Genomic DNA, 57,142 nt, shown 5'->3' on the forward strand with positions numbered 1-57,142 from the left:
AATTCGTGCGACTCAACCCAATGTCTGGTGAGGTCGCTAGCACCGCGCAGGCGGGAAAGGCTGCCGACGCCATCGCAGCTGCCGACAAGGCTGCGGCAGCCTTCCCGGCATGGTCGGAAACCGGCCCGGGCGCCCGGCGGCAGCTGTTGATGAAGGCCGCTCAGGCGCTGGCCGCGAAAAAAGACGAACTCATCGCTGTCATGCAGGCCGAAACCGGTGCGACGGCAAGCTGGGCCGGCTTCAACGTCATGCTTGCAACGGGCATGATCGGCGAAGCTGCGTCGCTGACGACGCAGATCAAGGGCGAGGTTATACCATCCGACAAGCCGGGTTGCCATGCGATGTCGGTCCGCGAGCCCGCAGGCGTCTGCGTCGGCATCGCACCGTGGAATGCGCCGATCATCCTTGGCGTGCGCGCCATTGCCACCGCGCTTGCCTGCGGCAACACCGTTGTGCTCAAGGCCTCGGAAAAATGCCCGGCGTTGCACAGCCTGATCGTTGAATGCTTCCAGTCGGCTGGTTTCCCCGATGGCGTCGTCAACGTCGTCACCAACGCGCCGGAAGATGCCGCCGAAGTGGTGAACGCGCTGATCGATCACGCTGACGTGCGCCGGATCAATTTCACCGGGTCGACAAGCGTTGGCAAGATGGTCGCACGGCGGGCGGCGGAACATCTGAAACCGGTCCTGCTGGAACTTGGGGGCAAGGCGCCGTTCCTCGTTCTGGACGATGCCAATCTCGATGAAGCCGTGGCCGCCGCCGCTTTCGGGGCCTTCTTCAACCAGGGCCAGATTTGCATGTCGACGGAGCGGATCATCGTCGTCGAGGCCATCGCCGATGCTTTCGTGGAAAAATTCCGCGCCAAGGCAGCCACCCTGTTTGCTGGCAACCCCGCGGAAGGCAAATCGCCGCTCGGTGCTGTGATCGGCACGGAAACCGTGGAAAAGGTGAAAACGCTGGTCAACGATGCCGTCTCCAAGGGGGCAAAGCTGGCCACCGGCGGAACCGCCGAGGGCGTTCTGATGTCTGCCACCGTCGTCGATGGCGTGACGAAAGACATGCGCCTTTACAGCGAGGAAAGTTTCGGCCCGGTGGTCGCGGTGATCCGTGCCCGCGACGAGGATCACGCTATCGAATTGGCCAATGACAGCGAATACGGCCTTTCCGCTTCGGTGTTTACCGGCGATGCGGCGCGCGGCCTGCGTGTCGCCCGCCGTATCAAATCCGGCATCTGCCATATCAACGGCCCAACCGTTCACGACGAGGCGCAGATGCCGTTTGGGGGCGTCAAGGGCTCCGGCTACGGCCGGTTCGGTGGCCAGGCCGGCATCGCGGAGTTTACCGAGTTGCGCTGGATCACCATCGAAACGTTGCCGGGGCATTATCCGATCTAACCCGGCGATACCGGCCCGCCCCTTGCGTCGAAGAAAATGACCGATCAAACGCCGTCAATCGGTCATTCAGATCAAGCTGGCGAGCGAATGCTGAACCGCACGGTGTGGCGCAGCGCTCGCTAGCTCGCATCGCATCGAGATGGCGTGCCATGTCCAAAGCGTCGTGGTTCGTCTCTTGACGCGGGTATCAACGTCTTGAATTCATGGTTCGAGCAAACGTCTCGGCAATCGCCAAAACAGCAGCGTGAATCGGTCCTGCGGTAAGACTGGGCATGACGGAAGCGTCGACGACGAACAGATTGTCCAGCGCTTTAAGCCGCAGATCAGCATCGATAGGGGCGTCCGCATCCTTGCTCATTCGGCAGGTGCCGGATGGGTGATGATGCGTAATAACAGCCTGCGCGATGAAGTCGTCGATCTCGGCATTGGTTTTCAAGGGGCCGGGTAGAAGTTCGGCTTCTCGCCACTCTGCCAGTTCTTGGTGATGACCCATGCTGCGCGCGGCCTCCAGTGCCTGGCGAAACAATTCGCGGTCGTGATCGGTCTGCAGATAGGCAGGATCTATGAGCAATGGATCTCCAAGCTCCGGTCCCGTAATGCGCACGCTGCCACGGCTCGTCGGATGGGTGATACCGAACAGCAGCGAATAGGCCGTGCCGGGGGCAGGGGCGTTGAAGCTTTCGGATACGATCGGCGCGACGCCGCAGCCGACGACGATGTCCGGCCGCCCTGTGCCGGTGAAGTCGCTTGCCCGCATATAGGCCATCGATTCGGAATGCTGGAGGCGCGAGGGAGGCACATGTTTGCGAGCCGCATAAAGGTTGCCTGCGCCCAGCAGATGGTCCTGAAGGTTGCGGCCGATGTCCGGCATATCGACCAGGCAATTCACGCCGGCCGCATCGAGGATATCCTGCGGCCCTATGCCTGAGCGCATCAGCAGCGCCGGGCTTTCGAGCGCCCCGGCGCACAGTATAATCTCGTCGGCACAGACCTCGATCGGACCCTTTCGCCCCTCGACCTCAAGGCTGCGCACCCGATTTCCGTCCAAAGTCAACCGGCGAACCTGGGCTCCCGTGAGAATGGTCAGGTTTTCGCGGGCTCGCACGTCAGGCGTGAGCCAGGCATCCGCCGCCGTGACCCGCCGCCCGTTGCGAATGTTCAGGGAGTTCGGGGTAACGCCGATCATCTCGCCGCTGTTGTGGCCGCGAATGCGAGGCAGACCTAGCGATGCGCCGGCCTCGATGAACGCGCGCGCAACCGCACTTACCTCATCGTCCGGCATATAGACGGGCAACGGCCCATCCTTGCCGTGTAAGCCGTCGCCGCCGAGCGGGTGGTTCTCGATAGCCTGGAAAATAGGTAAAAGTTCAGCCCAACTCCATCGGGAATCGCCAGTTGCATCGGCCCATGGCTGAAAATCGGACGGGTGGCCTCGCATGTAACCCATTGCGTGAAGGCAGCTTGAACCGCCAATGACCTTTCCGCGCGCCCAGCGATGAATACGACCCGCGGTCCCGGCCTGAGGCTCTGTCTGATAGTCCCAATCGTAGCTGCGGCCTTGAAGTGCCGGCCAGGCAGCGGGAGTCCAGATATCGGGATCTGTTGGTTCCTCGCCAGCCTCGATCACCAAAACGCGGCGGTCAGGCTCTTCGCTCAGTCGCGCGGCAAGCAACGCGCCAGCCGAGCCGCCGCCGACGATAATGATATCGGCATTTGGTTTGCGCTCAACAGTCATCAACATTCCCTATGGCCAATAGCGGATTCGACCGGTATCTCGGCGCTTAAACCGCGCCGTCCATGGATAGCTTGGCGGCCGCCTTTGCTTTCAAAAGATGCTTTTTCGAAGCTTTGCGGGCGGCTTTTTCGTCACCAGCGGCGATGGATTCAAATATCTCCCTCATCTCCGCCAGACTGCTTTGCGCTCGGCCTTCCAGTGACATCGAACGTCCTCGAAAGAAGCTGATCCTGGCCACCAAGCCGCGATGGACTTCTTCGAGGACAGGATTGCCGCAATTGGCGAGGATGATCGAATAGAAGTCCGCGGCCGTCATGACCTGCGCAAGGCTGTCATTGCTGGACGCCGCCTCTTCGAATGCGGAGAGAGATTTTTCCAGCTCAAGCACTTGTTCCGGCCGAATTCTCGACGCACAGCGTCCCGCCGCCTCGACTTCGAGCAGTTCTCGGACCTCGTAGATGGCGGTGGCCTTTTCCCATGTCAGCGCCGGGATCGAAGGCCCGCGATTGGGCACGATCTCGATCAGGCGCTCGGCCTCGAGACTGCGCAACGCCTCCCTCAGAGAAGGGCGGCTGATGCCGAGCTGCGTGCACAGCTGACTTTCGATAAGACGGCTGCCCGGCTGGAACAGCCCGGAGAAGATGGCGAGCCGCAGCTTGTCCACTGTCTCCTGCTGAACCGTTCGTGGCGAAATCCGCAAATTCAGATTTGTGGGCATCCGGTACGTCTCATGGGCTCGGGTCGCTGCTGACGCATCATATGCGACGACACTGAAATAGGACAGCAAGAATAACTGGATTGTCAATTATCAAGATTGCAAGAATGTCAGACAATCGGTGTTGACGTCCCCCTTCGTTTTGTGTTCCTCTTGCGTGAGAGAGGCGGCAGCGAGGATCACAACATGGCGGCAGACATTCCTTCCGACCACCGGATTTCGCGGCGCATTTCAACGGGTCGCATCGACTTGAATGTGCGTGAAACCGGCAGCGGCCCGCTGATGCTGTTTTTCCATGGCATCACAGCCAACTCGGCGGTCTTCACCCCGATGATGGCGAAGCTTTCCAGCCGCTTTACGACCATTGCAGTAGATCAGCGGGGGCATGGCCTCAGCGACAAGCCTGGAAGCGGCTACGAGGCGAGTGACTACGCCGACGATATCGCAGCGTTGATCAGGACTTTGGATCGAGGTCCAGCCATACTTGTTGGCCATTCGCTCGGTTCGAGGAACTCGGTTACAGCAGCGGCTCGGTATCCGGAGCTGGTACGCTCGGTGGTCGCAATGGACTTCACGCCGTATATCGAGACCGAAGTGTTCGACGCGCTGGAAGCCAGAGTGAATGCGGGAAATCAGCTTTTTCCCGATGTGAAGGCTGTGGAAACATACCTGGCCGGCCGCTATCCGAACATTCCCGTCGATGCCATCAAGATCAGAGCCGAAAGCGGCTATGAACGGGTCGATGGCGGGTTGCGTCCACTGGCTTCGCCCGAGGCCATGGCGCAGACGGCCAAGGGCCTTCGTGCCGACCTGACGCCCGCATACCGGGAAGTGACCAGGCCTGTTCTCATCGTTCGCGGCCAGGAAAGCAAACTGGTCTCCGCGGCGGCACTGGCAAAGACAAGTCAGCTGCGTCCTGACCTGCCGGTCGTCGTCGTTCCGGGCGCCGACCACTACGTCAACGAGGTGGCTCCAGAGATCACCCTGAGAGCCATCGTGAATTTCATCGACGCCTGAAGGCCCAAAACCGTCATCATTTCGTACGCAGCAGGATTCAGAATATGGCCAACGTAAATGCAACTTCCGGAAAAGCGCGACGCGCCGAGGTCGCTGGCGGCGGATTTGCCGGGCTGACGGCTGCCATCGCGCTCAGGCAGGCCGGCTGGGATGTCCGGCTGCACGAGAAGGGCCCGGAACTGCGGGCGTTCGGGGCGGGCATTTACCTCTGGTATAATGGGCTGCGCGTGCTCGAAGGTTTGGGTGCACTCGATGAGGTTCTCGAAGGGTCGCACACGCCGCCGACCTACGAGACCTGGATGCACAACAAATCTGTCTCGAAGGAAACCTTCAACGGCCTGCCGTGGCGCATCATGACCCGGCGCCATCTGCACAATGCGCTGGTCAATCGCGCCCACGCCGTCGGCGTCGAAATCCGCACCGGTTCCGAGGCGGTCGCCGCCGAAGCTGATGGCAAACTGACGCTGCAGACCGGCGAGGTTCTTGAAGCTGATCTGATCGTCGGCGCCGATGGCGTCGGCTCCAAGGTCAGGGATTCGCTTGGCTTCAAGCAGGATCGCTGGATCTCCACCGATGGCATCATCCGGCTGATCGTGCCGCGCATGAAGAAGGAACTCGGACATGGCGAGTGGGACAACACTATCGACATGTGGAACCATTGGCCGCGTGTACAGCGCATCCTCTATTCCCCCTGCAACAAGGACGAACTCTATCTCGGCCTGATGGCGCCGGCTGCCGATCCGCGCGGCTCGGCAGTTCCGATCGACCTCGAAGTCTGGGTCGAGATGTTCCCTTTTCTGGAGCCGTGCCTGATCGAGGCGGCCAAGCTGAAAACGGCCCGCTACGACAAATACGAGACGACCAAGCTGGATAGCTGGACCCGCGGCAAGGTCGCGCTGGTCGGCGATGCGGCTCATGCCATGTGCCCCGCTCTCGCGCAGGGCGCGGGCTGCTCTATGGTCAATGCCTTCAGCCTGTCTCAGGACCTCGCGGAAAACTCATCGGTCGAGGACGCTCTGACCGCCTGGGAGCAGCGCATCCGTCCCATCACCGATCGCTGCCAGGCCATTTCGGGCGACTACGCCGCCAACCGCTCGCTCTCGAAGGGCAACATGTTCACGCCGGCGGCTCTGGAAGCAGCTCGCTACGATCCGCTGCGCCGTGTGTTCTCATGGCCGCAGTGAATTCCGGCGATCCGGTCAACAACTCAACAAGCGCGCAAGCAAGCCGCGCTCTCCTTGGGAGATAAGCATGGATTACCAGGCCGAAGTCGAAAAACACTACGAGGTGCGTGGCTGGTATTCCGCCGTCCACGAGATCCGGCATGATGGCGGCAAACCGGGCGAGATACTCGTCAAGGCGGCCGTGGGTGTGATCATCCGCAATCCCTTTGCCGGGAAGTTCGTGGAGGACTTGTCCGAGCTAACGAAGCCGAGTGCGTCCATCGGCCATGCCCTCGGCGCGAGGGCAGCCGCCCTTCTCGGCGGCAGACCTGTCGAAAGCTATGGCAAGGGCGGCATCGCCGGAACCTCCGGCGAACAGGAGCATGTCGTAGCGTGTGTCACGACGGTGTTCGGAGACCCTCTACGAGAGCAGGTGGGTGGTGGTGAAGCCTGGATTTCATCGGCCAGCAAGGTTGCTTCCGCAGGCACGTCGATCGACATCCCGCTTGCTCACAAGGATGAACTCTACATCCGCTCCCACTACGATGCGGTCACTTTCTGTGTGCCGGATGGGCCGCGCCCGGACGAACTGCTGATCTGCGTCGGCGTCGCCTCGGGCGGTCGCGTGCACCAGCGCGTTGGCGGCAAGACCGTGGCCGACCTTAAATCGGCCAGCTTGTTCGAATGAAATTTGTGAAAGGACGCGTTACATGCCGTTGAACATCAAGGACCTCAAGATTTCCTCTACGGATTTCGAGCCGCTCGGACGGCTGCGCGACGAACACGCCGGCGACAAGGGCAACGTATTGCCCAAGCTGACGGTCAGCGGCGTTCCCGCGGAAGCGAAAGAACTGGCGGTCATCTGCCACGATCCCGACGCTCCCCTCGCCAACGGCTTCACGCACTGGACCGTCTATGGCATCGACCCCAAGACAACCGACCTGTCCGACGCGCAGGAAAAATTCCGGGTCGGTCCCAACGGTGCTGGCGGCATGCAGTATTACGGACCTCAGCCGCCCGCCGGCCATGGCGATCATCACTATTATTTCTGGGTCTATGCGCTCGACACGAATGTCGAGGGAACGCCGACGCGCGAGGAATTCCTCGAAAAATATGCCGGCAACATCATCGAGCAAAATCGGATCGTCGGCATCTACGAGAATAAGTGAAAGTCCGGCGTCGGCGGTCGATAACAACAATAAATACGATCGCCTTCGCCGCATAATGGGAGACTTTGAGAGTGAATGAGAACAGTTCCGCCCGCCAGACTGTCTTTGAAGAGCTGGCGACAGCCACGAAGATCCTGCTGAACGAGGGTATTCTGGATACGTTCGGGCACATCAGCGCGCGCGATCCAGAGGATCCCAGCAGCTTTTTCCTGGCCCAGAAGCTTGCCCCAGCCCTGATTACCGCCGACGACATGGTGCGCTTCAACCTCGACGGCGAGACGACCGACAACCGGCCGTCCTATCTGGAACGCTACATCCACAGTGAAATCTACAAGGCGCGGCCCGACGTGCAATGCGTGCTGCACAGCCATTCGCCTGCGGTGCTGCCCTATTGCTTCACCGATACGCCGCTGCGCCCGGTCACGCATATGGGCGCGTTCATGGGCGAGGCTGTGCCCGTCTACGAGATCCGCGACAAACTGGGCGACGAGACCGACCTTTTCGGCGGCAGCCCCAGCGTTTGCGCCGATATTGCCGAAAGCCTGGGCGACCAGACCGTTGTCCTCATGGCGCGCCACGGTGTGGTGAATGTCGGCAACTCTGTCCGCGAGGTGGTGTTCCGGGCTTTCTATCTCGAGCAGGAAGCCAAGGCGCTCACGGCCGGCCTGCAGATAGGCAAGGTCAACTATCTGTCTCCGGGCGAGGTGAAGACGGCGGGACAGCTCGTCGGCAAACAGATCGACCGTGGATGGGATCACTGGTCCCAGCGGCTCAGGCAAGCCGGGCTGGCCTAGGGCCTGCCGATTGGTGACGTCTGCCGGGATATCCGGTCTTTTCCGGGTTTCCCAGCTTGAATCTCAAAGGTTCCAGGCGCTTCGGCGTCAGGTGAAAGCGACGAAACGTATCATGCCGCATGCGGAAAGTTACGACTACGTCATCGTTGGGGCCGGATCGGCCGGTTGTGTGCTGGCCAACCGGCTGAGCGCCGATCCGCGCTGTTCGGTGCTCCTGCTCGAGGCTGGCGGCTGGGATCGCGATCCGATGATCCATATCCCGCTCGGCTGGGGCAAAATCCTTACCGGGCGCCGCCACGACTGGATGTATTTCTGCGAGCCTGAAGACAATGTCGGTGGCCGCAGCGTCGAGTGCGCGCGCGGCAAGGTCATCGGCGGATCGTCATCGACCAACGCCATGGCCTATGTCCGGGGCAATCGCGGCGACTATGACCGTTGGGCAGCCAACGGCTTGAGCGACTGGTCTTATGAGAAGGTCCTGCCCTATTTTCGCAAGCAGGAGAGCTGGGAAGGCGGCGAGAGCCACTACCGCGGCGGTTCCGGTCCGGTCAGCACCCAGTTCTGCCGCTACAAGGACACGCTGATCGATGCGTTCGCCGAGGCCAGCAGGCAGGCAGGTTATGCGCAGACGGAAGATTACAATGGCGAACGGCAGGAGGGTTTCGGTCGCCTCCAGATGACGATCGCGAAAGGTCGCCGCTCTTCGACCGCCTCCGCCTATCTCCGGCCTGCACTGAAGCGGCCAAACCTGACCGTCTTGACCGAAGCCATGGCGACGAAGATCGTGATGGAGGGCGCGCGCGCTACCGGCGTCACCATCAATCATCGAGGAGCCGGACGCACCGTCACCGCCCGGCGGGAAGTGCTGCTTGCCGGCGGCGTCATCAACACGCCGCAACTGCTGATGCTTTCGGGCGTCGGCGCACCCGACGAGTTGGCCGTGCAGGGCATACAGACGCTGGTCAGCCTGCCGGCGGTCGGCAAGAACCTACAGGACCATGTCTCTGTGATCCTGATGTATCGCCGCCGCGAGCCGGGGCCGTTCCTGCGGATGATGCGGGCAGACAGGATCGGGCTTGATTTCGCAAAAACCTATCTCACCGGAAAGGGCTTTTCCGGCGACGTGCCCGGCGGCGTGGTCGCCTTCCTCAAGAGCGGACCGGAGCGTCCGCTGCCGGACGTGCAGCTTTTGTTCACCGCGGCTCCGCTTGCGGCATGGCCATATTTCGAGCCATTCAAAGCGCCGTTCAAAGATGGTTTTGCGACCAGGATCGTAGCGACCCAGCCGGAGAGCCGGGGGTCGGTAAAACTGGCATCGGCAGACCCTGTGGTTGCCCCTCTGATCCACCAGAATTTCCTGGCGTCGCCCAAGGATTGGGAATCGCTGCGCGCCGGCTTCCGCGTCGCGCGGGATCTGGCTTCGCAGACCGCGATGCGGCCCTTCATCGAGGCCGAATTCTTCCCAGGTCCGAAGTGCCAGAGCGACGAGGAGATCGACGAACACATCCGCCGGACATCGATCACGGTGCATCACCCTGCCGGCACGTGCCGGATGGGCAGCGACGACGCCTCGGTCGTCGATCCGGAATTGCGGGTTCGGGGCGTCGCCGGCCTGCGGGTTGTCGATGCCTCCGTCATGCCCGACCTGGTTTGCGGCAATATCAACGCGGCGGTCATCATGATCGCCGAAAAGGCTGCCGACCTGATTGCAGCGTCCAGAAGGAGCCAAGCAGCGTGATGATCCAGCGCATCGCCATTATCGGTATGGGTACGATGGGCCCCGGCATGGCTGCCCGGCTTGCAAGAGCCGGAATGCAAGTCAGCGCCTACGACGTCGCCCCACCTGCGATCGAGCGCGCTCAGTCCATGCTGGGCGTGGCGGAGACCGTTCTCGACTCCCTCGGCATTGCGGCGCCATCGACGGGCAGTGGGACGGTTCGCTTCACCAACGACATCGCCGATGCCATCTCCGGAGCCGACCTCGTCATCGAAAACGTTCCCGAAAACATCTCGGTCAAAGCAGAGGTCTATCGTCTGATCGACGGTCTCGTAGCACCGGATACGATCGTTGCTTCCGACACGTCGGGTATTCCGATCACGCAGTTGCAGGCGCACATCTCCAACCCCGCGCGCTTCGTCGGGATGCACTGGTCGAACCCGCCGCACATCATTCCGATGATCGAGGTCATCGCCGGCGAGCAGACCGCCGATGAGACAGTCCAGACCATCCGCGAACTGATCCGTTCGCTTGGGCTCCTGCCTGTGGTGGTCAAAAAGGACGTTCCGGGTTTTGTCGAGAACAGGGTGCTCTATGCCCTTTTGCGCGAGGTGGTGGATCTCGTGGAGCGCGGCGTCATCGAGCCCGAGGATATCGACACCTGCGTGTCCTGGGGGATAGGCTACAAGCTCGCCGTCGTCGGGCCGATGGCACTGCTCGATATGGCCGGGCTCGATATCTACAACTCGGTCTCGACCTTTCTGAATTCGGACCTGGCGGATCGCAAGGACGTTGCCCCGATGGTGGGCAAGAAGATCGCAGCCGGCACCCTCGGCATCAAGTCCGGTGAGGGCATCTACTCCTATACGCCTGAGCGCATTGTCGAACTTCAGCGCGAACGCGCCCGTAAGCTGGTCGCGATCCGACGCATCCTCGAAGGGACCGATTGAGATCATGGCGACGACTGAAAGCCGAACGGTGAAACAGCCTGGGGGTACCCCTGCGGGATCAGGTTTCGCAGGCTCAGCGATGGGCGCGCTGCACACCTTGCTCGGCGTCACGCTGCTGTTCGTCGTCGTTGTCAATTTCGTCAACGCGGTCAGCCGCTATCTGTTCGGCATCTCGCCGGTCGGCGCCGACGAGTTAATGGTCTATGTCGTGATATGGGCTGTCATGGTCTCGGCCATCGTCTCGCTCTTCCTGCGCTCTCACATCAACGTCAACCTGTTGCCGTTGTACGCAAAGGGGCGGGTGCGCCATTTTCTGCACATCATTCACGACGTCGCTGCGGTCGTTGCCTGTGGCTATGCTACCTACGCATCCTGGCTGTTCATCGGCCGCATTTCGAGGCTCGGCGTCACCAGCATGGGGCTCGAGCTCCCAATGACCATTCCACACGCGGCCTTGCTGGTCGGTTTTGCCGGTCTGACTCTCACCGGTGCCGTCATGCTCGTCCGCGACGTTCTTGCGCTGGTCCGCAACGCCCCGCATGCCGAGGTGCGGCCATGATCTGGTCGCTCGCTGTTCTCCCGCTGCTGCTGCTGGCTGCCGGAACGCCCGTCTTTCTGGTGTTCCTGACCGCGGTAGTGGTCACGATGATGTTCGTCATGCCTTTGCCGCCAGTGGCCCTGCAGCAGGTGCTTTTCGGTGGGCTGGATAATTATGCGCTGCTGGCGATCCCCTTTTTCGTCTTTGCCGGCGAACTGATGAGCACCAGCGGCATCGCCCACCGGTTGATCAACTGGGCAATGGCGATGGTGGGTCGTGTTCCGGGCAGCCTTGGGGTCGCTACTGTCGCCGCCTCAACGGCAATTGGCGCCATCAGCGGATCGAGCGTGGCCGCCGTCGCCGCTCTCGGCAAGACGCTCTATCCGAAACTGGTTGCCTCCGGCTACGGCAAGGAGCGTGCCGGCGGTCTGCTCGCATCCAGCGGCGCCATCGACATCGTCATCCCACCCAGCATCGCGATGATCCTCTATGGACTGGCGGCAGAACAATCGATTCCCAAGCTGTTCATGGCCGGTATTCTGCCGGGGCTGCTCATGGCTGGCATGATGGCGGGATTCGTCGTCATCGTCGCTGTGCGCAACGGGATTCCCAGCGAGGGCCGCTTTGAGCCGAGGCTTGCCTGGCAAGCGACGAAAGAGGCATTCTGGGCGCTGTTGATGCCGATCTTTGTGCTCGGCGGGATCTATAACGGCCTGTTCTCCCCAACCGAGGCGGGCGGGTTCGCCTGCGTCTACGCCATCGTGGTGGCGCTGTTCATCTATCGGACGATGTCGGTGCGCGACGTCATTCGCGCCGCTGGCAACGCAGCTATCCTGTCCGGCCAGATCATGATCATCGTCGCGGCGGCCAGCGTCATCACCTGGATGCTGACCACCCAAGGCGTGCCGCAGGCGATCATTGCCTGGATCAATGCGCTTCAACTCAGTGCGCTGACGTTCCTGCTTGCCGTCAATGTGGGGCTTCTGGTGATCGGCTGCTTCCTCGACCCGACCTCTGCCATCCTGGTCTTTGCGCCGCTTTTGGTGCCCATGGCAATCGCGCTGGGGATCGACCCTATTCATTTCGGCATCGTCATGACGATCAACCTTGCCATCGGCATGTTCACGCCACCCTTCGGCCTCAACATCTTCGTGGCGCAGTCCGTCACCGGCCTTCCTGCGCACTCGCTCTATCGCGGAGTAGGACCCTTCGTTGTCGTTCTCGTGCTGGCTCTGCTCATCATCACCTACGTCCCGGCGTTGTCGCTCATGCTTGGTTCACAACTTTAAAAAGGGGAATTCGATGCTTTTGAAACTTCTCAAAGCCGCCGCGTTGACCACCGCCATCGCATTGACGCCGCTGGCCGCGGCGCAGGCGCAAACGACGATGAAGCTCGCCTCGGCTACGATCAACGACGTTCAGCACGAATGGCAGAAAGTCTTTGCGAAAGAACTGCAGGCCCGCGTCGGCGACGCCGTGAAGACCGAGATCTACCCAGCCAGCCAGCTCGGCGCGATTCCGCGCATGGCCGAAGGCGTATTGCTGGGCACCATCGAGGCCTTTACGACGCCAACCTCCTTCATGACCAACGTCGATCCGCGCTTCCAGGCTTTCGACGTTCCCGGCCTTTTCAAAACGCCGGAAGACGTGCACGCCGCGATCCATAATCCGGAATACCGCAAGCATCTCGAGGAAATGTTTCTCGACAAGGGGCTTCGGGTGATCGGCGCGATCTACAACAGCCCCACCGTGGTGTTCACTAAGAAGGACGTCACTACGCTCGATGGTCTGCGCGGTCTCAAAATCCGCACCTTCGCTTCGCCGCTGCAGATCAAGCCGATGGAACTGCTGGGTGCCACGCCGCTGCCGCTGGCGCTGACCGAGGTGATACCGCAGCTTGAATCCGGCGGCCTGGACGGCATGCTGGTGGGCATGCCGATCCTGACGGCGTTCAAATATTACGATGTCGGCAAGAACATTCTCGATCTGCGCTTTGCGGAAATCGTTTCCGTGACTGTCGTCAACGAGGATTGGTTCCAGGCACAAACCGACGAGGTCAAGGCTGCCATTGTCGAGGCCGGTCGCGCCGCCGAGGAGCAGGTTTTCCCCTGGGGCGTCGAGAATGTCGAAAAGACCTACAAGGTTTGGTCCGACAATGGTGGCAAGGTCAACGAGCTGTCGCCTGAGGACCAGGCCAAGATGGAGGCGGACTTCTCGAAGCTCGCCGCCGAGCTTTTGGCCGCTGACCCCGCCGTTCAGGCCGAGTACGATCGGCTGCGCGCGCTCGTCGACGCAAAGGCCAAACAGTGACCGCGCTCACCCGCTCCGGCTCAACGGCAGTCCAGCCCGGTTTCCTCAGCGCGGCAGTCGAGCTGTTGAGCCATCGGACGGGTGCGGGCGAGGCTGAGGTCCCAACGCGTCTCATAGGTGCGGCCCTCCACGCCGCACCACGCCCGCTCCAGCGGAAGGGCTTCACCATGCGCATTCATCGCCGCCCAGGTTCCGCTCCGCAGGTTGAAGCGCAGGTCGAGTTCGGCACTCTCGCCGGGCGCTATTCTTGCCAGATCCGTAGAGAACCAATGGGCGATCTCCGCCTGACACAGAATTGGCGCGGCCCCCGAGTTGCGTATTTCGACCGGAACGGCGGACAGACCGTCGAGTTCGACGGTCTTCCCTGCAATCGCGGGGGCAGTAAGCGCCAGGAACAAGGCGGCAGGACAAAGGAGGGATGATCTCATAGAAAAATGAATCCACTGATAGTTCGCGCTGAATAATAATACAGTATATATGTGATCTTCTATCGGGAACAGTCAAGTAACGGGAGAATAAAATGACAGGTTTGATTAAACGAAGCATGCTTGCCGCGCTCGCGGCGACATTTATGGCGGGAGCCGCGCTCGCGGCCGAAGTAAAGTCGATCGCCATCATGACACCTGAGGAGGGCACCGACTTCGGCTGGAACCAGCAGGGCGTCGATGCGGCCAAGGCTGCTGCTGCCGCGGCCGGCATCGAGGTCATCGTCGCCTCCGGCCTCGGCTACGGCGATGTACGCCCGGCGCTGCGCGAAATCGCAGCCGATGGCGCCAGCTTGATCATCGCACATGCCAGCGGCTACGCGACCTCCGCGCCGGAAATTGCCGAGGAGACGAAGGTGCCGGTTGCCATCGTCGATTCACCCCAGGCCCTGAAAGCCGGCCTCGTGGCCGACTATACGCTGAGCGGCCATGAGGGCGCTTATCTCGCAGGGCGCCTGGCGGCCAAGATGAGCCGCTCCAAGCATGTCGGCATCGTCGTGTCGGGCGAGCCGCCCTCGTGGAACTCGCAGTCGGCCGGCTTCGCTGAAGGGGTCAAGGCCGAAAACCCTGAGGTGAAGATCACCTATGCGGTGATCGGACCCGCCGCCTACAGCGACGCGGCTGGCGGTCGACGCGTCACCGAAAGCGTCATCGGCGCAGGCGCCGACATCATCTTCGGTCAGGGCAACGGCTCGAGCTTCGGCATGTTGCAGGCGGTCGAAACCGCCAAGGCAGCCGATGGCGGCAAAGTCCTGTTCATCGACGTGATCGGCGACAAGACCTCTGTCGGCAAGGGTTTCCTTTTGAGCTCCGTCGTCTGGGACATCACTCCGGTCTACTCTGCCATGATCAAGGATCTGAAGGACGACACCTTTGGCACCAAGCGCTACGCCATCGGGCTTGCCGACGACTCTGTGAAGCTGCTGAAGACCGACCAGATCCCGGACAATGTCTGGGGCGAGGTACAGAAGGTCCGCGATCAGATGATTTCAGGCGAGATCAAGGTCGAGCCGGTCTTCGAAGCGACCGCTGTCCGCGCGCTGATGACCGACGTCTCCGACGCGCCAAAGTAGGCGTGAGTCACCTGGCGAAGGGGGCCGTGAAGCCCCCTTCGCAATTCGACGCAGTTGAAACTTATGGTGGAATCAATGACGGAGCAGACGCAGGCAGGGCCGGCTATCGTGTCTCTCGAGGGCGTTACGAAGCGGTTCCCCGGTATCGTTGCCAACGATAGGGTCGACCTCGAAATCCGGGCAGGGGAGGTCCACGTCCTGCTCGGAGAGAACGGCGCGGGGAAGTCCACGCTGATCAGCATGTTGTCTGGCCTCCAACAGCCCGATGACGGCCGCATCCTTATCGACGGTGTGGAGATGCCGATCCGCTCGCCCAGCCACGCGCTGTCTCTCGGCATCGGTACGGTCTTCCAGCACAATATGCTCGTGCCGACGCTGACGGTTGCCGAGAACCTCGCCCTTGGCGGCCGCTGGTGGCAACGGCCGAGGATCGCTGAACTCAAGGCGCGTGTCGCAGAAATCGCTCGTCCGCTCGGGATCGAGATCAATCTGGGTGCGAGGGTTTCCGAACTGTCGCTTGGCGAGCAGCAACAAGTGGAGATCGTACGCGCGCTGTTGCGCGACAGTCGCCTGCTGATCCTCGACGAGGCGACCTCGATGCTGACACCCAAGGGCATCGCGGAACTCGGCGCACTTATGCGGCGGCTGGTCGAACGCGGGCTTGCCGTCGTCTTCATCACGCACAAATTGGGCGAAGCGGCCGACTTCGGCGACCGCGTCTCGGTGCTCAAGCTTGGCCGCAAGGTTGGCGAGATCACGTCGGAGCGCCTTCGTATGCTAGAACGAGCAGCCCTGGTCGATGAGATCGTGGCTATGATGTTCGGTCGGCAAGCCGGTGCCGATGTGATTTCCATCCCGCCGCGTGCCGCCAATGATGACGCCTTGCTGGAGGTGCGCGAGCTCTGCGTGGCGGAGACGTCCGATGCGCCCGGGCTCGACAGGATTTCGTTTGCGATCGGGCACGGCGAAATCCTCGGCATCGCCGGCATCGACGGTAACGGCCAGAAGCAACTCGCTGAAGCGCTTGCCGGACAACGACCGGCGGACAGCGGCAATGTGCTGCTCGCTGGAAAGGCGCTCGATGGCCTGGATGTTGGCGGACGCCGCCGGCAAGGGTTGCGCTACCTCACTGATGACCGGCTCGGCGAAGGCACGGTCGGCACCTTTCCCGTCTCGATCAATTATTTTCTTAAGCAGATCGGCGAACCGCCGCTGTGGCGTTCCGGCATGGAGCGAACCCGAGAGATAGATGCGCGCGCCAGCGAACTGACGCGCCGCTACGATGTCCGTACGCCGGGCATCTCGACGCCGGTTGGCCGGCTTTCCGGCGGTAACATCCAGAAAGTGTTGATCGCCCGCGAACTGGCGGACGGTGCCCGCGCGGTGATCTTCAACAAACCGACCTACGGCCTGGACCTCGCAAATACGCTGGCGACGCGCCAGCGCGTCCGAGACATTGCCGGGCAGGGGCTTGCCGTGCTCCTGATCTCGACAGACCTGGAGGAATTGCTCAGCATGTGCCACCGTATCGCCGTCATTTCCCAAGGGCGCCTCGTGGGCATCGTTTCGAACGGCGATGGCGCCGGGGAACGGGTGGGCCGCCTCATGATCGGACTTGCGGCATGAGCGCCGATGCCGCCCCCGTACGTGCCACAGCACCTGACGCATCGGCCGGCAAATTCGGCCGCCGTCTCGCCATTGCACTTGGGCCTATCATCGTCTCGCTGGTGCTTGCTGGTTGCGTTCTGCTGGCGGTGGGAGTCAATCCGCTGGCCTATTATGGGTTTGTTGTGGAACGAGGGCTTCTGTCGCCGCTCGGCCTGCAGCAGACGCTGACACGCATGGCGCCGCTTCTCTTCATAGCCGCCGGGCTCATCGTCGCCTTCCGCGCCGGCATGTGGAATTTGGGTGGCGACGGCCAATTCCTGTTGGGGGCGGTGGCGGCGGCGGCAAGTGCGCCGCTGCTGGTCCAGACGCTGCCGAGCTGGCTCGCGCTGCTTCTGGCTTTCCTTATCGCAACTGTTGTCGCCATGGTCTGGTCGTTGGTCCCGGCGCTGCTGCGCGCGTATCAGGGCATCAATGAGATCATCACCACGCTGATGATGTCGTTTCTCGGCGTCTCTCTCGCCAATGTGCTTGTGAAGCTCGCATTCCTGGACCCCAGCACCACCGTGCCGCAGACGCGTACGCTGGCGGTGGGCGACCGGCTGCCAAGGCTTTTTGAAACGACCATCACCAGCGGACTCATTTTCGGGCTGGTCGCCATCGTTGTCGTTCATCTGGTCATGACGCGCACAGCCTTCGGCTTGAAGCTTAGAACCGTCGGGGCCAATCCGCGCGCCGCGATCCATGCCGGCCTCAATGTGCCTGTGCTGACCGTTGCGGTCTTCGCCATTTCGGCGGGGCTGATCGGCATGGGTGGCGCGATCGACATCATCGGCATCCAGGGAAATGTTCGCGCCGACTGGAATCCGGCCTACGGTCTGGCCGTCATCCCCGTCGTCTTTCTGGCACGCATGAACGGCTTCGCCGCCATTGGCTTCGTCTTCCTGCTGTCCGTATTGTCCATCGGCGGAGAGAGTGCGGCCCGCCGGCTCGGTGTTCCTCAGCATTTCACCATGGTCCTCATCTCGATTGTGCTGATCACCTTGGCGGTTGCGGAATATCTGGGCCATCGGCTCAATCAGGCGCGGAAGGTTTGAACGATGGGCGGGTTTTTCAGCGACACCTTTTTGACGGCACTGCTCTTCGGCGCCGTGACGGCTGCGATACCGCTTCTTCTTGCCGGCCTTGGTGAGCAGATGTCTGAAAAAGCCGGTGTGCTCAACATTGGCATAGAAGGCATGATGATCACCGGCGCCTATATCGGGTTTGTAGGAGCCTACTATTCCGGGTCTTTCTGGATCGGTTTCATTGCCGGCGCAGCAGGCGGCATGGCCGTGGCCACGCTGATGGCGCTCCTATGCGTACGGTTCGGTTTGAACCAGATCGTGATCGGTATCGCGCTGACGCTCGGGCTGGAGGGGTTGACCGCGCTTCTGCACCATTTCCAGTTCTCGCGCAGCTATCCGCGCCTGCCAGCGGCCGAGGTGACGCCCATCCCGCTGCTGTCTGATATTCCGGTCTTGGGGCCGGCATTGTTCAGGCATCACCTGATCGTCTATCTCGCGGTCGCAATGGTCGGGGTGATGATCTGGGTCTACAAGCGCACGCAGTTCGGGTTGAACCTACAGGCGGCAGGCGACAAGCCCGCTGCACTCGACGTGGCTGGCATCGACGTGATCCGCACCCGCACGGTGGCTGTGCTTTTCACCGGCGGCATGGCGGGTATAGGCGGCGCCTACCTTGCCAATGTCGGCGCGGGGCTCTTTATCCCCTTCATCACCAACGGCGCGGGTTTCCTCGGCATCGTGCTGGCGATGCTGGCGAGAGGCCGTCCTGTCTGGGTGCTCGTCGGCGCGCTGATCTTTGGCGGCTGTCTCTCCATGACGACGGCCGCGCAGGTGGCGGGCATCCGCATTCCGACCGACGTTATCCAGATGCTGCCGTTCCTGGCCGTGATGGCGATGCTCGTCCTGTTTGGGCGTCGCGCCGGCCTGCCGGCAGCCCTCGGTATTCCCTATGAGCGCGGTGCGCGCTGACCATCAACCAAGGAGGCGAAGATGGCTGACACAAAGGTTTATCTGCTCGACGGCGGCTCGCTCGTGATCGACGGGTATCACGTGTTCTGGAACCGCGGCCCGGCGGGCGACGTGCGTTTCCCCGTCTATTCGATACTGGTCGAGCATCAAGAAGGGCGTTTCCTGATCGACACCGGCTTCGACTACGACCACGTCATGAAGGTACTTCCCTTCGAAAAGCCGATGCAGACGAAGGAGCAGACGATCCCCGGCGCGCTGGGCTTGATCGGGCTTGAGCCGAAAGACGTGGGCGTGGTGTTCAACTCGCACTTTCACTTCGACCATTGCGGCGGCAACAAATATTTCCCGCATGCCAAGAAGATCTGCCACAGGCTGGAAGTGCCGCAGGCTTGCGCGCCCCAGCCCTTCGAGCATCTCGGCTATTCGGATCTGAGCTTTTCGGCAGAGGCGGCCGAGGCACGCGGGGTGACCGATCAGCTTCTCGCGGGCACGACGCGCGAGAACTCCACCTTCGAAGGCATCGAGGGCGATGTGGAACTCGCCAAAGGTGTTCATCTGATCTTCACGCCGGGCCATTCCATTGGCCACTACAGCCTGCTGGTAGAATTTCCTAACCGTCGCCCGATCCTCTTCACGATCGACGCCGCCTATACGCAGAAAAGCCTGGAGACCCTGTGCCAGGCATCTTTCCACATCGATCCTGTTGCCGGCGTTGAATCCATGCGCCGCGTCAAGAAGCTGGCTGAGGAAAGAGATGCCGAGTTGATGTTCTCCCATGACATGGAGAACTACCAGAACTACCGTACCGGCACGCAGTTCTACGGCTGAGGTAATATCATGCGCTATGCAGACGACGCACAACCGGTTCTCACTTTAACCTCCGGGCCGGTAAACGCCTATCCGGATGTGCTGCGCGGCCTCGGCCGCACGGTTCTCTACGACTATGATCCGGCTTTCCAGGCCTTTTACGAGAAGGTGGTGGAGAAGGCTCAGAAGGCGATGCGGCTCTCGACAAAGCCGGTCATCCTCCACGGCGAGCCGGTGCTCGGCCTGGAAGCTGCCGCGGCTTCGCTGATCACGCCGGACGACACTGTGCTCAACCTCGCTTCCGGTGTGTACGGCAAGGGTTTCGGCTACTGGGCGAAACGCTATTCTCCAAATCTGGTCGAGCTCGTGACTGCTTACAACGAGGCGCTCGACCCGCAGGCTGTTCGCGAGATGCTGGTCAAGCACCCCGAAGTGACGGTGGTTTCGGTCTGCCATCACGACACGCCCTCCGGAACGATCAACCCGATAGACGAGATCGGCAAAATCGTTGCCGAACATGGCGGTTATCTCATCGTGGACGCGGTTTCCTCGTTCGGCGGCATGAAGACGCATCCCGAGGACTGCAGCGCCGACATCTACATCACCGGCCCGAACAAGTGCCTCGGTGCGCCCCCCGGCCTCACCATGGCCGGCATCAGCGATAGGGCATGGGCGAAGATGAAGGCAAACCCTGCGGCACCGCGTGCTTCGATGCTGTCCATCCTCGACTGGGAAAAAGCCTGGTCGCGTAGCGAGCCGTTTCCCTTCACTCCGTCTGTGGCCGAGATGAACGGCCTCGACGTGGCGCTCGACCTCTATCTCGGCGAGGGTCCGGAGAATGTATGGGCACGACACGCCTTGACCGCGAAGGCTATGCGGGCCGGCGTCCGCGCCATGGGTCTCGACATTTGGCCTGCGCGCGAGGCGATTGCCTCGCCCACGACCACCGCGGTGCGCATTCCGGAAGGCATCGACGAGGCAAAATTGCGGAAGGAGGTACGCGCGCGCTACGGCGTCGTCTTTTCCTCCGGTCGCGGCGAGACGCTCGGCAAACTGACCCGCATCGGGCACATGGGTCCGACAGCTCAACCGATCTATGCGGTTGCCGCTCTCGCGGCGCTTGGAGGCGCGCTCAACGCGCTTGGATTCGAAGCCGACACGGCTGCCGGCGTCGCGGCCTCCGTTGCCGCGATTGACGCAGACGCATGAACCGCATCAGGAATTAGGAGACAGAAAATGAGTGAAAGACTTTCTGGACGCACGGCGCTGGTCACCGGCGCTGCGCAGGGCATCGGCAAGGCGATTGCCACCCGGCTGGCGGCCGACGGCGCCACCGTCGTGGTCAGCGATATGAACGCGGACGGCGCGACGGCGGCGGCCAAGGCGATCGGCAACGGCGCATTTGCGATTGCGGCCGATATTTCCGATGCTGACGCGGTGGCTTCTCTGGTCAAGGAAATCGAGGACAAGACGGGCGGGCTCGACATTCTCGTCAACAATGCCTCCATCGTGCCCTTCGTGGCATGGGACGATGTCGATCTCGACCACTGGCGCAAGATCATCGATGTCAACCTGACAGGGACCTTCATCGTCACACGCGCCGTAACCGACCAGATGCGGGCGAAGCAGAAGGCGGGCCGAGTCATCTCGATAGCCTCCAACACCTTTTTTGCCGGCACGCCGAACATGGCCGCCTACGTGGCGGCGAAGGGCGGCGTCATCGGCTTCACGCGGGCGCTGGCGACAGAGCTTGGCAAGTATGGCATCACCGCCAATGCCGTCACGCCAGGCCTCATCGAAAGCGACGGCGTCAAGGACAGCCCACATAACAACGCCTTTGAATTCGTCGAAATGTTGCAGGCCATGAAAGGCAAGGGACAGCCAGAGCATATCGCCGACGTCGTATCGTTCCTTGCTTCCGATGACGCTCGCTGGATCACCGGGCAGACCATCAATGTCGATGCCGGAATGGTGCGGTATTAGACGGCAATAGGGCGAGGGAGCAGTCCAGGTCGAAACGGTTAACAGTCGGGCGCCGCGATCATAAACCGGGTTTCAGACCTGGTGATGAGAGGGCCTGTCTGCCCGGCTTCGGCTCGAAGCTGATCACGTTTTTTAGTGGTCGAGGCACAGTGGTTAGGGCATGAACGGTGAAGCCGTTCCTGCCGCGCCGTTTGGTCTCGTAAAGCGCGCGATCGGCTTCCTCCATAATGCTGTTCGGCGTCAGCGGGTACAACGTTGAGGAAAATGCTATCCCGATACTCGCGCTTACATCGAGCGACAGGTCACGCCAAACAAAAGGCGAGGCGTGTAAGGACCCGAGTACCCGCTCGGCGAATGCGGTGGTCTCGTTCACGTCCATGTCCAGCAACAGGGCGCAAAATTCATCCCCGCCCAGCCGCGCAAAGATATCGCTCTGCCGGAAGTGGCCACGAAGAACGTCTGCGGCATGCTTCAAGGCAGCGTCTCCCGCAGCATGTCCATGGATGTCGTTGATGGCCTTGAAGCGATCGAGGTCGAAAAGCATCACGCTGAATCTCTTCCGGCTCGCTTGAGCGGAGGCGGCGCCAAGGTGTTTCATGAACAGCCGCCGGTTTGCCAGTCCGGTCAGGTCGTCCTCATTGGCTAGCCGTTCCACTTCGCGGCGCAGATAGCCGATGACGGAAATCAGGAACCCAAAATTCCAGATGGCCGCCGCAAAGCGGAAAACCAGAAGATCGAGGGCCGCGGCATCGCGTAGGTTAAGGTCCGGCGCGATTCCGGCAACGATGAGGACGTTGCCGCCTGCAATGGACAAGTGCGCGATGCAGGCGATCGCCAAGGCAGCGCAGGTGATGGCGGCTCCCACCTCCCGTCCCGCCCGCCGCCACAGATAGTGCGAGGTTATCAGCAGTGGCAATGACTGCGCCAAGGTGTACACCGGATTGCGGCCGTACCAAACATGGAAGGTCGCCAGCATAGCGAAGATGCTGAGGGCAAGGAGAGCCGCTGTCCAGCGCGGGGAGGGGCGATCTCCGTGAAAGAGCCGGGCCCCCATATAGTTCAGCCAGAAGCCAAACACGACGATCGTGTTGCCGCCGACCGTCGCCAGGAAGAGGCCCGTATCGCCCTGGATTGCCAGGATCAGCCCGCCGACAAAGCCCGCAATGCTCCCTCCAAGCCAGTAACGCGCCGCATGGAGATCGCGGTAGCAATAAGCAATGGCTCCCCAGATGACGCAGTTGGCAAGACCGGAAAGCAGGACAACCAGATAGATCGTGTAGAAATCAATCATTCAGGCTCCAGCGGTCTAACGGCCAGGCCATGAGTTACTGCCGCAGCATGAAACAGGCAATGAACTTTTCTGTTTGCATTTGATCGATTCTACGGTGTTCTGACGCGATGGGTTTCAGGCGCTGTCCAGGCCCGGCGCCACAGCGGCGTGTAGCTCGTCGCCTGCTTTCAAGCGGCGGTGGCGTTAACGCTCTGAAAAACGCATAGCCAAGGCTGCCTGAAGCCGGTCCGGTTTAACAAATCTATTGGTGTAGAGACGGGAACATTTGTTGCGGCTCCGCCTTAAGCTGAGGATCGACCGTCCAATAACCAAAGGGTCCCATGTCTGCGTCTTTCGTTCCTGTAGTAGCAATACCTGCTAAGAACGAACAGGTATTGCTACCCCGCCTCATTGCTGCATTGGCCAGGCAAACCGCGCTTTCCAAGCTCCATCATCCGCTTCAAGTCGTTTTGGTCATAAACAATTCCGACGATGGCTCCTTGGCAACCGCACTTGAAGCTGCTCGGCGGCACACTGCAACCCTTCAACTGACCATCCGCTGCCTGGATTTTCCTTCGTCCTCCGCCCATGTCGGATCCGCTCGCCGACTGGCTATGGATATCGCTGCAAGTCGAGAACCATCGGGGGTAATTTTGACGACCGATGCCGACGCCGTGCCGGCCGACGACTGGGTTGAGCAGAATCTCGCAGCCATTGCGCTGGGCGCCGACCTCGTCGGAGGTCGTATTGTCGGCGACAAAGAAGAAGAGCTGAGGTTGGGGGATGGATTTTTGCGCCGCGCGCATGTCCATGCGCGGTATCAGGAGCTTTGCGACGAACTCGCCTGGCTGATCGATCCCCTCGACCATGACCCGTGGCCTCGGCATCACGACCACACCGGCGCGAGCATCGCCGTGCGCACGACTGTATACCGTGCTGTGGGCGGCATGGATCCGCTGCCGCTGCGGGAAGATATTGCCTTTGTCTCGAAAGCCAGAGCTGCGGGGTTCCGCCTCCGTCATGCTCCCGAGGTCACGGTCACCGTCTCGGCGAGGACACATGGCCGTGCGCGTGGCGGTATGGCGGACTGCCTGAAGAACTGGATTCGCGCGGAAGCGGATGGTCTTCCTGTTCTTGTGGACAGTCCCAGGGAGGTGGAGCGCCGGCTGCGACTGCGTCGTGCACTAAGAGATTTGGGCGACGCGACGCCGGAGATCGTTGAGCAGACATTCGATCATTGGGGCATCGCCTCGCCATACACCCAAATGGACGGTGGACATTTGTCGATCTGCACACTTATCGAACAACTCGCTGGTGATGTGCTCGATGCGCCCGAGACCGAACCTGCAGCAAACGCCATAGCGATGTTGGAATGCCGTATCGCCGAGCTTCGGGGAATTGCTCATGCTGCATAAGCCAACCGCCGCACCCAAACTATCGGCCCTGTCGCGGTCCATCGCGCGCAGTGCTGCCGCGCGCGATGCCGATGGCGCATTTCCATCCGAAGCCTTCGCAGAGCTGAGCACGCTCGGTCTACTATCGAATCCGCCGATCCAGGCGGAAAAAATGCGGTCTCTTCTGATGCTGCTTGCAGCCGTGGGACGGGGCGATCTGAATGTCGGACGGATTTTCGAGGGGCATGTCAACGCCTGTTGGCTGATAGCGTCGTACGGGACGGAGCGGCAGCGCGAAATCTACACAGAGATTTCTCAAGGCGGAGGAGGGGTATTCGGCGTGTGGAACACCGATGCGCCGGCCGATCCCCTTCGCTTGGAAGGCAGACGCCTTGTTGGATCGAAGAATTTCGCATCCGGTGTCGACGGGCTCTCGCATGCCATCGTCACCGTCACCGAAGAGGACGGACGGCGCATGATCATCGTGCCGGTCGCAAACCTTCCCGTCGACCGGTCGTGGTGGCGGCCGGTTGGCATGCGAGCGTCGGGGAGCCACATCGTGGATTTCACGGACGTCTTGGTCGAGGATGACTGGTTGCTGGGGGGGCCTGACGACTACATCAGGCAGCCCTGGTTCGTGGCTGGGGCGATCCGGTTCGTTGCCGTTCAGGTTGGTGGCATGCATGCCGTTTTCGATGCGACCGTCGATCATTTGCAGAGCATCGGGCGGGCGGAGAATCCGTATCAGGCACATCGGCTTGCACGGATGGGAGTTGCCCTGGAAAGCGGCTATCTCTGGCTTTCAAGGGTAGCGGAGGCTTGGCAGACGGCTGCCATTGATACCGCGCCGGACGCGCCGAAACACCACCTGGCCGCGGCTGTAAATGGTGCGCGTCTGGCGGTCGAAACCGCGGCGATGGATCTGCTCGAGGATGCTGAACGCGGCATCGGCGCCGCGGGGATGATTGCGCCTCATCCGTTCGAAAGGCTTATGCGAGACATGCGAACCTACCTGCGCCAGCCGAACCCGGACGGCGCAGCTGCGGCATTCGGCGAAGCGATCGCAGCGGGAGCCTGGGTTCCAAGCGCCACGGACGACTTGGTTCCTGAATGAAATCAGCTCTCGCCCTCGATCTGCTTGACGGGCCACTGCTCGTCATCGCGCCGCATCCCGACGACGAGACACTCGGTTGCGGTGGCGTGATCGCAGGGGCAGTGCGGCGTGGTGCCGTTGTTCATACCATTTTCATCACCGATGGCGGCGCTTCGCATCTCAATTCCATCCAATGGAGCCGGCAAAGCCTTGCCGCGCAACGCGAACGTGAAGCGGCCGAAGCGCTGGCGCGGCTGGGCGCCGGGGCTCAGCCGCGCACCTTCCTTCGATTGGAGGATGCCAATATGCCCGGGCGGGACAGCGCAGCATATCGACAGGCGGTCGACGCAGTTCTGGCGATCGTCAAGCACCTCGCTCCCCGGCTGGTGCTCATGCCGTGGCGCCGCGACCCGCATCGGGACCATCGCGACTCCTGGCAACTGACGATGGATGCCATTGCGGCCAGCGGCCAACGTCCCGAAATTCTGGAATACGCGATCTGGTTGGATGAATTCGGACGATCCGACGACCGACCCGGCGAAGGCGAGATGGAACAAGTTGCTTTCGACGTGACAGCTGTCCTCGACGCCAAGCGCGATGCGATCAAAGCCCATCGCTCGCAATTGGGCGAACTTGTGCATGACGACCCGTCCGGTTTCGTGCTCGCTCAGCCGACAATCGAGCGGCTGACCGGTCCTGCGGAGGTCTTCTGGCGGCAATGCGGACAATAATCGACGCGGCGGGGTTCGAAGCGAAGTTCCAGGAGAACATCGACCCCTGGAATTACGCGGCCTCGCCGTTCGAAGCCTATAAGCGAAGAGCTCTCCTCCGCGCCGCCGGTGACCGTATCTACGGGCGCGCTTTGGAACTCGCCTGCGCCAATGGCGAAACCACCCGAGCGCTGGCCCCACAATGCCTTCGCCTGCTGGCGGTCGACGCCTCGCCGACTGTGCTTAAGGGCGCGCGCAATGCCTCCAAAGGTTATAACCGCGTAACGTTCAGGCTGGCCCTGCTGCCTCGGGCGACTCCGCGCGGGCCGTTCGATTTGATCGTCGCTTCGGAGATTTTCTATTATCTCAAACCCGGCGATCTACGCCGGCTTCTTCCCAAGCTGTACCGTTCGTTGGCCCCAGGCGGGCGATTGGTGGTGCTGCATCATATCAGAGATTTCGACGACGCTGCCATCCTGCCGCGTATCGCCCAACGGCAGGCTTTCAAGACGTTTCAAAAAAACATGAACCTCGTGACTTACAAGCAGACGGCAGCCTTCCAAGTCGCCGCATTCGAGAAGAAACGTTAGGAACACCCTCATTTTTCACGATGAAAGGCCGACGGTGCCCGCCTTTCATCGTGAATTGAATGGTCGCTACCCACGCGACTTGCGATAGGAATCCTTGAGCGCAATCAGGTCGCCTGAGAAGGTGAAGATATCGCAACCATCGACATCAACCGTTTGTCCGGCCTTGCTGGTGCCCACGAAACGCCAGGAAGAGAGGCCGGTGTCGCCGGTGACGACGTGGCGGCCCTTGGTCCATGCCGCTTGCGGGAAAGCTTCGAACAGCGCTGCGTAGGCAGCGCGTACCGCCTCTCGCCCGAAATGCCTGCGTCCCTCGGCCTCGGGTCCGGCAGAACCATGGAAGGCGCAATCCTCAGCCATGCATTGCATGAGCTCGTCCACGTCGCGGGCATTCCAGGCCGCGAGGAAGCGGTCGAGAACGGCAAGGCGGCGGGCCGTGCGGTCGCCACCCTCCACCACTTCGACCTCCAGGAAGGACAGCGGCGCTTCCCCGGCGTTGATAACGTTGTGGGCAACACCCGTGCGCCGGGAGTATGGCACGCCTTGGGTGAGGGTCGCCTGCGACTGCGCGCCGTCGGGGCCTTCGAGACCGAGCGTGCCGTCGGTCAACGGCACGATGACGTAGTCATGGCCATGGATATGCCAGCCGGTTTCCGCGCCGGCGGCGAACCGCCATTCGGTAACCCGGAAACGGTCGTCGTCGATATGGGTGACGGGTTCGGCCTTTGCGCGGGTCATTCCAATCCCTCCTGTGCCACGGCGCCTGTCAAACGCTCGAGCGTCCGTGCCATGCGCGTCATGATCTCCTTCACGTCGTCCTCGGTGGCGATCATCGGTGGGCACAGCGCCAGCTGGTCGCCAATGGAGCGGAAGATCAGGCCTTCCTCATGTCCGATGACGTTGGCGATGGCGCCCGCGCGGCCGGCCTTGGCGAAAGGCCGCTTCGTCGCCTTGTCGGCCACCAACTCGACCGCGCCGATGAGACCCGTGCCACGTGCTTCGCCCACCAGCGGATGGTCTGAGAAGGAGCGAATGCCCGCCTGGAACGATGCCTCGAGCCGTGCCGCATTGCCGATCAGATCGCGCTCTTCGATGATGGCGAGGTTTTCAAGGCCCACGGCGGTTGCCACCGGGTGACCCGAAGCCGTGAAGCCATGGCCGAAATTGCCGATGGTCGCCGTATTGTCGGCGATTGCCTGGTAGATCGCCTCCGAAAACACGACAGCGGCCAGCGGCATGTAGGATGAGGTGATCTGCTTGGACAGCGTCATGATGTCAGGCGTGAAGCCGTATTTCTGGCAGCCGAACGGCGTGCCGAGACGGCCGAACCCGCAGATCACCTCGTCGGCGATCAGCACGATGTCGTTTGCGCGGCAGATTTTTTCGACGCCTTCCCAATAGCCGGCCGGAGGGGGCAGGACGCCGCCGGCGGCGATTAGCGGCTCGCCGATGAAAGCGGCGATGGTATCCGCGCCTTCCTCTGCGATGACGGATTCCAGCTCTGCCAGCAGGCGCGCGGTGAACGCCGCTTCATCCTCGCCTTCCGCGCCGAAACGATAGAAGTGCGGGCAGGTCAGATGGCGAACGGGGATGGCGGGCAGGTCGAAGTCGCGATGGTTGATCGGCAGGCCGGTCAGGCTGCCCGAGGCAACGGTAATGCCGTGATAGCCCTTGGTGCGGGCGAGGAATTTCTTCTTTTTCGGCCGGCCGAGCGCGTTGTTCATGAACCACATCATCTTGACGATGGTGTCGTTGGCCTCGGAGCCCGACGAGGTGAAGAACACACGCGTCAGGTTTTCGGGCGTCATTTCGACCAGCTTTTCGGCCAGCCGGATGGACGGCTCATGCGCCTTGGACGAGAAGGTGTGATAGTAGGGCAGCTTGAGCATCTGCTGGTAAGCCGCATCCGCTAAACGCTTTTCCGAAAAGCCGACTGCCACCGACCAGAGCCCGGCCAGGCCTTCGATATACTCCTTGCCGTGCTCGTCATAGACGCGGATACCGTCGCCACGGCTGATGACTACCGGCCCGGTCTTTTCGTGCTGCCGCAGGTTTGTATAGGGGTGCATCGTGGTGGCGATGTCGGCGGCGGCGAGAGAGTTGGAAAGCGCTTCCATGAAAGTCCTCAGAGGATTCGAGTGAGACGGTCTTTGTTTTGCCGTCCTTAAGCGTGTTTGTCGATGATCTGTCGCATCAGCGCGGCGACGTCGCGCGCATTGGGCGGATCGGAGTGAATGCAGACAGTGCCGAAAGAGACCTTGCGAACCGTGCCGTCCGTGGCGACAAATTCGTTGCGTGTCAGCGCGCGGCTGATGCGCTCTTCCGCTTGGCCGAGATCGATGGCCGATTGCACTCGGGGAATGATCAGGCCGCCGTCGGGTGCATAGGTCAAGTCAGGAAAGAACTCGCCGACGAACTCGACGCCGAGCTCAGCCGCCGCTGTCTCATGATGGGTTCCGGCCATGCCGAACAGCGGCACCCCGAAAGGCTTGACGGCAGCCGCAATGGCCAGGGCGGTGTCCTTGTCGCGCGCGGCCATGCCATAGACGATGCCATGCGGTTTGACATGGGTGAGTTCGCTCCCTTCGGCCGCCAGCATGCCGGTCAGCGCGCCGATCTGGTAGAGAAAGGCGGCGGTCAGTTCTTCCGGCTGCAGCTTCATTTCGCGCCGGCCGAAGCCCTCCTTGTCGGGGAGGGAGGGGTGCGCGCCGACCTTGACGCCATGCGCCAGGGCCAACCGCACGGTCTTGAGCATGGTCCATGGGTCCGACGCGTGGAAGCCGCAGGCGATGTTGGCGCAGTCGATATGCGGCATGATGCCGGCATCGTCGCCGAAGCGCCAGTTGCCGAAGCTTTCGCCCATATCGCAATTCAAAGTGACCATTGTTCCTCCAGCCTCAGCCCAAAGTGTTCGCCGCCCAGCCAGACGCGATGTGCGGAAAATCAGGCTGCGGCTCGCGGTCGTGCAACAGGCCCAAAACGCGCGGCGGCGTTAACGGCAGCTGCCGTACCGGCTTGCCGATGGCACGCGAAACCGCACAGGCGATGGCAGCTCCCACCGCCAGGATCGGCACTTCGCCCGCACCCTTGGCCCCCAACGGGCCTAGCGAGGGCGCGCCTTCATAGAGGTCGGCTGCGACCGGAACCACGTCGCCTGCCAGCGGCAGCCGGTAGGTCTCGAAATCGTTCTGCGCGATGCGGCCATCGGTGGTGATCGTCACCTCCTCGTGCAGGGCATAGCCCAGGCCTTGCACGACGCCGCCCTGAATCTGGCCCATGATGGCGCGGGGATTGAGCGCGCGGCCGACATCCTGAACCACGCGGTAGGCTAGAACTTCGACATGGCCGGTATCGGGATCGACCGCGACCTCCGCCTCGTGCACCACGAAGACTGGGATATCGAGCGCATCGATGAAGTGACCCATGGCGCATCCCGCCATGGCCGGGGTGTTCTTGGCCGTGAAGGCGCCGCTGCCGGTGATCGGGCCGGTGGTGGCTTGCGCATGGGCGACTACGGCCGGGATCGTAGCACCCGAACCGGGACGGCCTGAGATTTCCGCCCGGCCGTCTCGCAGCACCAAGTCTTCCGGCCTGGTCTGCAGCATCTCGCCCGCCGCGCGCAGAAGCTTTTCCTTTACCTCGGCACAAGCCGCAACGCTGGCAGCGCCTATGGACACAGTGGTGCGACCTCCGCCGACACCGACATCGAGGCCGGCGGCATCGGTGTCGGCCTCGCGCACGATCACCTGGTGAGGCGCAAGGCCAAGCTGTCCTGCCACGATCTGGGGCAGGGATTGCATCATCGTGCCGGAGCCGATTTCAACGCCGGAAGTGACCAGCGTTGCGCTGCCGTCGGCATTCAGGTTGACGGTGGCGGCCGAAGGCCCGGTGAAGACGAACCAGGTGCCGACCGTCGTCGCCATTCCGTAGAGCCGTCCATCGGCCTTTCTTTCCAGGGTGCCGGTTTTGGCTCGCAGTGTTTCCATGCGGTCGAGCATCGGGGCAAGCACATCGTCTTCGAAAACCTGGCCCGTGGGACCGAAATCGCCATCTCCGAGGACGTTCTTTTTGCGGAATTCCATGGGGTCCAAACCCAGGAAATCGCAGATTTCGTCGGTGTGCCGCTCCAGCGCGAAGGTGTTGTAGACGCCATTGCAGGCCCTGAAAGCACCATTTGGAGGGGTGTTCGTATAGACCGCGCGACTGACCAGACGGGTCGCGCCGACGCGGTAATTGCCGCCCAGCGTGTGCGCGGTCATCGTGGTGAGAAACACCTGCTCGCCGCCATAGGCGCCGCAATCCATCAGAACGACCGCCTCGCGGCCAACGATCTCGCCCTCGGCCGTCACCGCCGACCGGATCCGGATCTCCGCATTCTCGCGGCAGAGGCAGGTTGCCATTTCCTCCTGCCTCGTATTCTCCAGCATCACCGGGCGGCCGGTCATTCGCGCCAGAAGTGCGGTGATCGGCTCGATGGAGGCATCGAATTTCAGGCCGAAGCCGCCGCCGACCGGAGGTACCGTCACGCGCACGCGACCGGGCGGCAATTGCATGACGCGGCCTGTGACGTTGCGCACCGTCCAGGGCACCTGCGTCGAGGTCTGAATATGGGCGCGGCCGTCTTCCCAGGAGCCGATGGCGACACGCGGCTCGAACGGCACGTGGCTTTGCCGGCCGACGCTGAAACTGCTCTCCACGATGCGGACGTCGGAGCGGGCGAAAGCTGCGTCCACATCGCCCCGGCTGGACTTGGCTTCCCAGGCAATGTTGCCGGCGCGTGCGCCGCCTTCGGTGATGACCTCATAGCCACGCCAGTCTTCATGGATCAGCCGGGCGCCGGGTTCGAGCGCTTCCGCCATGGTGAGAACCGGCGCGAGCGGTTCGATCTCCAAGATGATCGCGGCAAGGGCCGCGCGTGCCTGCTCCTCCGTTTCGGCGGCGACGACGGCAATGGGTTCGCCATGGTAGCGGATCGTGTCGATGGCCATCAGCGGATGGTCGGCAATGCCGATGCCATAGAGCCCCGGCGCGTCGGCTCCGGTCGCAACCGCGCGGACGCCGGGCCAGGCCAGTGCCGGCGACACGTCGAGCCGGACGATGCGTCCGGCCGGCACGGTCGACCGCAGCAGCACCGCGTGCAGCATATCGGGGCGGGCGCGGTCGTTGGTGTATTTCGTCCGCCCGCGCAGCTTGTCCTGCGCGTCGCGGCGGGGAAGGTTCATGACCGTGACGGAAGCTTCAGACATCCGCGCCCCCCGCGACTTTTGCGGTCTGCCGCTGTTGGGCAAGGCAGTCGGCAACGGTGTCGACGATCCGTTCGTAGCCGGTGCAGCGGCAGATGTTGCCGACCATCGCCGCCTTGATGTCGTCACGGCTGGCATCGGGATTGTCGCGCATGAAGGCCAAAAGGCTCATCACCATGCCGGGAAAACACATGCCGCACTGAACCGCGTCCGCGGCCTCGAACGCCGCCTGCAAAGGATGGAGCACTTGGTTGCCCGCGCTCAGCCCTTCGATGGTGACGACCTCGCAGCCCTCAAGCAACCCCACGGGTTTGAGGCAGGACGGCACCGCGTCGCCGTCGACATGCACTGTGCAGGCACCGCAAAAACCTTCGCGGCATACAGCTTTCGTGCCGGTCAGGAAGCGTTCCTGCCGCAGAATGTCGATCAGCGGCGTCATAGGATCGTCGCGAAAGCGGTAGTCCTCGCCATTCAGCCGGAATGTCACAGTCATGCCAGGCCCTCCGACTCGAGCAGTGCCGCCACACCGCGCTTGATCAGAACGGGAAGAACCTGCCGCCGGTACCATCCATCGGCTTCGGTGCCGTCGCGGCCATCAAAATCATTGTGTTCTGATGCGAGCGCTTCGGCGCGCTCCGGAACGCGCGGGAAGCCGCCCGGCTCAGCTGCGAACGCCTGTTCGAGCACAGTCCAGCGGCGGGCCACCGGTTCCACCGAGCCGACGGCGATGCGGCACCGACGGTCCTGGTCCAAAGCAAGCGAGACGATGGCGACCGGGTAGTCGCCCGCCTTGCGGAGCGGCAAGCGGATGTGGGCGCTGGCGATCAGGTCGCGGCGCAAGAGGATTTTCGTCAGAATGGATTGGTCAAGCAAACCCGGCCGATCGTTCAGAAGGCTGGGGATGTCGATGCGTTTCGGGCCGGAGGTCGTCTCCAGTTCAACTGCCGCTCCGCAGGCAAGCAGGGCAGGGGCAAGATCGGCTGCGGGAAAGTCGATGCTGCAAAGGTTGCCGCCAATGGTCGCAACCCTTCGAATTCCGGGATTGGCCGCACTTTCGGCAGCACAGACAACGGCCTCGAAGCCGGCAATACCGCGTAGCGCTTTGCCAAGCGCCTCGTGCGTGACCCCAGCGCCGATGACAATTCGGTCTGCCTCCACGATCACTTCGGACAGGGATGGTATGCGGTGAACTGCTACGACAGCTTCCGGCAGTTCGACACCCCGCAGTGGATCGCGCAGCAGCCAGGTTCCACCGGCAAGAACAACCGCGCCTTGCAGCCGGGCGGCCAATGCTTCGTCGATGCTGCCGGCCACGGTGAATGACCGCTCCACGCTCTGCGCCATTTTTACCCCTTTAAAGATTGCCGTCTTTTGCGGCATTGGAGCAATGTTGCTCTAAGCTAAGGCATCTGTGAAATAGTAGTTCTTAGATTGTTATATCGAAAAAACAGATAGCTTCGACGGCGGTGAGCGCCGCATGTTGTGCGACGCTCTTCTGCCTTCAGTTAATCCCAGTGCGCGACCGTGCGTTTCTCGAAGCTTTCGCGGAACTGTTCGGTCGTCTTGGGAAGAACCTCGCCTGTCTCCCAATCGAGGATCACCGCATAGTGGCGAACGGCATCAAGTGAATCGATCTCGCCCGACTTGTATCTCCGCGCCACCTCACCTGGGTCCGTGCGCGCCCAATCCTTTCGCTTGGCCCGGATGTCGGCGCGGCATGCTTCCGTCGCATCAGCGTCGATCTCGTACTGGCACAGATCGCGGTCGATCTCGCGGATCACAACGCCATAGTCGGTCTTGGCGCGGGCAAGCGAAACATAGTCGTCGATGACGTCTTCCATCACCTTGGCCGGATCGCGCTGCAGCGGGTCGCCGAAGCCACCGCCGCCGGCCGTGGGACGAGCGAACTCGTCGCCGGTGTGGACGGGGTAATCGGAGAACACCGAGCCGAGCCAGATGTCCGTCTCCTCTCCGGCGCGCTTCATGGTCAAGCCATGCGGCATGGAGGGCAGGCCGCCCTCGACGCCCCAGACCACCGCGCGCTCGCGGTCGCAGATGTAGGACATGACAGCGCCTTCAGCCTCCAGAAGCAAGGAGGTCTTCTGTACGCCGACGCCGCCCCGCCATTTGCCCGGACCGGCCGAGTCCTGCTTGATCTGGAACTCGGTGGTGCGGGTCGGATTCACCCGTTCGTTGCCTTCGTTGGGCTGCGACATCAGACCGGTGCCGAAGCAGGCGGTGGTGACATCCGCGCCATCCTTGCCGTTGCGGCCGCCCCAGCCGCCAGGCAGCCATTCGTAGAACATGAAGATCGGCTTTTCCGGCTTACGCGCGTCGCGCCCACCGGCCAGAAGATATTCCAGGTTGAAGGCGCAGGCGATGGCCCGCTCGGGCATGATCTTCGACCACATCTCGAAGATCGAGTTCATGATCTTTTCGAACGGCATCAGGAATCCGGTCACCGCGACCGGCCACTCGGCGCTGACGATGCTGTTCTTGGGAGCGGTCACCTCGATCATGCGATAGAACCCGCTGTTGAGCGGCAAATCGGGGAAGAAGGTCTTCATGCCGGCGACCACGGCCGAGAATGTCGCGCCTGGCGCGGAATTATACATCGACGCAATGGTGTGATGGCTTCCGGTGAAGTCGTAATGGATCTGATCGCCCTTGATCGTCATCTTGATGCGGATCGGGATCATGCCTTCGCCTGCACCGAGATCGCGGTCGATATAATCGACCGTCTCCCAGGTTCCATCAGGCAGTTCGGAGAGACGCTTGCGCACGGCGCGCTCGACATAGTCCTGCACCTCTTCCATGCCGCGCGTCACCTGATCGCGGCCGTATTTCTTGACCAGCCGCAGCACTTCGCGCTCGGCGGCTTGGGTCGCCTGTGCCTGGGAATGGATGTCGCCGATGATCGATGCCGGGTCGCGCGTGTTGGCCGCGATCATGTTGGCGACATCGGAGCAGAAGCGTCCGCGCTGGAACAGGCGCAGCGGCGTGATGCGCAGACCCTCGCGGAACATGTCGCGGGCGGTGACGTCGAAGGAGCCGGGCACCGAACCGCCGAGATCGGACCAGTGGCCGTTCGACTGGGAAAAGCCGATCAGCTTGTCCTCATCGAAGATCGGCCTGACCAGCCGCACGTCGCTGAAATGCGTGCCGCCGGCATAGGGGTCGTTGATCGCATAGACGTCGCCGGGAGCCATGTCGCCTTCGAAAACGCGGATGACCTCCTTGCAGGTGTTGTGCAGCGTGCCGACATGGACCGCGATATCGTAGTTGCCTTGGGCGACGGAGTTGCCGTCGGCGTCGTGCAAAGCGTTCGAGAAATCGCGGTTGTAGATGACGAAGGAGTAGCAGGTGCGCAGCATCTGCTCGGCCATCTGGTCGACCGTGGTGATGAAGGAGTTCTTCAACACCTCGAAGGTTACAGGGTCGAGGCTCTGGCTGGTTTCGATCAGCTTTGTCATGTCCTCAGCCTTTCGTCGTGATCAAGATGTTCAGGAAACCGTCGACGGTCGCGGCCATTCCCGGCGGCACCACGGTGGTGGAATCGAATTGCTCGACAATGGCAGGCCCAGTGAAGGAAGCCCCGGCGGTGAAACGATCACGCTCATAGACCGCCGCGTCATGCGAGACGCCATCGAACCAGACACTGCGGCGTCCTACCGGCTCGGGCTCATGCGGCGAGACCTCGTGCCTGGGTATCTCCGCTTTCGGGACGATGCCGACAGCCTTGACGGCGATACGGAATATCGAGACCGGCGCTTCCTCGCGGCGGTAGTTGAACTCGCGCTCATGCTCGTTATGGAACGCTTCGATCAGCGAGCAGATCCGCTCGATCTTCGCAGGCGCCGAGACTGCCAGCGAACGCCACTGGCCCTGATACATCATCTCGACCGTGCGCTGCAGCGCCATGTCTTCCTGCGCCACGCCTTCATGGGTGAGGCGCTCGACAGCCTGCTCCTCCATGCGGACAAAAGCCGTCTGCATGTCTTCGGGCGAGACGGTCGAGGCATCCGCCATAAAGCTTTCGGAGAAATCGTGCTGGACATCGACGAGAAGGCAGCCGAGCGCGGAGGTGACGCCGGGATTGGGAGGCACGATAACCGTCGGGATCGACAGTTCCCTGGCCACCGCGGCACCATGCAGCGCACCGGCACCGCCAAAGGCAACAAGGGCGAAGTCGCGCGGGTCGTAGCCGCGGCTGATGGAGAGCAGCCGAACGGCATTGGCCATATTGGCATTGGCGACCGCGACGATGGCCTCCGCCGCCTGATGCAGTTCCATGCCGAAGGGTGCCGCCACCGTCTCCTGCACAGCTTCCGCCGCAAGGGCAGGGTCGAGCGTGATCTTGCCGCCCGCCAGGCTGGTGCCGAGGCGGCCGAGCACCACATTGGCATCCGTGTTCGTCGCCGTGCGGTTGTCGTTCTTGTAGCAGGCCGGACCGGGAAAAGCGCCGGCCGACTGCGGCCCGTTGCGAAGGCTGCCGCCTTCGTCCTGCCAGGCGAGCGACCCGCCGCCCGCGCCGATGGTCAGCACCTCGATGGACGGGAAGCGGATGGGGTAGCCGAATTCGATGTACCAGTCCTTGGTGATGCGCGACTCGCCGTTCCAGGCAAGCGAGACGTCGGTGGACGTTCCGCCCATGTCGAAGCCGATCGAGTTGGGGAAGCCGCAGAGATTGCCGATGAAGCGGCTGGCGATGGCGCCGGCGGCGATGCCCGAGCCGGCGAGGCGGGCGGAAAAATCCCTGACGCTCGCGGGCGTCATCACGCCGCCGCCCGAATGCAGCAGCAAGAGATCGCGCTTGTAGCCGGCCGCTGCAAGCTTGTCGCCGAGACGCGATACGTAATCGACCACGACCGGTGCGCAGACCGCGTTCGCCATCGTCGTCGAGAAGCGTTCGTGCTCGAAAATCTCCGGCATCACCTCCGAGGAGATCGATACCGGCAGGTCCGGCATGACCTCCTTGAGGATATCGCGCATGCGGCGTTCGTTGGCGCCGTTGACGTAGGAGTTCATGAAGCAGACGGCGATGGACTTGACCTCGCGCTTCTTCAGCACCTCTGCCACGCGGCGCGCATCGTCCTCGTTCAGCACTTCCAGGATCGTGCCTTCCGCGTCGATCCGCTCGCGGACAGTCAGCCGGTCACGTCGAGGGATATAAGGCTTGGCGACATCCTTATAGGTGTCCCAAAGGTCTTCCTTGTTGGCGCGGCGGATTTCCACCACGTCGCGGAAGCCTTCGGTGCAGACCATGGCGGTGCGCGGCAGGCGACGGGTGATCAGCGCATTGGTGGCGACCGTTGTGCCATGCGAGAACATCGTCACTTCGGAGAGATCGATGCGGCCCTGCTCGACGCCGTTCATGATCGCCTGCATGGGGTCGTCGGGCGTGGATGCAGTCTTCTCGATGCGGATGACGCCGGTGTCTTCATCCATGATGCAGATGTCTGTGAAGGTTCCTCCGACATCGACGGCAACTCTGGTTCGGCTCATGACATATCCTTTGCGGCGGGCATGGCCCGGCTCTCGCCGCCCCTTATCGGGATGGCGTTGCAACACATGGTGGGAATTCGCCCGGGTTTGACGCTAGTGCCGCTCGCGCGATGGAGAGGCACGGCTCGCCCGGCTGGCGGCTTGGCGACGCGTGTCGGTCGGCGAGCAACCGAACCGCGTCCGATAGTGCTTGCAGAACTGGGACTGGTCGGCGAAGCCCCAGCGATAGGCGATCTCGGCAATACTGCTGGTGTTGGTCACCGTCATCAGCTCTTCGGAGCAGCGTTCGAGCCGGGCATCCCGGATGAAGCTGTTGATCGACTGGTTGCTGTCCTGGAAAAGAACCTGCAGGTAACGCAGGGAAATGCCGCAGGCGTCGGCGACCGCCTGCGGGCCAAGATCGCAGCTTTTCAAGTTGTCGCGGATATATTGCTCGGCGCGATGCAGATGGCCCGCCCTTATCGAGGAGACGTTGCTGTCCAGCACCCGTTCGTCGCTGACGATCGACAGGCACAGCATTTCGAGAATGTGCCGGCCCATCATTTCGCGAGCGGCTTCATCGATGTTGTCGATATGGCCGATGGTGGTGCGCACCGTATCGATGAACAGGGCGGCGACGCCCTGCGTGGCGTCGAAGCTCAGAGCGCTGAGCCGTTCGGCCGAACCGATCCGGGCGCGAACGCTGGCCGACGGCACTTTCAGCACCCAGAGCGCGTTTGGCTTGCCGTGCCAGAATTCATAAGGCGCATCGCCCCGCTCCAACAGAAAGCCGCCCGGCGCGCATTTCACGGTGCGCGAGCCCTGCGAGAAATTTACCTCCGACAGTTCGGGAATGGTGATCAGAAGGCTGGCGTCGCGCTCATTGAGGAAGTGGCGGCGATGGCGGCGGTAGCTGACGGCATCGCATCGCATCTTCGACACGCTGACGAGACCCAGGGAAAAGATTTCCAGTGCGCCGGAAAACTCCCGGCGGTTCTGGTACTCGGTGTCGAGCGGAAAATAGGCTTCGGTCACAGCGGCTTGCCAGGCATCGCCGCCTGTGGGACCGGCAATCGTATCGACGACGTATTTCATTCCCCAAACCTTTCTGGTTGGCCCGGTTGTCCCGGTGTTTTGCTGGAGAGTACAGCAATTCGACTGCGCGTATTGGTCAAAAACGAATAAATTTATGTGGTCGACCGACGGCTGGGGGCCCCCTTTGCGTCATCCACCCGGCGCTGCGAAGCCGTTGCCAACTTCCGGAACGCGACTATCTGTTCGTCTGGACAAACCGCGAAGAGCAGGAAAAGTGCATGGACGATCTGAAGCGGGACGGCGTCAAACTGAAGGCTGTTCTTGACGATGTCGTGGCCGAGGTTCGCAAACGCGCGCCCGGCATCTATGACGAGGCTGTGGCGGCGGCGGAAGCGAAAGGCAAAGCAGCGCCGCGGAAGACCGATTTCGACCAGTTCGGTATCGCCGTGTTCACGCGCGATGGGGACATGAGCGCAGCCGGAAATGCCGGCATCGGCTTTCCCATCCAATCGATATCCAAAGTCTTTGCGCTGGAGGTCGCTCTTGAGGCGCTCGGCAACGCGCTATGGGACCGGCTCGGGCGCGAACCGTCAGGCGATCCGTTCAACTCGATCATCGACCTCGAGCGAGACAAGGGCATCCCGCGCAACCCCTTCATCAACGCCGGCGCTCTGGTGATATGCGACGTTCTGGTCGGTCTCGGCGGGCGGGCAGGCCCCAATAGGCATGTTGTCCGCTTTTTGGAGCGATTGATCGATGACGAGACCCTCGATCTTCATGCGGAAGTAATGGCGAGCGACCGGACGGGCGGCGACCTCAACCGGTCGCTCATGTTCATGGCACGGCACCACGGCAATCTGAAGCATCCGGTCGAGAAGGTGATGGACGCCTATGTCCACCAATGCGCCATCACGCTGGATTGCCGAGGTCTTGCCAAGGCGGGTCGGTTTCTAATGCATGACGACTCCGACGATGGCAGCGAGCGTTCGCTTTCGGCGGCCCGGCGAGCGCGCCGCATCCTCTCGATCATGATGCTGTGCGGGCAGTATGACGGATCTGGCGACTTTGCCTATCGCGTCGGCCTGCCCGCCAAGTCGGGCGTCGGCGGCGGTATCCTGGCGATTGCCCCGCATCGCGCTTCGATTGCCGTCTGGTCGCCCGCGCTCGACCCCAGCGGCAACAGCTGGTTGGGAACGCTGGGCCTCGAACTGCTGACGAGCCGGACCGACTGGTCGGTGTTCGGTAAATCGCGACGCTGACAAAGCGGCAGCGTCGCGATCTTCAGTTAAAGGCGGTCTACAGCGCCAGTTCCTTGCGCAGCGTCTCCAGCCGTTCCATCGCCACCACACCGTCGGCGATGCTGGGGGCAGGTGTGGTTTTGCCCATCAGCGCGGGAACCACGTCGCTGAGCAGCGCATGATAACCCTTGGGGTCCTCATTGGCGGCCGCGGTGAAATTCGGCTTCCAGGTCAAGGTATCGGCAGCCTCGTCGAGCGTTGCGCCGAGATCGTCGATCTTGAAGGGTGGGTTGCGGTGCCAGCGGATTTCGATAACGTCGTCGACCTCGATGCGCTGGTGGTCGCCCATCAGTTCCAGGCGCTCCACCGGGGTGCCGCGCGACTGGATCGTGCCCATGGCGATGTTGCCGATGGCGCCGCATTCGAACTCGAAGCCGACATGGAACAGCACACGGCCGGGCGTCTTCTCGACCTTTTTCGCCGAGATGCTGCGCACCGGCGACACCATGAAGGAAACGAGGTCCATGTAATGAACACAGTGGTGCAGGAAGAAGCCGGTGTAGTCGACATTGCCGGTGAAGTAGCCCGGCGCGGTCATGTAGTAGCCGGTCAGACCGAGCACGTCACCGAAACGTCCGGACTTGACGATGTTCGAAGCCATTCGATTGCCGATCGAATATCGCTTCATGAATCCAAGCAGTAAGGGTTTCTTCGCCTTCTCGGACGCCGCGAGAAGTTCGCGTGCGCCCGCCGCTGAACCCGAAGGCGGCTTTTCCATGAACACGGAAAGCCCGCGCTCAAGGGCTGCCTTGCCGAAGGCGAGATGCTGGTCCGGCCCCACGGCCATGCCGACGGCATCGATGCCGGGGGTCGACAGCAGTTCCTGCGCGTCGGTCGTCAGCCTGGTCACTCCGAACTGCCGTCCGGCATCCTTGAGCCGCTTCGGATCGATATCGCACAGTGCGACGATCTCGACGTCATGACGCACGAGCTGCGGCAGCAGCATCTGGGTCGCGTGAATGCCGCAGCCGATCCAGCCGATCTTGATGGTCATCGACGATACTCCGTCAGAAGCAGATGGGATTTCATGAAGGCGCTGCTCGCTGCCAGGCGGTTGCTTTCGTCTTCGTGGGGCGGGCGCCATTGCGCGAACGGCACGCCGAAGCGGTCGTCGACACGGCGGAACGGTTCGAGCGAAATCGGGCCTTTATAACCGACCTCGTGAAGCGCGCGGCAAACAGCCACCCAGTCCGTCGAGCCAGTGCCGGGAAAACCGCGATGATTTTCATTGGCCTGGAAATGCGCCAGCCGGCTGCCGCCCAGTCGGATCGCTTCGGCTAGCGAGCTTTCCTCCATATGCATGTGGAAGGTGTCCAGCATCAATTGCACGGCGGGATGATCGACGGCGTCGAGCAGTTCCATGGCCTGCTGGGTCGTGCACAAGACGTCGCTTTCAAAGCGGTTAAGCGGCTCGACGGCGAGCACGACATTGGCATCGGCGGCAAAGTCGCCCGCCTCGCGCAGGCCCGCCACGCAGCGCTCCTTGCGCGCCAGGCGTTCGGTTTCGTCCACGGGCTGCGGTGCGCGGCCGGCGAAAACCAGCGGGTTGCCGGTCAAGGGCCCACCGACGATGCTGGCTCCCAGGCCGACGGCGCAGTCGACCGTGTATTTGAGATATTCGATGCCTGCCTTATGCGCCTCGCTGTCCGCCGATGCGAGGTTGCGCTGCAGGTTAACGCGCGCGGCAAGCACGACGCCGAGGCCGGCATCGTCCAGCGCGCGTTTGGTCTCGGCAAGATCCAGTTCGCCCGGCTCAGGCACCAGGAGCTCAACGAAATCAAAGCCGTGCTCGCGCATCTTCTTGAACAGCGGAAAGTGCTCGGCCGTGAAAGGCCTCGCATATTGCATCGAAATCAACCCTATAGGGTTCATCATCAGTCCTCGTTTGGGAGCCGCGACTGGCCGGGCTCGGATTGGTCGAAATTCAGCCTTTTACCGCACCTTGGGTAAGGCCGCCGATCAAGCGGCGTTGGACAAGCAGGAACAGAACGGTCGCCGGAAGCGCGCCCACCACCGCGCCGGCGGCCAGCAGTCCCCATTCGATCTGGTACTCGCCGATCAGCGTCTGGATGGCCACCGTGACAGGACGTACATTCCGCCCGCCCAGCGTCAGGGCGTAAAGATACTCATTCCAGGCGGTGATAAAGATGTAGATGCCGGTGGAGATGATGCCGGGCATGGTGAGCGGCAGCACCACCCGCCACAGGGCCGCAAGCCGCGAGCAGCCATCGGTCATGGCGGCCTCATCCAGGCTCTTGGGTATGGCGCCGATATAGCTCGTCAGCATCCATATGGCGAAGGGGATCGCCACTGTCGCATTGGCCAGGATCAGGGCGAAATGCGTGTCGAGAATGTTGAACTTCCGCATCAGCACGAAGAGCGGCAGGATCAGCAGCACGACCGGGAACATGTTGATCAGCAGGAATTGCAGCATCAACGGCTTTCGGCCGGCGAAGCGAAACCGCGAGAAGGCATAGGCGGCGGTCACCGCGACCAGCAGGCCGAGCACGACGGTGCCGCCGGCGATGATGAGGCTGTCGAGCATGTTGCGCAGGAAGGATGTCTGCTCGATCAACCGGATATAGTTGTCGAGGCTCCAGCCGGCGGGCGAGAGCGACACCCCGCTTGCGCTCAGTGTGGCGGTCGGGGTCAGCGATGTCAGCACCATCCAGGCGAAGGGCGCCATGGCAAACAGGACGATGAGCAGGACGGGAATGTCCGTCGTCAGGATGCGGCGAAGCTTGGTCGGCTTGATCATCTTTCAACCTCGCGCATGGTGCGGGCCAGATAGAGGGCGACGAAGGCGCCGAGAAGCAGCGTGAAGGTCACCGCGATGGCGGTGCCATAGCCGAAGTCGAGATTCTGGCGCGCCTTGACGAAGGCGTAGAGTGGCAGGGTATGCGTGGCGTAGCCCGGCCCACCGCCTGTCATCACGAAGATGACATCCATGGAATTCGCCACCCAGATGACGCGCAGCAATCCGGCCGTCGCCAGGATCGGTGCGATGCCTGGAAGCGTGATGTGGACGAACTGGCGCCAGGTCGACGCCCCGTCGATGGACGCAGCCTCGTATTGGCTCCTGGGGATGCCCTGGAGACCGGCGAGGATCATCACCGCGAAGAAGGGAAACCCCTGCCAGGTGAGCGTCGCTATAATTGCATAAAGTGCTACGTTCGGATCGGCCAGCCAGGGCACTGCGCTCTGGACGATGGTGAGATAGATCAGAATATCGTTGAGCACGCCGGTGTTCGGATCGTAGATCCAGCGCCACATCAAGGCGATGACGACGCTGGGCAAGGCCCAGGGAATGATGATGAGGGCTCGAGCAAGCCCACGCCAGGGGAATTCGCGGTTGAGAAGGAGCGCGGCCGTCAAGCCGAGCGCCATCTGGAGCGGAACCGTAAGCCCGATCCAGATCACCGTGTTCCACAAAGCCGTCCAGAAAACCGGATCGTTGAACAGCTTGATGTAGTTGCCGAAACCGACGAACCGGCTGGCATTGGGCCTGAACAGCACGAGATCGTAGAAGCTGGTTATGACGGCCTGGACCATGGGCAGGAAGACGATCACCACCGTGACCACGACGGCCGGTGCGAGCAGCCAGTAAGGCAGCAGCTGGTCTTGGCGAAAGCCCGAGAACAGCCGGGCGCGGGCGTGCGACGAAGGTGCGATCGACATGTCCATCATCCTGCGGTCAGGGAAGGGAGGTCCCGGCAATCGATGCCGGGACCTGTTGGTGGATTACTGCGCGAACAGCGTCTGCAGTTGTTCCATCATCTGCTGCGAGGTGATCTGGCCAGTCAGCGCCTGCTGCATGTTGGTCTGCCACGCGGTGTTGACGAATTCGGACGTCGCCGAGTTTTGCGGCAGCACTTTGGCGAAGGGCAGGGACTCGACCGTGGCATCGACGAAGCGGCGTTCATGCAGCTTCCAATCGGCCGCGCCGCTCTTGGTGACAGTCATCTGCCCGGTTGCACTGTTGAACGAGACGTTGTTCTCGCCTTCGGCCAGGAAGGAAATCCACTTCCAGGCAGCGTCCTTCACCGAGGACGATGAGAAGACGGCGAGCGACTCGTCGCCATAAGACGTCCACTGGCCGTTGCCGCATTTCGGCACCGGTACCGCCGAGACCTTGTCGCCAAGGGCTGCGACCAGATCCTTGGACGAACCGATATGGTGGATGGTCATGGCCGTCTTGCCGGATTTGAAGGCCGCGATGATCTCCTGGAAGCCATCGTTCGGTGCGGATGGCGGGATGACCTTGTCCTTCTGGAACAGGTCGATCACCCACTGATTGGCTGCAACTGCTTCCGGCGAGGTCAGGCCGTCGGGCTTCAGTTCAGCGCCTTGGGAGAACACGAATGTGCCCCACTGGTCCCAGCCGCCCTTGCCGCCGCGCAGGCCGAAGCCGTAGGTCTCGGGCGCCTTGGTCAGCTTGATGGCCGCGTCTCGGAATTCCTCGCAGGTCTTGGGAGGCTGCAGGCCGGCATTCTGGAACAGGTCGGCGCGGTAGTAGAGGTAAAGCACGACATATTGAATGGGCAGGTAGTATTGCTGGCCGTCGGATGCCTTGTTCAGTTCCAGCAGGTTGTCGAGAAGATCGGCCTTGCCCGGCCAGGCGTCGATGCGCTCGCCGATCGGCTCCAGCGCGCCCATCTCCGTGAGGCGGGGCTGGGCGAACAGCTTCACCATCGCAGCGTCCGGCGCATTGCCGCCGACGACGGAGGTGTAGAGATTGTCGTAGTAGCTGTTCCACGGCACATTCTCGGCTTCGATGGTGATGCCTGGATTGGCCGCTTCGAATTTCTTGACCAGATCGGCCATTGGATTGGCCGGATTGTCGAAATGATACCAGAACCGCACGGTTTCAGCCTGGGCCGAAAAGGCGAGGCTGGTGGCCATCGCTGCTCCGAGAGCGAGCGTCTTCAGGAATTTCATGGTTTTCTCCTCCGTTGATTATCGATTTATCGACGTTTCGTAATGCGTTTCGCTGCCAGGCCTGCGGCGGCAAGAACCTCCCTGGCTGCCGCAAGCTCGTTGGTGTTCTGCAGGAAGCCGTGGGTCACGCCTGACACCACGGAAAGCTCGTCGTTGCGTCCGATCGCCTGAAGCCGTGCGTGCAGCCGCAGCGTGTCCGACAAAAGCGGATCGACGGCGGCCGCCGCCAGATACAGCGGCGGGAGCCCCGCCAACTGCTCGTCAGAGGCAGCCAACGGGCAGGCGAGGGGGTCGTCGGCTACAGTCTGATCGGCCAGATACCAAGCCCAGTAGCGCTGCATCTTGCCAAGCGTCAGGCCCGGCCCGTCCGCGAAGCGCCGGTAGGAGGGACTGTCGAAGACATGGGCATAGTTGCCGTAAAACAGCAGCGCGCCGTCCGGCAGGGTTTTGGACGCGGCCTGTTCGTGCAGCATGGCGGCAAGCGCCAGATTGGCGCCGGCAGAATCGCCGGAAACAAGTAGCGGACCTTTGGTTACGCCGACGGCGGCGGACGCATCGAACGCTGCCCTGAGAACCGCGACGACATCCTTCAAGCCCGCGGGGAAGGGCTGCTCAGGGGCGAGCCGGTAGTCTGGCAGAAGCACCGGCAAGCCGGTTTGAATTGCCAGAACCCGCGCACAGCGCTCATGGGTTTCGGGCGAGCAAAAGGCAAATCCACCGCCATGAACGAACAGCACCGCTCCGTTGGATGCGTTGTGCGGCACCAAAATCCTGACCCGGCATCGGGCGGACGCCAAAGCGTCGTCGGCCTCGACCCAGACCTCGCTCTCGTGCTGCATCGGCGGGAGGTTGACGCTCCAGCGCAGATTGGCTTGAGCGGTTTGCGCCCGGCCGACAGCCGGCGGCAAGGTGGTGGGATCGGGAAGCGGTCCGGTCTCGAGCGCCACGCGATCCATCAGCTCGGCCATTTCGGCAGACAGCGTTCCATCCAGTTCGTGGGGCGCGTTCATTGATTCAAGTCCGGAAACACTTCGGGACCGAAGTCGACAATGGTGGCGATGTGGCGATACATCGAGGCCGCGGCCTTTGCCGCGTCGCGCTCGGAAATGGCGTCGATAATGCCGCGATGACGCAAGGCGGTCGCCTTCAGATCGCGCGCCATCGGGCTGCGGGATATCTTGAAACGGTGGTTGTGGACCAGGCACCGATGCAGGATCGGGTCGAGCGCGGGAAGCTGCGCATCCTCGAAGATGCGGCGGTGAAAGTCCCTGTCGAACGCTGCGAGCTGCAATTCGTCGTCGGCCTCGGCTGCGACCAGCATCTCATCGAGCAACGTGTTGAGGTCGGCAAGGAGACTCCGGCTCGGTGCGCGCATGACCCTGACGATACCGCTGGCCTCGATCTGCTGCCGCAGCCGGAACATTTCGACGGCTTCATCCTCGGTGCATTCGGACACTTGCGTTCCGCGATGCCCCTGGCGGCGGACAAGGCCTTCTTCCTGCAGCTGCAGCAAAGCCTCGCGCACCGTACCCTGGCTGCATTGGAAATGCGCGGCGAGTTCAAGCTCGATAAGGCCGGTGCCAGGCGCAAGCGTGCCCAGCATGATGTCACGCTTGAGAGCGTTGAACGCTGTCGTTGCCTTGGCGGGCTTCGAGGTGCCCGGCCGGCCGGAAAAATATGACATCGAAATCGCTCGCACGGTTGCTTATCAAAGCAGTTATCATTATCGATATTGATATCGATAATTGTCGTCAAGCGCGAAATGCGTTGCTCTGGAGGAAAACTTGGCCGGCATTGAGTTGAAACAAATCCAGAAATCTTATGGCGCGACGCGGGTGATCCACGACGTCGACATCCAGATTGAGAGCGGGGAATTCCTGGTTCTGGTCGGCCCCTCCGGCTGCGGTAAGTCAACGCTCCTGCGCATGATTGCAGGCCTGGAGGAGATTTCGGGCGGGACACTCGATATAGACGGCCGCACCGTCAACCTGCTCGCGCCTGCCGATCGCAATGTCGCGATGGTGTTTCAGGACTACGCGCTTTATCCGCATATGAGCGTGCGCGAAAACATGTCGTTCGGGCTGAAAATGCGGGGCGGCAGCGAAAGTGAAATCGAAAAGCGCGTGGCCCATGCCGCCGACATTCTGAAAATTCGGGATTTCCTGGATCGCCGCCCGGCCCAGCTTTCGGGAGGGCAGAGGCAGCGCGTCGCCATGGGGCGCGCCATTGTGCGCGAGCCGGCGGCCTTCCTGTTCGATGAGCCGCTTTCCAACCTCGATGCAGCGCTGCGTGTCGAGATGCGCCTGGAAATCGCCAAGTTACACAACCGGATGAAGGCGACGACGGTGTATGTCACCCACGATCAGGTCGAGGCCATGACACTTGCCGATCGCATCGTCGTCATGAACAGCGGCGTCGTGGAGCAGATCGGCAAGCCGCTCGATCTCTACCACAAGCCGGCCAGCCTGTTCGTCGCGCGCTTCATCGGCAGCCCGACGATGAACACCTTGCCCGCGGAGGTGAGCGGTGGAGGGGTTGAACTCGACATTCTCGGCAGAACCATTTCGCTCCCGGCCGGCACCGGTGTGCCGGGTAGCGGCAGCATCACCTTCGGCATCAGGCCGGAGGATCTGAAGCGCTGCGCGCCCGAGGACGCCTGGTTCAGCGGCGAACTGGCGGTAGCCGAGCGGCTTGGCAGTCAGACCTACGGATATGTCGAGGTTGGGCACAGCCGGATGCTGACGGTGGAGTTTCCGCGCGACGAACCGATCTCTGTTGGAGACGCGATCCACGTTCGCGGCGATCCGGATCGGATACACCTGTTCGATGGCAGCACAGGGAAGCGCCTGAACTAGACGCGGCCTGGCATCGTGGGGTTGAAAGAGGCGGGACGATAGCCCCGCCTCTTCTCGTTTTTACTTATTGATGTCGGTCCAGATGCGGGTGTAGAGCGCGCTGGTCTCAGGCGAACAGGTGGTCAGGAACTCACCGGCTTTCTCGAATTCCGCAGGAGCCGTAAGTTCCGGAGCGTCCTTCATGTCGGCGGGCAGGAATGCATCGGAGCCCTTGATTCCGTTCGAATATTTGGCGAAGGCCGAGATGAGCGCGGCGTTCTCCGGATCCATGATGAAGTTCATGAACAGTTTGGCGTTTTCGGGGTTCTTGGCGTCCTTGAGGATCGCCACGCTGTCCATGAAGAGCGGATAGCCTTCCTTGGGATAACCGAACTTGATATCGGGATTCTTGATGCGCGAGCGCAGGATGGCACCGTTCCAGTAATAGACGGCGGCGTAATCGCCTGCCGGCAGCTTTTCGGTCACGCTGTAGTCCATGGCCAACCATTTCGGCTTTGCCTCGAGCAGCTTGTCGCGGACTTTCTTCAGCAATTCCTTGTCTTCCGTGCACCAATCGCCGCCGAAATATTTGATCGTGGCAAAGAGTACGTCGGTCATCTCAGGCTCGACATTGATCTTGCCGACCAATTCGGCAGGCGGGTCGAGGAAGATGGCGGAGGTGTTGATGTCCCCGCCATAAACCTTGGTGTTGACCCCGATGCCCGAAAGGCCCCACTGCCACGGCACGGTGTAGTGCCGGCCTTCATCCCAATGAACGTTGACCCAACGCTCATCGACATTCTTGAAGTTTTCCATCTGGTCAGGCCGCGCCTCTAGCAACAGACCCTCCTTCACCCAGATCGGCACATAGTTGGCGGACGGTACGACGATGTCGAAGCCGTGTCCGCCGGCGCGCACCTTGGCAAGCGCGGTGTCGTTGGAATCGTAGTCGGTCACCGTCACCTTGACGTTGTGCGCGGCCTCGAACTTCTTGATCAGTTCCGGGTTGGTGTAGTCGCCCCAATTGAAGATGTTGAGCTCGCCTTCGGCAGCGGCGCTGCCGGTGAAAGCCAGAATGGCCATGGCCGCGGTCGCAGCCCCAGTCTTCCAATTCATGTTCCGTCTCCGTTGGTTTTTATGGTTCAGGTCTTTTGGCGATTGATGAAGAAGAATGCGGTAACCAGCACCACCGATAGAGCCAGGAACGCCGTAGCGATGGCATTGACCTCAGGCGTGACGGTGCGCCGGATTTGCCCCAGCATGTAGGTCGGCAAGGTATCCTGGCCGCCCGACTTGACGAATTCGGTGATGACCACATCGTCCAGCGAAATGACGAAGGCGAGCATGAAGCCCGCGATGATGCCGGGGCGGAGCAGCGGCAGCGTCACTCGGCGAAACGCCATCCACGGCGTGGCGTACAGATCGGCAGCCGCCCGTTCCAGGGTCAGATCCATGCTTTCCAGCCGCGCGCGGATCGGCAGATAGGCGAAGGGGATGCAGAAAGCGGTATGGGCGATGATGAGGTATCCGAGCCCCGAATAGCCCGTCCAAACCTTGATGCGTGAAAACACGATCAGCAAGGCCACCGCCGTGACGATTTCGGGGACCATCAGCGGCTGGTTGATGAAGGCATATTTGAAGCTGAGGCCACGGTAGGGTTCCGTCCGCGTCGTCGCTATCGCGGCCATGGTGGCAGCCGTCGTGGCAATGGCGGCGGCGAAGAAGGCAACGACCAGCGAGCGCCATGCCGCGTCCTGCACGGCTGAGTTGTTCCAGGCCTCTACGAACCATTTCAAAGAGAATCCGCCCCAGATGGAAACGGAATCGCTGGCATTGAACGCATAGGCGACCAGCGTCGCGATGGGCAGATAGAGCGCGGCAAAGGTGAACATGGCCAGAAAGGCAAAACCAGGCTGCGCCTTGATGTCGAAATGCCGTTTAGCCATGCTGCGCTCCCGATTTGGAAGCGTTGCGGACGTAAAACAGCAGCGCGACCATCACCAGCACCATCAGGGTGATGGAGATCGCAGCACCCAAGGGCCAATTTCGACCCGAGCCAAACTGCATTTCGATCAGATTGCCCAGCATCAAATTCTTGCCGCCGCCCAGCACGCGCGGAATGACATAGGCGCCGAGCGAGGGAATGAAGACGAGGATCGAGCCTGCGATGACGCCTGGCTTCACCAGCGGAATGACGATGCGCCACAGAACGCTCAGACGGCCGGCATAAAGGTCGTAGCCGGCCTCGATCAGGCGGAAGTCGAGCTTTTCCATGCTGGCGTAAAGCGGCAGCACCATCAGCGGCAGGTAGACATAGACCATGCCGAAGAGGATCGCCCAGTCGGTATACATGATCTGCAAGGGCTGGTCGATGATGCCCAAGGCCCGCAACAGCGTGTTGATGACGCCTTCGTTGCGGATTACCTGCTGCATGGCGAAGGTGCGGATCAGAAGGTTGGTCCAGAAAGGTATTGTGACGAGAAATACCCAGATTTCGCGGGTGTGGCGCGGACGGGTCGCGATAAAATAGGCAGTTGGAAAGCCCAGGATCAGCGTCAGCACTGTCGTGATCAGGGACAATCGCAGGGAGCGCCAGAGGATCGACAGATGCGCGTCGGCCAGCGTAACCGTGTCATCGAAGATGTCGCGCTGAAAGAAGACGGAAAACCAGCCGTCGAGCGAGAACTGGCCGAACTTAACGTCGCCGTAATCGCCCCTGGCCATGAATGAATAGGCCAGCATAACGAAAAGCGGACCGACGGCGGCAACGAAGATGATGACCAGCGCGGGCGCCGACAACAGCCAGCGGCGGCGGATCGTTTCGGTCTCTCCCTGCCTGGCGGTCTCTGCAGCGGTTGCCATGGTCAGTCCCGCAGAACTTGCGCAGCGTCGGGCGCGATCTCGACGCCGGCGCGGTCGCCGACCTTGAAGCCGCAAGACTGCGTGCGGGAATTCTGCTGCCGCACGGTGAAGAGTTCGCCGCTGTCGAGCTTGATATGGATATGCGTGTCGGTGCCGAAATAGACGACGTTTTCGATGCTGCCGGAGAGTTGCCCTCCCTGCTGCACGGCGCGAGCATGTTCCGGCCTGACGACCACGGTGACGCTGTCCCGGGGCTGGAAGCCTTCGGCTATGGTTGCCACGATCTCCGTGCCCGATGCCAGCATCACACGTGCCACGCCATTTTCGATACTGACAACTGACGCCTTGAGGAAATTCGTCTCGCCGATGAAATCGGCCACGAAGCGGTCCGCGGGCTTGTCGTAAATATCCCAGGGCGAGCCGACCTGCAGCACCTTGCCCCTGGACATGACCGCGATGCGGTCGGACATGGTCAGTGCTTCTTCCTGATCGTGCGTGACGAAGACAAAGGTGATGCCGGTCTCGTTCTGCATACGCTTCAGTTCGATCTGCATCTCCTTGCGAAGCTTGTAGTCCAGCGCCGAGAGCGGTTCGTCGAGCAGCAGCACTTTCGGGCTTGGCGCCAATGCGCGGGCAAGAGCGACGCGCTGGGCCTGACCGCCGGAAATCTGGTCGGTGCGGCGTTGGGCCAGTTCTTCCATATGCACGAGCTTGAGCATAACAGCGACGCGCGCTTCGATGTCTGCCTTGGACTTGCCCAGCATCTGCAGTCCGAAAGCGACGTTTTCCCACACCGTCAGATGCGGGAAGAGGGCGTAACTCTGGAACACGGTATTGATCGGCCGCTTGAAGGGCGGCAGGCCGGCGATGTCATCGCCATGGAGCAGGATGGCACCTTCCGTGGGATATTCGAAGCCTGCAATCAGCCGCAGCAGCGTGGTCTTGCCGCAGCCGGACGGCCCTAGCAGGGTGAAGAACTCATTTTCCCTGATGGAGACCGAGACGTTGTCGAGCGCCCGAAGAGCGCTTGGCCCTTGGCCAAAGGCTTTGACGATGCCCCTTGCCTCGATTGCGATGCGTTTATCGTCTGCACCGGTAGGCTCCGGCATGCGCTGCACCCATATGCTCGTCTGCGGCGACCCCAGCCGCATTCTCATTATGGATAGCGTATTTGACGGCTTGGCTTCCGGCAAGGCGGCTCGCTATGAATATAGCCTAAAGGGGAATTTCTTATGCAGACAGCCGACCTCGTCATCGAAAACGCATACGTCATCACAATGGACCCCAGCCGGCCGCGCGCGGAGGCCGTCGCGCTCAGGGGGGAAACCATCCTCGCCATAGGCAGCCGCGCCGATATTTCGGCTTATGCATCGCCGCAGACCCGTCGAATCGACGCCAGCGGCGCATCCGTTCTGCCCGGCTTTATCGAAAGTCACATGCATCTTTTCACAGGTGCCGCGCAGCTCGACAGTCTATCACTTTCCGGCTTGAATGGCTTCGATGCCATTGCAGCGGCGGTCCGCAAACGGGCGGCGCAGGAGCCGGAGACAGAAGTGCTGATCGCCGAGCAGGCTGCCTATTTCATGTTCGGCGACAATCAGCCGATCACCCGGCACATCCTCGACCGCATCCTGCCGGACCGCCCGCTGGCCTTCTTTGCCAGCGATCACCATACCATGTGGGCGAACACGGCGGCGTTGAAGGCCGCAGGGATCCTGCATGGGTACGCCACACCTCCGGGTAGCGAAGTTGTGATGGGTGCAGACGGCCTTGCGACAGGCGAGTTGGTCGAATTCGAGGGCTTTGCGCCGATTACAGCCCTGACGCCGACGGGCGGTCGTGAAATGCTCGGCCTGCTGGGCGCCGAGCCCGCGACGCCGCCGACGGCCGCGCAGCGCGCAATCGACAAGGAGATCATCAAGCAGGGGCTGAAGTACTGCGCCTCGCTCGGCATCACCAGCTTTCACAATATGGATGGCAATTTCTACCAGCTCGAACTCTTGGGCGAGATCGAGCAGGCGGGCGACCTCATCGTGCGCGGCCGTGTGCCATTCCGCATGATGCCGGGGCTGAAGCTGGCAGACCTTCAGAACGCCGTAGAGATGCGGCGGCGCTGGCATTCCGACCGGTTGAAGGCCGATTTCGTCAAGATTTTCATGGATGGCGTGATCGAATCCAAATCGGCTCACATGTTCGCCGATTTCATCGGCTCGCCCGGCGAGCGCGGCTGGTCCTTTTTCGAGCAGGACGCATTCGACGCTATCTGCATAGAGACGGACCGGCTCGGCCTGCAGATTGCCGTGCATGCGATCGGCGATCAGGCCGTGAACCGGACGCTCAACGGCTATGAGGCCGCGCAACGGGCCAACGGCCGTCGCGACAGCCGCCACCGCATTGAGCATATCGAGGTGTTGGCGCCATCGGACCTTCCGCGCTTTGCCGAACTGGGCGTCATGGCGTCGGTGCAGCCAACCCATGCGCCGGGCGGCGTCTATCCGGCCGAGCCGATCCTGTCGATGATCGGCCGCGAACGGCTGCAGCTTGGCTACGCATGGCAGACCATCCGCCGGACAGGCGCAAGGCTGGTCTTCGCCAGCGACTGGCCGGTCGCGCCGCTCGATCCGCTGCTCGGCATCAAGACGGCCATGACGCGTCCGCCAATCTTCGATGGCGCTCCCGACGAACGCCAGAGCCTGGAGGATGCGATTGCCGGCTTCACCGTCGACGGCGCCTATGCGGAGTTCGCAGAGGATCGAAAGGGGGTGCTCAAGCCCGGCGCATTGGCCGACCTCGTCATCCTGTCGGGCGACATCGAAGCCACCGTGCCCGACGAAATCGACAGGCTCAAGGTTGCAGCCACCATTTGCGGCGGCCAGATCACCTACGAGCGCGGGGTGTAACGCAACGGCGGCCGCCGGTCGAACCAGGGTTGTGCCTCTTCCAGCCGCGCGCATAGGCCCATCAGCAATTCGTCGTTGCCGAAAGCAGCGGCGAGATGGATACCGACCGGCAACCCATCGTGCGTCCAATGCAGCGGCAGCGAGGCTGCGGGCTGTCCCGAGGCGTTGAACGCAGCGGTGAAAGGCGAGTAGGCGAAGACACGTCCCGGTCCCATGCGGTAGTCGACATAATCTTCGGGCTTGTGGTCGAAGCGGCCGATTTTTGCCGGTGGTTCTGCCAGCGTCGCGGTCAAGAGAACATCGTAGCCGTCGAAGAACGCCGCCATCTCACGGCCATAGGCATGCACCTTGTTGATCGCTTCGAGATAGTCGCTGCCGCTGATGGTGCGCGCATAGGCGACGGCGCCGCGCGCAATGCCTTCTATGTCGTCCGCAGCCAGCGGACGACCGCGCTTCCGTATGGCGCCATCGACAGAAAGGGCCGTGCCGCAGGCGACGATCTTGGTCCAGGCGGCCATCATGCCCGCTGTGTCGGCCTGCGGAAGCGCTTCCACGAGATCATGACCCATACTCTCCAGCAGCCGGGCCGTGTGTTCGACGGCAATGCGGCATTCCGGGTCGATTGCCTCACCGGTCAGCGACGTTGTCGCGAAACCGATGCGCAAACGCTTGTCGTTCCGGTCGAGGGCCTGTCGGAAGCTCGCCTGCAAGGGTGGTGCGACATAGGGAGCGCCGAGATCGGCGCCTTGCGTGGCGTCGAGCAGTACAGCGGTATCGCGCACCGATCGGGTCAGAAATCCGTCGATGGCCATGCCGGCCCAGCCTTCGCCGACATAAGGGCCGTCCGGCAGTCGCGCACGCGTCGCCTTGAAGCCGAACAGGCCGCAGCTCGAGGCCGGAATACGCACCGATCCGCCACCGTCCGACCCGTGCGCTGCGGGCACGATGCCGGCGGAAACAGCTGCACCGGCGCCGCCCGACGAGCCGCCGGGCGTGCGGTCGAGGTTCCACGGATTGCGGGTCGGTCCGCCATATACGGCAGATTCCGTCACCGGGCCGACCCCGCCCTCGGGTGATGTGGTGCGTCCGAAGGTGACGAGACCCGCTGCCTTCAGGCGGGCGTAGATGGCTGAATCTCGGGCGTAATGCGTGTCTGCAAATAAGCGTGAGCCGTTATTGCTCGGAAAATCGACGGCCTCCGCGCCGAGATCCTTCAGCAAAAAGGGCACGCCTGTCAGCGGGCCTTGCGGCAGACCATCGATTATGGACTTTCGAGCGACCTCTTCCCGCAGCATGGTTACCGCGTTCAGGTCGGAATTGAGCGCGTCCACGCGCCTGAGCGCTTCGTCCAGAAGTTCGTCGGCCTTGACCTGACCGCTATTTACCAGTTCGGCCAGCCCGACAGCGTCATAGGTCTCGTAGAGTTTGTCGATATCCAATGGAAATCCTCGCGATAATCGTGCAGCTTTCGGTATCTTCCTTACACCGGTGACGGAAAGTGGTCGTCAGGCTGATGCATGTTGGCTGCATCGGATTTACATAGTTGAAATCCGAGTTTTGTCTTGCAAATTGTCAAGCTTAGCGCGCTTTATGATCTGGACCCGAGTGTGCAGAAAGTGCGACAAAGCAAGGTGCGGACTTGGCATATGCAGATCACGCTGTAATCCTGGTCGCACAACCTGGGGTTTATACATGAAAGCTACTGTAATGTTTTCGGATACGTAGCCATTTTTTCGGAGAAAAACATGCGTGTCCGTTCCACGAGTATCGCCAATGCCGACCACGGTATCTAACGAACGCATACGCAATATTTTGTGGATCTTGCAAAATACGGTCATCCGGATGATCGGTGCTGGGTCCACATTGGAGGCAATTGCCGAGCTTATCTGCCATCAGGTCGAATGGCTGGCGGACGATGACGTCGCATGCTCGATCCTGGCTTTGGACGACAATCGGCAGCTCCAGACGCTCGCCGCACCCCATCTCCCGGTCGAATACACCCAGGCATTGAATGGGACCGAGATCGGAAACGATGTCGGTGCATGCGGCACGGCAGCCTATCTTGGCAAGGACATCGTCACGCTTGACCTGAGCACTGACCGGCGATGGGCGAACTATTCCCATTTGATAGCGCTTCTGCCGATGAAAGCCTGCTGGTCCAGCCCGATTTGCGCCGGCAGCGGCGCTGTGATCGGCACATTCGCGTTCTACTTCCGAAACAATCGCGGTCCATCCGGCTATGAACGTGAACTGGTCGCATGCTGCACGCAACTTTGCGCCATCGCCATCGAATACGCACAGACACGCAAGCAGCTGCTGGCGCTTGGCTATGTCGATCCGCTTACCAAGCTCCAGAATCGGGCCGCCTTTCACAAAGACCTCGAGCAGCTATGCCTGGGGACTGCGCCTTTCACGCTTCTTCTGCTCGATTTGAACAACCTCAAGGGCACCAATGACACCCTCAGCCACACGGCGGGTGATGCGCTGATCTGCGCGGTCGGCGACCGGCTGAAAAAGCTGGGACCTTCTCTTTCGCCGTACAGACTTGGCGGCGACGAATTCGGCGTGCTCGCTCCGAAATGCGACAACGACGAAGACATGGCGAAATGTGCGTCAATCATCCTGGAGGCTGTCAACCGACCGGTCGATTTTCAGGGCCATACGCTGAGCTGCTATGTGACTGTCGGCGGCGTGCGCAGTCAGCCGCCGGTCAGTGCGGAGATGGTTTCCCAGAACGCCGATTTCGCGCTTTATCATGGCAAGGCAACCCGCCGTGGCGGGTTTGTCCGTTTCGAAGCCGGCATGCGTACCGCCATCACACGACGACTGAGCACGATAGCGCTTGTCGAAGAGGCGCTTCGCGACGGGCGCGTGCTTCCGTTCTATCAGCCGTTGGTCAAGCTCGAGACCGCGGAGATCGTCGGCCTCGAAGCGCTTGCACGGGTGCGAAATGCCGACGGCAGCATCATGGCAGCCGCCGATTTTCACGAGGCATTCGGGGAGCCGCGGGTCGCCCAGATGCTGACGGATGTGATGCTGGACAGTATCGCGGCGGATTTACGCGTTTGGCTCGACCGTGGAATTCCGTTCCAACATGTCGGTGTCAATGTGACCACCGCCGACTTTCATCGCGGCGACCTCGATACCCGCATCGCAGCAGCCTTCGGCAAGCAGAACGTTCCGCTCAAGCATATCGTGCTCGAAGTTAACGAAGCCGTCTTCATGGGCGGCACCGGCGACAATACAGTGGCCACATATGTCGAAAACCTGCGTAAGAAAGGCATCATCGTCGCTTTGGACGACTTTGGAACCGGCTATGCGTCATTGACCCATCTTTTGGAGTTTCCCGTCGATCTCATCAAGATCGACAAAAGCTTCGTTCAGAAACTGCGCAACGATCGCGGCAGCCAGGCGATCGTCAACGCCCTCATCGATATCGCTGAGAAGCTCGGCATGAAGATTGTCGCCGAAGGCATAGATTCGGAGGATCAGGTCGAGCGGCTGCTCGCCATGGGTTGCAAGCTGGGGCAGGGCTATCACTATTCCCCGCCGGCGCCATTTGCCATTGTCACCGAACTTCTCGGTCTGTTCAGCCAGGGCGTGAAAGGGCGAGCCCGGACGACCGAGGATGAAAACCACAATTGGCCTGACCGGACCGAGATTCCATCACGCCCGTAACCTGACCGCGAACGCTACTGTTTGGCGAGCAAATCGATCAGCAGGGCGTGCATATCCGACATCGGCCTTGCCCGGGTCTCGCGCAGAGGCAGCAGTCCTCCGCTGAAGCCGTTTGTCTGAAAACGTTGGATCAGTTCGCTCTCCCTGCTGATGATATGGATCGGGACGTCGCGGGAGGCATTCGGCCCGGTGATGATCGAGGCGGGCTGGTGATCGCCGACAACGATGAACAGCGCATCACCGCCGAAGCGGGTGATATAGTCGCCGACAGCGGACAACGAGTAATCGATCGTCGCGATATAGTGCTGGCGCACCCGCTCCGGAT

The 57,142-nt window shown here is 61.8% G+C and carries 52 protein-coding genes (2 of these 52 running past the window's edge); 26 read left to right on the forward strand and 26 right to left on the reverse strand.

What is annotated here, in order from left to right:
- Positions 1–1,394 carry the 3' portion of an aldehyde dehydrogenase gene (locus ICI42_RS11330; RefSeq protein ID WP_188164681.1) on the forward strand. Its footprint begins 49 nt before the window's first position, so the window shows 1,394 of its 1,443 coding nt (coding positions 50–1,443); its start codon lies beyond the left edge, outside the window; the stop codon is at positions 1,392–1,394.
- A 187-nt stretch (positions 1,395–1,581) separates the two neighbouring features.
- Here the strand turns inward: ICI42_RS11330 and ICI42_RS11335 are convergent, their stop codons facing one another.
- Both ICI42_RS11335 and ICI42_RS11340 read right to left on the reverse strand, forming a co-directional pair.
- Positions 1,582–3,129 carry a GMC family oxidoreductase gene (locus ICI42_RS11335; RefSeq protein ID WP_230980286.1) on the reverse strand — a complete coding sequence of 516 codons (1,548 nt, stop codon included), beginning with the start codon at positions 3,127–3,129 and terminating at the stop codon, positions 1,582–1,584.
- 46 nt (positions 3,130–3,175) lie between these two features.
- Positions 3,176–3,916 carry a GntR family transcriptional regulator gene (locus ICI42_RS11340; protein ID WP_230980287.1) on the reverse strand — a complete coding sequence of 247 codons (741 nt, stop codon included), beginning with the start codon at positions 3,914–3,916 and terminating at the stop codon, positions 3,176–3,178.
- Between the two features lie 114 nt (positions 3,917–4,030).
- On the opposite strand from ICI42_RS11340, the gene ICI42_RS11345 reads away from it, so the two are divergent.
- The 10 genes from ICI42_RS11345 to ICI42_RS11390 all read left to right on the forward strand — a co-directional run bounded on the left by ICI42_RS11345 (position 4,031) and on the right by ICI42_RS11390 (position 13,502).
- Positions 4,031–4,861 (forward strand): alpha/beta fold hydrolase, encoded by an 831-nt coding sequence (locus ICI42_RS11345; protein ID WP_188164683.1) that lies wholly within the window; start codon positions 4,031–4,033, stop codon positions 4,859–4,861.
- Between the two features lie 44 nt (positions 4,862–4,905).
- A complete protein-coding gene (locus tag ICI42_RS11350; RefSeq protein ID WP_188164684.1) occupies positions 4,906–6,045 on the forward strand; it encodes an FAD-dependent oxidoreductase in 1,140 nt (379 codons plus the stop codon).
- A gap of 67 nt (positions 6,046–6,112) precedes the next feature.
- On the forward strand, positions 6,113–6,712 hold the full coding sequence (locus ICI42_RS11355) for an amino acid synthesis family protein (RefSeq protein WP_188164685.1): 600 nt from the start codon (positions 6,113–6,115) through the stop codon (positions 6,710–6,712).
- 22 nt (positions 6,713–6,734) lie between these two features.
- The gene (locus tag ICI42_RS11360; protein ID WP_188164686.1) at positions 6,735–7,193 is read left to right on the forward strand and encodes a YbhB/YbcL family Raf kinase inhibitor-like protein; all 459 of its coding nucleotides are present in this window, start codon (positions 6,735–6,737) and stop codon (positions 7,191–7,193) included.
- Positions 7,194–7,264: 71 nt separating this feature from the next.
- Positions 7,265–7,987 carry a class II aldolase/adducin family protein gene (locus ICI42_RS11365; RefSeq protein ID WP_188164687.1) on the forward strand — a complete coding sequence of 241 codons (723 nt, stop codon included), beginning with the start codon at positions 7,265–7,267 and terminating at the stop codon, positions 7,985–7,987.
- 112 nt (positions 7,988–8,099) lie between these two features.
- Positions 8,100–9,725: a GMC family oxidoreductase gene (locus ICI42_RS11370; protein ID WP_188164688.1), complete on the forward strand. Its 1,626-nt coding sequence runs from the start codon at positions 8,100–8,102 to the stop codon at positions 9,723–9,725.
- Positions 9,725–10,654, forward strand: coding sequence for a 5-formyl-3-hydroxy-2-methylpyridine 4-carboxylate 5-dehydrogenase (gene fhmpcd1, locus ICI42_RS11375; RefSeq protein ID WP_188165055.1), 930 nt, complete (start codon positions 9,725–9,727; stop codon positions 10,652–10,654). Before ICI42_RS11370 ends, fhmpcd1 begins: the two co-directional genes overlap by 1 nt.
- Before the next feature lie 4 nt (positions 10,655–10,658).
- The gene (locus ICI42_RS11380) at positions 10,659–11,213 is read left to right on the forward strand and encodes a TRAP transporter small permease (RefSeq protein WP_188164689.1); all 555 of its coding nucleotides are present in this window, start codon (positions 10,659–10,661) and stop codon (positions 11,211–11,213) included.
- Entirely contained in the window at positions 11,210–12,481 is a 1,272-nt protein-coding gene (locus tag ICI42_RS11385; RefSeq protein ID WP_188164690.1) for a TRAP transporter large permease, read from the forward strand. Before ICI42_RS11380 ends, ICI42_RS11385 begins: the two co-directional genes overlap by 4 nt.
- Before the next feature lie 13 nt (positions 12,482–12,494).
- Positions 12,495–13,502, forward strand: a complete 1,008-nt coding sequence (locus ICI42_RS11390) for a TRAP transporter substrate-binding protein (protein ID WP_188164691.1) — start codon at positions 12,495–12,497, stop codon at positions 13,500–13,502.
- Positions 13,503–13,522: 20 nt separating this feature from the next.
- On the opposite strand, the gene ICI42_RS11395 is transcribed toward ICI42_RS11390, so the two are convergent.
- On the reverse strand, positions 13,523–13,930 hold the full coding sequence (locus ICI42_RS11395; RefSeq protein ID WP_188164692.1) for a fimbrial biogenesis chaperone: 408 nt from the start codon (positions 13,928–13,930) through the stop codon (positions 13,523–13,525).
- Between the two features lie 92 nt (positions 13,931–14,022).
- Here ICI42_RS11395 and ICI42_RS11400 point away from each other — a divergent pair, with 92 nt between their 5' ends.
- The 7 genes from ICI42_RS11400 (at position 14,023) to pldH (ending at position 21,491) form a co-directional block, all read left to right on the forward strand.
- On the forward strand, positions 14,023–15,060 hold the full coding sequence (locus ICI42_RS11400) for a putative B6 ABC transporter substrate-binding protein (RefSeq protein ID WP_188164693.1): 1,038 nt from the start codon (positions 14,023–14,025) through the stop codon (positions 15,058–15,060).
- A gap of 75 nt (positions 15,061–15,135) precedes the next feature.
- Positions 15,136–16,686 carry a putative B6 ABC transporter ATP-binding protein gene (locus tag ICI42_RS11405; protein WP_188164694.1) on the forward strand — a complete coding sequence of 517 codons (1,551 nt, stop codon included), beginning with the start codon at positions 15,136–15,138 and terminating at the stop codon, positions 16,684–16,686.
- Complete coding sequence (locus tag ICI42_RS11410) at positions 16,683–17,762, forward strand: putative B6 ABC transporter permease subunit 2 (RefSeq protein WP_188164695.1); 1,080 nt, start codon at positions 16,683–16,685, stop codon at positions 17,760–17,762. Before ICI42_RS11405 ends, ICI42_RS11410 begins: the two co-directional genes overlap by 4 nt.
- A gap of 3 nt (positions 17,763–17,765) precedes the next feature.
- Entirely contained in the window at positions 17,766–18,701 is a 936-nt protein-coding gene (locus tag ICI42_RS11415) for a putative B6 ABC transporter permease subunit 1 (protein WP_188164696.1), read from the forward strand.
- Between the two features lie 21 nt (positions 18,702–18,722).
- A complete protein-coding gene (gene pldA, locus ICI42_RS11420) occupies positions 18,723–19,529 on the forward strand; it encodes a 4-pyridoxolactonase (protein ID WP_188164697.1) in 807 nt (268 codons plus the stop codon).
- 9 nt (positions 19,530–19,538) lie between these two features.
- Positions 19,539–20,717, forward strand: a complete 1,179-nt coding sequence (gene ppaT / locus ICI42_RS11425; RefSeq protein WP_188164698.1) for a pyridoxamine--pyruvate transaminase — start codon at positions 19,539–19,541, stop codon at positions 20,715–20,717.
- A 27-nt stretch (positions 20,718–20,744) separates the two neighbouring features.
- Entirely contained in the window at positions 20,745–21,491 is a 747-nt protein-coding gene (gene pldH / locus ICI42_RS11430; protein WP_188164699.1) for a pyridoxal 4-dehydrogenase, SDR-type, read from the forward strand.
- A 58-nt stretch (positions 21,492–21,549) separates the two neighbouring features.
- On the opposite strand, the gene ICI42_RS11435 is transcribed toward pldH, so the two are convergent.
- Complete coding sequence (locus ICI42_RS11435; protein WP_188164700.1) at positions 21,550–22,782, reverse strand: GGDEF domain-containing protein; 1,233 nt, start codon at positions 22,780–22,782, stop codon at positions 21,550–21,552.
- Positions 22,783–23,102: 320 nt separating this feature from the next.
- Here ICI42_RS11435 and ICI42_RS11440 point away from each other — a divergent pair, with 320 nt between their 5' ends.
- Genes ICI42_RS11440 through ICI42_RS11455 form a run of 4 tightly spaced genes read left to right on the forward strand, consistent with a single transcriptional unit; the run spans position 23,103 to position 26,548 of the window.
- Entirely contained in the window at positions 23,103–24,176 is a 1,074-nt protein-coding gene (locus tag ICI42_RS11440) for a glycosyltransferase (RefSeq protein WP_188164701.1), read from the forward strand.
- Complete coding sequence (locus ICI42_RS11445; RefSeq protein WP_188164702.1) at positions 24,166–25,269, forward strand: acyl-CoA dehydrogenase family protein; 1,104 nt, start codon at positions 24,166–24,168, stop codon at positions 25,267–25,269. The genes ICI42_RS11440 and ICI42_RS11445 overlap by 11 nt, the downstream gene beginning before the upstream one ends.
- Positions 25,266–25,979, forward strand: a complete 714-nt coding sequence (locus tag ICI42_RS11450; protein ID WP_188164703.1) for a PIG-L deacetylase family protein — start codon at positions 25,266–25,268, stop codon at positions 25,977–25,979. Before ICI42_RS11445 ends, ICI42_RS11450 begins: the two co-directional genes overlap by 4 nt.
- Entirely contained in the window at positions 25,967–26,548 is a 582-nt protein-coding gene (locus tag ICI42_RS11455; RefSeq protein ID WP_188164704.1) for a class I SAM-dependent methyltransferase, read from the forward strand. Before ICI42_RS11450 ends, ICI42_RS11455 begins: the two co-directional genes overlap by 13 nt.
- Before the next feature lie 66 nt (positions 26,549–26,614).
- On the opposite strand, the gene ICI42_RS11460 is transcribed toward ICI42_RS11455, so the two are convergent.
- From ICI42_RS11460 to ICI42_RS11500, 9 genes are all read right to left on the reverse strand, one after another.
- Positions 26,615–27,283 (reverse strand): nuclear transport factor 2 family protein, encoded by a 669-nt coding sequence (locus ICI42_RS11460; protein ID WP_188164705.1) that lies wholly within the window; start codon positions 27,281–27,283, stop codon positions 26,615–26,617.
- Positions 27,280–28,662, reverse strand: coding sequence for an aspartate aminotransferase family protein (locus tag ICI42_RS11465; protein ID WP_188164706.1), 1,383 nt, complete (start codon positions 28,660–28,662; stop codon positions 27,280–27,282). Before ICI42_RS11465 ends, ICI42_RS11460 begins: the two co-directional genes overlap by 4 nt.
- A 47-nt stretch (positions 28,663–28,709) precedes the next feature.
- A complete protein-coding gene (locus ICI42_RS11470; RefSeq protein ID WP_188164707.1) occupies positions 28,710–29,429 on the reverse strand; it encodes a LamB/YcsF family protein in 720 nt (239 codons plus the stop codon).
- 13 nt (positions 29,430–29,442) lie between these two features.
- The gene (locus tag ICI42_RS11475; RefSeq protein ID WP_188164708.1) at positions 29,443–31,791 is read right to left on the reverse strand and encodes a xanthine dehydrogenase family protein molybdopterin-binding subunit; all 2,349 of its coding nucleotides are present in this window, start codon (positions 31,789–31,791) and stop codon (positions 29,443–29,445) included.
- Entirely contained in the window at positions 31,784–32,281 is a 498-nt protein-coding gene (locus tag ICI42_RS11480) for a (2Fe-2S)-binding protein (protein WP_188164709.1), read from the reverse strand. Before ICI42_RS11480 ends, ICI42_RS11475 begins: the two co-directional genes overlap by 8 nt.
- Entirely contained in the window at positions 32,278–33,132 is an 855-nt protein-coding gene (locus ICI42_RS11485; protein WP_188164710.1) for an FAD binding domain-containing protein, read from the reverse strand. The genes ICI42_RS11480 and ICI42_RS11485 overlap by 4 nt, the downstream gene beginning before the upstream one ends.
- 161 nt (positions 33,133–33,293) lie before the next feature.
- Complete coding sequence (locus ICI42_RS11490; RefSeq protein ID WP_188164711.1) at positions 33,294–35,261, reverse strand: hydantoinase B/oxoprolinase family protein; 1,968 nt, start codon at positions 35,259–35,261, stop codon at positions 33,294–33,296.
- A 4-nt stretch (positions 35,262–35,265) separates the two neighbouring features.
- Positions 35,266–37,293, reverse strand: a complete 2,028-nt coding sequence (locus ICI42_RS11495; RefSeq protein WP_188164712.1) for a hydantoinase/oxoprolinase family protein — start codon at positions 37,291–37,293, stop codon at positions 35,266–35,268.
- A 93-nt stretch (positions 37,294–37,386) separates the two neighbouring features.
- Entirely contained in the window at positions 37,387–38,367 is a 981-nt protein-coding gene (locus ICI42_RS11500) for an AraC-like ligand-binding domain-containing protein (protein WP_188164713.1), read from the reverse strand.
- A gap of 218 nt (positions 38,368–38,585) precedes the next feature.
- Here ICI42_RS11500 and glsA point away from each other — a divergent pair, with 218 nt between their 5' ends.
- Positions 38,586–39,566: a glutaminase A gene (gene glsA / locus ICI42_RS11505; RefSeq protein WP_188164714.1), complete on the forward strand. Its 981-nt coding sequence runs from the start codon at positions 38,586–38,588 to the stop codon at positions 39,564–39,566.
- Between the two features lie 37 nt (positions 39,567–39,603).
- On the opposite strand, the gene ICI42_RS11510 is transcribed toward glsA, so the two are convergent.
- The 7 genes from ICI42_RS11510 to ICI42_RS11540 form a co-directional block, all read right to left on the reverse strand.
- Entirely contained in the window at positions 39,604–40,599 is a 996-nt protein-coding gene (locus tag ICI42_RS11510; RefSeq protein ID WP_188164715.1) for a Gfo/Idh/MocA family protein, read from the reverse strand.
- Positions 40,596–41,477, reverse strand: coding sequence for a sugar phosphate isomerase/epimerase family protein (locus tag ICI42_RS11515; RefSeq protein ID WP_188165056.1), 882 nt, complete (start codon positions 41,475–41,477; stop codon positions 40,596–40,598). The genes ICI42_RS11510 and ICI42_RS11515 overlap by 4 nt, the downstream gene beginning before the upstream one ends.
- Before the next feature lie 52 nt (positions 41,478–41,529).
- Positions 41,530–42,363 (reverse strand): carbohydrate ABC transporter permease, encoded by an 834-nt coding sequence (locus ICI42_RS11520; protein WP_188164716.1) that lies wholly within the window; start codon positions 42,361–42,363, stop codon positions 41,530–41,532.
- Positions 42,360–43,283, reverse strand: a complete 924-nt coding sequence (locus tag ICI42_RS11525) for a carbohydrate ABC transporter permease (RefSeq protein WP_188164717.1) — start codon at positions 43,281–43,283, stop codon at positions 42,360–42,362. Before ICI42_RS11525 ends, ICI42_RS11520 begins: the two co-directional genes overlap by 4 nt.
- 63 nt (positions 43,284–43,346) lie before the next feature.
- Positions 43,347–44,543 carry an ABC transporter substrate-binding protein gene (locus ICI42_RS11530; protein ID WP_188164718.1) on the reverse strand — a complete coding sequence of 399 codons (1,197 nt, stop codon included), beginning with the start codon at positions 44,541–44,543 and terminating at the stop codon, positions 43,347–43,349.
- Positions 44,544–44,569: 26 nt separating this feature from the next.
- Complete coding sequence (locus ICI42_RS11535) at positions 44,570–45,553, reverse strand: alpha/beta hydrolase (protein ID WP_188164719.1); 984 nt, start codon at positions 45,551–45,553, stop codon at positions 44,570–44,572.
- Complete coding sequence (locus ICI42_RS11540) at positions 45,550–46,227, reverse strand: GntR family transcriptional regulator (RefSeq protein ID WP_188164720.1); 678 nt, start codon at positions 46,225–46,227, stop codon at positions 45,550–45,552. Before ICI42_RS11540 ends, ICI42_RS11535 begins: the two co-directional genes overlap by 4 nt.
- 100 nt (positions 46,228–46,327) lie before the next feature.
- On the opposite strand from ICI42_RS11540, the gene ICI42_RS11545 reads away from it, so the two are divergent.
- Positions 46,328–47,398 carry an ABC transporter ATP-binding protein gene (locus ICI42_RS11545; protein ID WP_188164721.1) on the forward strand — a complete coding sequence of 357 codons (1,071 nt, stop codon included), beginning with the start codon at positions 46,328–46,330 and terminating at the stop codon, positions 47,396–47,398.
- Positions 47,399–47,458: 60 nt separating this feature from the next.
- Here ICI42_RS11545 and ICI42_RS11550 read toward each other — a convergent pair whose 3' ends face one another.
- From ICI42_RS11550 to ICI42_RS11565, 4 genes are read right to left on the reverse strand one after another with little or no spacing between them, the layout of a single operon-like run.
- Positions 47,459–48,493 carry an extracellular solute-binding protein gene (locus tag ICI42_RS11550; protein ID WP_188164722.1) on the reverse strand — a complete coding sequence of 345 codons (1,035 nt, stop codon included), beginning with the start codon at positions 48,491–48,493 and terminating at the stop codon, positions 47,459–47,461.
- A gap of 26 nt (positions 48,494–48,519) precedes the next feature.
- The gene (locus ICI42_RS11555) at positions 48,520–49,323 is read right to left on the reverse strand and encodes an ABC transporter permease (RefSeq protein ID WP_188164723.1); all 804 of its coding nucleotides are present in this window, start codon (positions 49,321–49,323) and stop codon (positions 48,520–48,522) included.
- The gene (locus ICI42_RS11560; RefSeq protein ID WP_188164724.1) at positions 49,316–50,239 is read right to left on the reverse strand and encodes an ABC transporter permease; all 924 of its coding nucleotides are present in this window, start codon (positions 50,237–50,239) and stop codon (positions 49,316–49,318) included. The genes ICI42_RS11555 and ICI42_RS11560 overlap by 8 nt, the downstream gene beginning before the upstream one ends.
- A 2-nt stretch (positions 50,240–50,241) precedes the next feature.
- Positions 50,242–51,348 carry an ABC transporter ATP-binding protein gene (locus ICI42_RS11565; RefSeq protein WP_188164725.1) on the reverse strand — a complete coding sequence of 369 codons (1,107 nt, stop codon included), beginning with the start codon at positions 51,346–51,348 and terminating at the stop codon, positions 50,242–50,244.
- Positions 51,349–51,471: 123 nt separating this feature from the next.
- Between ICI42_RS11565 and ICI42_RS11570 the strand changes: the two genes are divergently transcribed.
- Positions 51,472–53,139 carry an amidohydrolase gene (locus tag ICI42_RS11570; protein ID WP_188164726.1) on the forward strand — a complete coding sequence of 556 codons (1,668 nt, stop codon included), beginning with the start codon at positions 51,472–51,474 and terminating at the stop codon, positions 53,137–53,139.
- Here ICI42_RS11570 and ICI42_RS11575 read toward each other — a convergent pair.
- Positions 53,121–54,578 carry an amidase gene (locus ICI42_RS11575; RefSeq protein ID WP_188164727.1) on the reverse strand — a complete coding sequence of 486 codons (1,458 nt, stop codon included), beginning with the start codon at positions 54,576–54,578 and terminating at the stop codon, positions 53,121–53,123. The two genes, ICI42_RS11570 and ICI42_RS11575, sit on opposite strands and share 19 nt — an antisense overlap.
- Before the next feature lie 334 nt (positions 54,579–54,912).
- Between ICI42_RS11575 and ICI42_RS11580 the strand changes: the two genes are divergently transcribed.
- On the forward strand, positions 54,913–56,817 hold the full coding sequence (locus ICI42_RS11580; protein WP_188164728.1) for a putative bifunctional diguanylate cyclase/phosphodiesterase: 1,905 nt from the start codon (positions 54,913–54,915) through the stop codon (positions 56,815–56,817).
- Positions 56,818–56,831: 14 nt separating this feature from the next.
- Here the strand turns inward: ICI42_RS11580 and ICI42_RS11585 are convergent, their stop codons facing one another.
- Positions 56,832–57,142 carry the end of an LTA synthase family protein gene (locus ICI42_RS11585; RefSeq protein ID WP_188164729.1) on the reverse strand. It continues 1,312 nt past the right edge of the window, so the window shows 311 of its 1,623 coding nt (coding positions 1,313–1,623); its start codon lies off the right edge, out of view — the gene reads right to left on this strand; it ends in the stop codon at positions 56,832–56,834.

The organism is Oryzicola mucosus (assembly GCF_014534685.1).
Lineage (GTDB): Bacteria > Pseudomonadota > Alphaproteobacteria > Rhizobiales > Rhizobiaceae > Oryzicola > Oryzicola mucosus.

Bases quoted from the DNA above. Each gene is read 5' to 3' on its own strand.
- ICI42_RS11335 (WP_230980286.1), bottom strand. From the start codon at position 3,129: ATGACTGTTGAGCGCAAACCAAATGCCGATATCATTATCGTCGGCGGC.
- ICI42_RS11345 (WP_188164683.1), top strand. From the start codon at position 4,031: ATGGCGGCAGACATTCCTTCCGACCACCGGATTTCGCGGCGCATTTCA.
- ICI42_RS11350 (WP_188164684.1), top strand. From the start codon at position 4,906: ATGGCCAACGTAAATGCAACTTCCGGAAAAGCGCGACGCGCCGAGGTC.
- ICI42_RS11355 (WP_188164685.1), top strand. From the start codon at position 6,113: ATGGATTACCAGGCCGAAGTCGAAAAACACTACGAGGTGCGTGGCTGG.
- ICI42_RS11360 (WP_188164686.1), top strand. From the start codon at position 6,735: ATGCCGTTGAACATCAAGGACCTCAAGATTTCCTCTACGGATTTCGAG.
- ICI42_RS11370 (WP_188164688.1), top strand. From the start codon at position 8,100: ATGCCGCATGCGGAAAGTTACGACTACGTCATCGTTGGGGCCGGATCG.
- fhmpcd1 (WP_188165055.1), top strand. From the start codon at position 9,725: ATGATCCAGCGCATCGCCATTATCGGTATGGGTACGATGGGCCCCGGC.
- ICI42_RS11380 (WP_188164689.1), top strand. From the start codon at position 10,659: ATGGCGACGACTGAAAGCCGAACGGTGAAACAGCCTGGGGGTACCCCT.
- ICI42_RS11385 (WP_188164690.1), top strand. From the start codon at position 11,210: ATGATCTGGTCGCTCGCTGTTCTCCCGCTGCTGCTGCTGGCTGCCGGA.
- ICI42_RS11390 (WP_188164691.1), top strand. From the start codon at position 12,495: ATGCTTTTGAAACTTCTCAAAGCCGCCGCGTTGACCACCGCCATCGCA.
- ICI42_RS11395 (WP_188164692.1), bottom strand. From the start codon at position 13,930: ATGAGATCATCCCTCCTTTGTCCTGCCGCCTTGTTCCTGGCGCTTACT.
- ICI42_RS11400 (WP_188164693.1), top strand. From the start codon at position 14,023: ATGACAGGTTTGATTAAACGAAGCATGCTTGCCGCGCTCGCGGCGACA.
- ICI42_RS11405 (WP_188164694.1), top strand. From the start codon at position 15,136: ATGACGGAGCAGACGCAGGCAGGGCCGGCTATCGTGTCTCTCGAGGGC.
- ICI42_RS11410 (WP_188164695.1), top strand. From the start codon at position 16,683: ATGAGCGCCGATGCCGCCCCCGTACGTGCCACAGCACCTGACGCATCG.
- ICI42_RS11415 (WP_188164696.1), top strand. From the start codon at position 17,766: ATGGGCGGGTTTTTCAGCGACACCTTTTTGACGGCACTGCTCTTCGGC.
- pldA (WP_188164697.1), top strand. From the start codon at position 18,723: ATGGCTGACACAAAGGTTTATCTGCTCGACGGCGGCTCGCTCGTGATC.
- ppaT (WP_188164698.1), top strand. From the start codon at position 19,539: ATGCGCTATGCAGACGACGCACAACCGGTTCTCACTTTAACCTCCGGG.
- pldH (WP_188164699.1), top strand. From the start codon at position 20,745: ATGAGTGAAAGACTTTCTGGACGCACGGCGCTGGTCACCGGCGCTGCG.
- ICI42_RS11435 (WP_188164700.1), bottom strand. From the start codon at position 22,782: ATGATTGATTTCTACACGATCTATCTGGTTGTCCTGCTTTCCGGTCTT.
- ICI42_RS11440 (WP_188164701.1), top strand. From the start codon at position 23,103: ATGTCTGCGTCTTTCGTTCCTGTAGTAGCAATACCTGCTAAGAACGAA.
- ICI42_RS11445 (WP_188164702.1), top strand. From the start codon at position 24,166: ATGCTGCATAAGCCAACCGCCGCACCCAAACTATCGGCCCTGTCGCGG.
- ICI42_RS11450 (WP_188164703.1), top strand. From the start codon at position 25,266: ATGAAATCAGCTCTCGCCCTCGATCTGCTTGACGGGCCACTGCTCGTC.
- ICI42_RS11455 (WP_188164704.1), top strand. From the start codon at position 25,967: ATGCGGACAATAATCGACGCGGCGGGGTTCGAAGCGAAGTTCCAGGAG.
- ICI42_RS11460 (WP_188164705.1), bottom strand. From the start codon at position 27,283: ATGACCCGCGCAAAGGCCGAACCCGTCACCCATATCGACGACGACCGT.
- ICI42_RS11465 (WP_188164706.1), bottom strand. From the start codon at position 28,662: ATGGAAGCGCTTTCCAACTCTCTCGCCGCCGCCGACATCGCCACCACG.
- ICI42_RS11470 (WP_188164707.1), bottom strand. From the start codon at position 29,429: ATGGTCACTTTGAATTGCGATATGGGCGAAAGCTTCGGCAACTGGCGC.
- ICI42_RS11475 (WP_188164708.1), bottom strand. From the start codon at position 31,791: ATGTCTGAAGCTTCCGTCACGGTCATGAACCTTCCCCGCCGCGACGCG.
- ICI42_RS11480 (WP_188164709.1), bottom strand. From the start codon at position 32,281: ATGACTGTGACATTCCGGCTGAATGGCGAGGACTACCGCTTTCGCGAC.
- ICI42_RS11485 (WP_188164710.1), bottom strand. From the start codon at position 33,132: ATGGCGCAGAGCGTGGAGCGGTCATTCACCGTGGCCGGCAGCATCGAC.
- ICI42_RS11490 (WP_188164711.1), bottom strand. From the start codon at position 35,261: ATGACAAAGCTGATCGAAACCAGCCAGAGCCTCGACCCTGTAACCTTC.
- ICI42_RS11495 (WP_188164712.1), bottom strand. From the start codon at position 37,293: ATGAGCCGAACCAGAGTTGCCGTCGATGTCGGAGGAACCTTCACAGAC.
- ICI42_RS11500 (WP_188164713.1), bottom strand. From the start codon at position 38,367: ATGAAATACGTCGTCGATACGATTGCCGGTCCCACAGGCGGCGATGCC.
- glsA (WP_188164714.1), top strand. From the start codon at position 38,586: ATGGACGATCTGAAGCGGGACGGCGTCAAACTGAAGGCTGTTCTTGAC.
- ICI42_RS11510 (WP_188164715.1), bottom strand. From the start codon at position 40,599: ATGACCATCAAGATCGGCTGGATCGGCTGCGGCATTCACGCGACCCAG.
- ICI42_RS11515 (WP_188165056.1), bottom strand. From the start codon at position 41,477: ATGAACCCTATAGGGTTGATTTCGATGCAATATGCGAGGCCTTTCACG.
- ICI42_RS11520 (WP_188164716.1), bottom strand. From the start codon at position 42,363: ATGATCAAGCCGACCAAGCTTCGCCGCATCCTGACGACGGACATTCCC.
- ICI42_RS11525 (WP_188164717.1), bottom strand. From the start codon at position 43,283: ATGTCGATCGCACCTTCGTCGCACGCCCGCGCCCGGCTGTTCTCGGGC.
- ICI42_RS11530 (WP_188164718.1), bottom strand. From the start codon at position 44,543: ATGAAATTCCTGAAGACGCTCGCTCTCGGAGCAGCGATGGCCACCAGC.
- ICI42_RS11535 (WP_188164719.1), bottom strand. From the start codon at position 45,553: ATGAACGCGCCCCACGAACTGGATGGAACGCTGTCTGCCGAAATGGCC.
- ICI42_RS11540 (WP_188164720.1), bottom strand. From the start codon at position 46,227: ATGTCATATTTTTCCGGCCGGCCGGGCACCTCGAAGCCCGCCAAGGCA.
- ICI42_RS11550 (WP_188164722.1), bottom strand. From the start codon at position 48,493: ATGAATTGGAAGACTGGGGCTGCGACCGCGGCCATGGCCATTCTGGCT.
- ICI42_RS11555 (WP_188164723.1), bottom strand. From the start codon at position 49,323: ATGGCTAAACGGCATTTCGACATCAAGGCGCAGCCTGGTTTTGCCTTT.
- ICI42_RS11560 (WP_188164724.1), bottom strand. From the start codon at position 50,239: ATGGCAACCGCTGCAGAGACCGCCAGGCAGGGAGAGACCGAAACGATC.
- ICI42_RS11565 (WP_188164725.1), bottom strand. From the start codon at position 51,348: ATGCCGGAGCCTACCGGTGCAGACGATAAACGCATCGCAATCGAGGCA.
- ICI42_RS11570 (WP_188164726.1), top strand. From the start codon at position 51,472: ATGCAGACAGCCGACCTCGTCATCGAAAACGCATACGTCATCACAATG.
- ICI42_RS11580 (WP_188164728.1), top strand. From the start codon at position 54,913: ATGCCGACCACGGTATCTAACGAACGCATACGCAATATTTTGTGGATC.